The following is a 55,001-nucleotide window of genomic DNA, read 5'->3' as shown; positions in this document are numbered from 1 at the left end:
CACACGGGGGTGCGGACCCTGAAACCATTCACCAATAAAATAAATAAATTGGTATCAACAAACTTGGCACACTATTGAGTTCTCAAACAACAGACGCTTCCAACCTCCACGACCCGGGCTTATCTCATGCCGGCGCTTCGCTCTGGAGCAACTTCACTACCTTAGTCCGAAGACCACCCGAAGTCAAAACGACATCCAGGGTTCCTCCGGAATTCTCCGTGCCGTTCCCCGCCCGTTTCCCTTTCGGGCTACGCTGCGGTGTCCGGCGCGAGAAACAACTCTACGCGCCTTTCCCCCGGAAGTCCAAACGACCACCCTCCTCGCAATGACGCAGCAAAACCCCTAGAAGACGGGGCCATGGACCCCTGGGACCGCAAATTACCCCTCAATTCCAGGATTTGAAGATTTGAGTGCTGCATCACAGGAGCCCTGCCCCGACGGTCATAGACTCGATACATGGCTGCATCTTCCCCGCGAAACACCCAACCACAACCGGAAGCCGACGCGCTGCAACAACGCCTTGGGTACACCGAGCCGATTTTCAACGCGTCGATGGCCGGCGCTGCCGGCGGCGCCCTAGCGGCTGCCGTATCCGCGGCCGGAGGGTTCGGCATGCTGGGCATCGGAGGAAACGACACCAAGGAATGGATCGACCAGCAGTCCGGGCTTGCCGCTTCGGCCTCCCGCCCATGGGGTGCCGGCTTGATGGCGTGGGTCCTGGAGAAGTCGCTCGATCCGCTGCACCAGGTGCTTGCGCATGGACCTTCGTTCATCTGCGTCTGTTTCGGCGAACCGGGACCGGCTGCCGCCGCGGCACACGAGGCCGGCGCGTGGGTCGGAATGCAGGTGGGCAACGCGGCGGAACTCGAGCGTGCCCTTCAATCCGACATCGATGTGGTCATCTGTCGCGGCAGTGAAGGCGGCGGACACGGCCGGAACGAGGTTTCGACACTCCCCTTATTACAGTTGGCGCTCTCCAGCACGGAGAAGCCCGTCATTGCCGCCGGCGGGATCGCCACCAAGGCAGGTGTTGCCGCCGTTCTGGGGGCAGGCGCATCGGCCGCATGGATCGGCACCCGGTTCGCCACGGCCACGGAGTCCCTGAGCCACCCGAACATCAAGCAGGCGATCGGCAGCGCGGGCATCGACGACACCGTATATACAAGGGCGTTCGATATCGCCCAACGCATTGCCTGGCCCGTCGAGTACGGCGGCCGGGCCCTGCGAAACGACTTCAGCGACGCCTGGGCCGATGACATCGAAGGGCTCAGTGCGGCGGTAGGGCAGGGCGGTGACATCAGCAGGGCCGTCGATGAAGCGCGCGTGAAGGCCGACGTAAGCACCGCCCCGGTGTATGCCGGTCAGTCCGCCGGCTTGTCGACGACCGGGCAGAGCGCCGCCCGGATCGTGGCGGACCTTGCCGGATTCCGCGAGCTGCTCAACCGGGCGGCCGGGCGTTGGGACTCCCGTTAGGGAGACGCCTTACATAGGGCTAGTAACCCAGCGGGGTGTTGTCGATCAGGCGGACCTGGCCGACCTTCGCCGCCACGAGCAGCAGCCCCTCGCCGGTGAAGGGGGTTTCCCTGCAGTTGAAGGCGAGTTCCTGCAGGGTGTTGGGGTCGACGAGTTCAAAGTAGTCGAGCTCGACGAGTGGCTCCGCCTCGAAGAGCGCGACGGCATCGTCCAGGAAGAGCGGCTCGTGCCGATCGGCGCGGACCTTGACCATGTTCATCGCCCGGAAAATGACGAGCGCGGCCTCGGCCTGTTCGGGGGTGAGGAATTGGTTGCGGCTGGAGAGCGCCAGACCCTGCGCGGAGCGGATGATCGGTACCGAGCAGATCTCGACCGGGTAATTCAGGTCCTTGACCATCCGGTTGATCAGCACCAGCTGCTGGGCGTCCTTCTGCCCGAAGTAGGCGCTGTACTTCACGGGAACGGGGCAGCTTGCCGGGGGCATGGCCAGGTGCAGCAGCTTGGCCACGACCGCAAGCATGCCGTCGAAGTGCCCGGGGCGCGAGGCGCCCTCGAACTTGGCGCCCAGCGCGCCGGAGTCCAGCTTCACCAGCGGACGGCCGTCCGGGTAGACCTCGGCGGCCTCCGGCGCGAACACGATGTCGGCCCCGGCGCGGGCCAGGATCCGGACGTCTGCGTCCAGGGTGCGCGGGTAGCGTTCGAAGTCCGCGGCGTCGTTGAACTGGAGCTCGTTGACGAAGACGCTGACCACCAGCACGTCGTTCTGCGCGCGTGCCGTTGCCACCAGCGATTCGTGCCCCGAATGCAGGGCGCCCATGGTCGGCACCAGGCCCAGGGTGGCCGTGCCGCCTACGGAAGCCGCCCGCACCAGGCGGTCGGAGATGGCGGCCGAAAGTTCCCGGGCCGTACGGACCACCAGCGGTTCTTGGTTGCGCTTAACAGCATCGTTGCTCACCGGCCCAGTTTATCGCCGCGCCGGCGGCGGAGCCCGGTTGCTACGTTTGGTTGCGGCGGGTCGGCGTGCGGCGGGTCAGTGCCCGGCGCCGTCGATGGCGGCGAGGACCGCCTCGAGCTTGTCCGGGCCGATCAGTCCGCGGGCGTGGGCGCGCAGCGCGGTGGCCCGGCTCATGGCCAGGTAGCCCTCGCGGGTGTCCCGGGCGACCTCGGCGGATTCAAGCGCCGCCTTGTGCTCGGCGACCGTTTGCACGTCCCCGCGAGCGATCGGGCCGGTCAACGCGCCCTCGCCGGAGGCCAGGGCGTTCTCCAGGGAGGCGCGCATCAGCGATGAAAGCACCCGTTCGGGGTGCTCGACGCCGATGCCGGACAGCAGCCCCGCGGCCTGTCCGGCGATGGTCACCAGGTGGTTCGAGGCGTGCGCCAGCGCCGCGTGGTAGATCACGCGGTCTTCCTCGGCGATGGCCACGGGTTCGCCGCCCATCTCCACCACGAGCGCCTGGGCGATGGGCAGCACCATGTTCGGGGCCGTGACCCCGAAGGCACAGTCGTTGAGCCGCTCCAGGTCCATGCTCATGCCGGTGAAGGTCATGGCCGGGTGGATCGCCAGGGCGATGGCCCCGGCCCGGCTGGCCGGGGCCAGCACCTTGGTGCCATAGCGCCCGGCGGTGTGCACCACCAGCTGCCCGACCTGCCAGTGTCCGGCCGCGGCCAGCCCCGACACCAGGTCGGCCAGCGCGTCGTCGGGGACGGCCAGCAGCACCAGTTCCGCGCGCCGCAGGATCTCCGGGATCTCCAGCACGGGGACACCCGGGAGCAGCATTTCGGCGCGCTCCTTCGAGGCGTCGGACACCGCGTGCACCCCGACGATCTGGTGTTCGGCGGCACGCAGGGCCGCGCCGAGCACTGCGCCGACCTTGCCCGCGCCGATGATTCCGACGCCCAGGCGCCCGGGACGTGATGCCTTCATCAGGCTTCCTCCAACCAGTGGTTCGTGTCTTTTTTCTTGCGCGCGATGGCCGCGCGGTCGGACTGGGCCAGGAAGAGGGCGCGCGCCTCGTCGAGGTCCATCTGGCGCACCACGGGGACCACCGGGCCGGCGATCGTCGCCAGCCGAAGCTCGGCCACGCCGAAGCGCCTGGCCAGGGGCCCCTGGTGCAGGCGGATGCCCTGGGTGCGTTCGTGCGGGACGATGGCCGTGGTGCGGTGGAGCGCGCCGCCGCGGGCCACCAGCGCGGTGTCGGTGACGGCGTAGCCCTGCCGGCGGTGGGCCAGCGGGGACAGCGGGCGCACCCGGCGCGGGGAAACGATGAAGCCGTGGCCCTCGCCGCTGCCGTTGATGGCCTCGGCGAAGAATTCGCGGGCGGCGGGGGTGCCGGGATCGGGAAGCACGACCGAAAGCACCGCCAGCACGTCCTCGTAGGTTCCCACGGGAAGCAGCACCGAGCGTTCCGCGGAGTCCTCGGCGCCTGCGCCGCCGATGCCCGCCACGTTCACGGAGACCTTGTACCAGCCGAAGCGGCGCCAGAAGAACGGCGCGCTGACCTTGATGGCCTGCACGCGTCCGGGCGGCACGGTCTGGTGGCGGGTGTCGAGCAACCCGTAGCTCAGCCGCAGCCCGTCGGCGCTTGTTGCCGCCTTGAAGTTGTATCCGGTGTTGATGTGGTTCCACAGGGCCCCGCCCAGGCCCAGGAACGCCGGGATCAGGTAGAAGGGGGCGAAGCCCTCGATGCTCGACATGCCGATGGCCAGGCCGGCGAGGCCCAGCACCACGACCATGGTGACGGGCCGCAGCAGCAGCGAGCCGACCAGCCGTCCCGTCGGAACGGTCGCCACGACGTACTCGCTGGCGGCCGGCACCGGGGCGGATGACGCGGCGGATGCCGGTGCCGGCGCGCCGGTGCCCGGATCGGCCTCGACTCCACGGCCGGCCGTTTCGCCCGGTTCAGGGGTGCGGAACGGCTGCGTGGACTCGGCGGCCTTCAGCCCCGCCGCGCGCGCCAGGATGGTGTTGCGCAGCTGCTGCGCCTCGGAAAGCCGGATGAAGGCCAGGCTCATCGCCGCGGAACCCGAGTCGGCGACGTCGAAGCGGAGCTCGGCGAGCCCGAAGATGCGGGCCACCAGCGGCTGGGCGATGTCGATCGACTGCACCCGGTCGATGCGGGCCTGGCGCTGCTGGCGGAAGACCATGCCGGAGTTCACGTTCACGTGCCGGTCGGTGACCTGGTACTTGGTGAACCACCAGGAACCCAGGAAGCCCAGCAGGATCAGGACCAGGATGCCCGAGCCGATCAGGACGGGCACCAGCAGGGATCCGCCGTCGATGAACTCCTCGCCGGGGTAGGCCTCCTCCTCGCCGAAGAACGACGAGAGCGTGTTTTGCCCGTAGACGAAGGCCACGGCAACCACCGCAAGCCAGCCCCGCACCAGCGGGGAGACCGGGTGGACCCGCTGCCACGGCTCCGTGCGGGGGGCCGCGGGTTCGGCTGCCGGAACGCTCACAGACCGGCCAATCGCGATTCGCCGCGCGCGGCAAGCTGTTCACGCAGCCGGGTGCCCTCGGCCATCGGAAGCCCGGGGATCTCGGCCGTCGCGTCGGCGGCCGCGGTGTGCAGCTTGACCTTGCACAGCCCCAGCATCCGGTCGATCGGGCCGACGGCCACGTCGACGAACTGCATGCGGCCGTAGGGAACCACCAGGACCTTCTGGAACATCAGGCCGTGGCGGACCAGCAGGTCGTCGTCGCGTTCCGCGTACCCGATGGCGGCCACCTGGCGCGGGATCACGGCCAGCCGGACGAGTTCGGCGGCCAGCACGACGGCCGGCAGGGCGATGCCCAGCCACAGCGGGTAGCCCGGCCACAGGCCGGCCAGATGCAGGACCAGGGGGACGCAGAGCACCGCGAGGGTGATCAGCACGGAGATGCCCCAGCCGACCATGCGGACCTTCGCGTACTGCGGCGAAACCCGCATCCACTGGATCCCGGCCGGGTCAATTGGTTCCTGCGGCATAGCCTTCCTCGTCCTTGCCCTGGGCGCGACCCTCCGGGCTGGAGGGCTCCTCCGGGGGAAGTTTGCAGAACTGTTCCACAACCCATCCAACGATAGCCATGACCAGCGCCCCGCCGATCATCACCAAGGATGATTTCACCGCGTTGCTGCCCGTGCCCGAAGCGCCCAGCAGCCCGACCAGGATGCCGACGTGCCAGCCGGCGATCGCGCTGCCCGCGTAGGTGCAGGACTGGGCCAGCACCAGGGTGCGGGCCGCGGCGATGGGGTTGATCGGCGTCTTGGCCTTGCCGCCGGTGTACCGCTTGACGCGGATGCCCATGACCAGGGTCAGCACGGTGGCGGCACCCATGGTCAGCAGCGAGGTCCAGTGCAGCACCGGGGCCGCATAGCCGTTGGAGGCGGCGATGGACTGCATGATGTAGCCGGTCGCCGTCGCCACGGCCAGGACCGTCACCACCCACAGTGGACGCAGTGAGTTCATGGTCCTAGGCCCCATCCCCGTAACGGGTCACGTCGGCGGAGTCCGCGGCCGCCGCCGCCAGGGCGGAAACCGGCGTCCCGGCAAGCATCGCGTCGGGTTCCATCCACAGCCACGGCACCAGCACGAATCCGCGTTCCGCGGCGCGCGGGTGCGGCAGGGTCAGCACCGGGTCGTCGCTGCTGGTTTCCCCGTAGGTGATCACGTCGACGTCCAGGGTGCGCGGGCCCCAGCGGACCTCGCGGGTGCGCAGGTGGGTCTGCTCGACCGCCTGGCAGGCCGCCAGGAGATCCAGCGGAGCAAGGCTCGTTTCGACGCGCATCACCAGGTTCAGGAAATCGGGTTGCCCGGCGGGGCCGCCCACCGGCTTGGTCACGGCGGTCCCGGAGACGGACACCAGCTCGATCCCGTCGGTGGCGGCGATTTCGGCGACGGCCGCCTCAAGCGTTCCGGCACGTTCACCCAGGTTGGAGCCGAGGGCAAGAATGCAGGAGGCCATCTGGCTCACTCCCGTTCCCGGTAGATGTGGATGCGCACATCGGTGAACGGCACGGTGATCGGGGCCTTGGGCTTGTGCACGACGACCTCCACGGCGGAGACCACGGCGAATTCCTTGAGGATCGCCGCGGCGGTCTTCTCCGCGAGGGTTTCGATCAGGTCCCACGGGCCGTCCTGGATCTGCGCGACAACAAGTTCGCCCAGTTCCCCGTAGTGCGCGGTGTCGGCGACGTCGTCGCTGGCCGCGGCGGGGCGGATGTCCGTGTGCAGCACGACATCGAGCGTGAACGGCTGGCCGTCGCGCTTCTCGCTTTCGAACACCCCGTGGTGCCCGATCGCGGTGATGCCGGTGAGGGTGATGGTGTCGGTGCGCATGCCGCCGCCCCCTAGAGTGCCGGGACGGTGGCCGCGGACCAGGCGTGGGCCACCTTGACTGCGTCGAGGTTGGAGGCGACGTCGTGCACGCGCACGCCCCAGGCCCCGTTGGCCGCCGCGAGCGCGGTGGTCGCCGTGGTTGCCGCGTCGCGCTCGGCCGGGGCGGCAGCCTTGCCGTCGACCGTCAGCAGCGAGCCCAGGAAACGCTTGCGGCTGGTGCCCACCAGGACGCGGTGGCCCAGATCGCTGAAGCGGTCCAGGGAACGCAGCAGTTCCCAGTTGTGTTCCGCGTCCTTGGCGAAGCCGAGTCCCGGATCCAGGATCAGCTGTTCGGCCTTGACGCCGGCGGCGGTGAACGTCTCGCGCAGGGCGATGAGTTCCTCGATGACCTCCGCGACGACGTCGGTGTAGTTTGCCTCGGTGGTCATCGTGGCGGCATCCCCGCGGCGGTGCATCAGCACGTAGGGGGCGCCGGTCTCGGCGATCAACGCGGGCATGTCCGCCTCGTGGGTCAGGCCCGAGACGTCGTTGATGATGTGCGCGCCCGCGTCAAGCGCGGCGCGTGCGGTGGAGGTGTGCATGGTGTCGACCGAGATGATCGCGCCGGCCTTGGCCAGCGCCGCGATCACCGGGATGATGCGGGCCTGTTCGGTGGCGGGAGACACCGGCTCGGCGCCGGGGCGGGTTGATTCGCCCCCGATGTCGATGATGTCCGCCCCGCCGTAGTACATGCGCAGGCCGTGGGCGATCGCGTCGTCGACCTTGGTGTACTTGCCGCCGTCGGAGAACGAATCCTCGGTGATGTTCAGGATTCCCATGACCAGGGTGCGGTCCGTGGGCAGGTCCGCCAGGGTGCGGGCGGTGATTTTGCGGATGACGGGCAACGGGCTGGTGGCCGGTCCGGTTCCGGGGATCGCTCCAAGTGACAAGGTGACTCCTACTTTCCGAGGATGAGGCTCATGGCTTCCGCGCGGGTCGCCGACTCGCGTAGCTGGCCGCGCACGGCGCTGGTGACGGTTTTGGCGCCGGGCTTGCGGACCCCGCGCATGGACATGCACATGTGTTCGCATTCGACGACGACGATCGCGCCGCGCGGCTCGAGGTGTTCCATCAGGGCGTCGACGATCTGGGTGGTCAGGCGTTCCTGCACCTGCGGGCGGCGTGCAAAGACCTCGACAAGCCTTGCGAGCTTGCTCAGCCCGGTGACCTTGCCTTCCGGCCCCGGGATGTAGCCGATGTGCGCGCTTCCGTGGAACGGGACCAGGTGGTGCTCGCAGGTCGAGTAGAAGGGAATGTCCTTCACCAACACCAGCTCATCGTGCTCGATGTCGAAGGTGGTGCCCAGGTGGTCCGCCGGGTCCTCGTGGAGGCCCGAGAAGAACTCGGAGTAGGCCTTGGCCACCCGCTTGGGGGTGTCCTTCAGCCCGTCGCGATCCGGGTCCTCGCCGATGGCGTGCAGGATTTCCCGCACGGCCTTTTCGATGCGCACCAAATCTACGGCGCCGGGATTCCCGACGTTGGCTTCTTCTAACTGATCGATCTCGTTCACCTTCCCGATAATAGCCGAGTGCGGTTCGGGGGCTATTCCCCGGTCTTCTCGCTTACGGCGGCATCCTGCTGCTGTCCGGCGACTTCCTTGGGGCTGAGCACCGGTCCCTCGGTGTGCACCGGACGGGTGTCCTTGCTCAACCAGACCTCGCGCTCGGGGCGCTTGACGAGGTCGTGGAAGATCTCCTCGATCTCCTTCTGGTTCAGCGTCTCGTGCTCCAGCAGGGCCAGGGCCAGGCGGTCGAGGACGTGGCGGTTCTCGGTCAGCGCGGCGTAGGCCTCGTCGTGTGCGGTGTCGATCAGCGAACGCACTTCCTCGTCGACCACGTTGGCCATGGCGTCGGAGTAGTCGCGGCTGGCGGGCTGGCCGTACATGGAATCCCCGGAGGAGGAACCCAGCTTCACGGCGCCGACGCGCTCGGACATGCCGTAGTCGGTGACCATCTTGCGGGCGGTTGATGTCGCCTTCTCGATGTCGTTCGAGGCACCGGTGGACGGATCGTGGAAGACGATCTCCTCCGCGACGCGGCCGCCCATGGCGTAGGCCATCTGGTCCAGCAGCTCGTTGCGGGTGACCGAGTACTTGTCGTCGTCCGGGACCACCATGGTGTAACCCAGGGCGCGGCCGCGCGGCAGGATGGTGACCTTGGTGACCGGTGCGGTCTGGCGCATGGCGGCCGCGACCAGGGCGTGGCCGCCCTCGTGGTACGCGGTGATCTTGCGTTCGTGTTCCTTCATCAGGCGGCTGCGCTTCTGCGGGCCGGCCATGACGCGGTCGATGGCCTCGTCCAGGGCGCGGTCGTCGATCAGCTGGGCGTTGGAGCGCGCGGTGAGCAGCGCGGCCTCGTTGAGCACGTTGGCCAGGTCGGCGCCGGTGTAGCCCGGCGTCTTCTTCGCCACGGCCTTGAGATCGACGTTGGTCGCCATCGGCTTGCCCTGCGCGTGGACCTTGAGGATCTGCTCGCGGCCGAGCATGTCCGGTGCCTCCACCGGGATCTGGCGGTCGAAGCGGCCCGGGCGCAGCAGCGCCGGGTCAAGCACGTCCGCGCGGTTGGTGGCCGCGATCAGGATGACGTTGCTGGTGGCGTCGAAGCCGTCCATCTCGACGAGCAGCTGGTTGAGCGTCTGTTCGCGCTCGTCGTTGCCGCCGCCGATGCCGGCGCCGCGGTGGCGTCCCACGGCGTCGATCTCGTCGACGAAGATGATGGCCGGGGAGTTCGCCTTGGCCTGTTCGAACAGGTCGCGGACGCGCGAGGCGCCGACGCCGACGAACATCTCAACGAAGTCGGAACCGGAAATGGAGTAGAACGGGACGCCCGCTTCGCCCGCAACGGCCTTGGCCAGCAGGGTCTTGCCGGTGCCCGGAGGGCCGTAGAGCAGTACGCCCTTGGGGATTTTCGCCCCGACGGCCTGGAACTTGCCGGGTTCGCGGAGGAATTCCTTGATTTCGTGGAGTTCTTCCACTGCCTCGTCGGCGCCTGCGACGTCGACGAACGTCACCTGCGGCATGTCCTTGGTGATCAGCTTGGCACGGGACTTGCCGAACTGCATGACCTTGGAGCCGCCGCCCTGGGAGCGGGCGAGGATGAACCAGAAGAGGCCCGCGATCAGGATGAAGGGGATCAGCACACCAAGCATGGACAGGAACCAGTTGTTCTGGAGCGGCTGGTCGGTGTAACCGGTGAGGTTTGCGTTGTTGACGGCGTCGACAACCTGGGTTCCGCGCGGGGAGGAGTAGTAGAACGAGACGTTCTTGCCCTTGTCGACCCCGGCGACGTTCAGGTTTTCCTTCAGCGTCAGATCCACGCGCTGTTCGCCGTCGAAAATCTTCGCCTCGGAGACCTTGTCGTCCTTGAGCAGCTGCATGCCGACGCTCGTGTCAATGCGGCCGTTGTTTCCGTTCAAGAGCGTCGGAAGGAAAATAAGCAGCACTGCGGCGCCCAGAAGCACCCATACGATCCAGCTATTAAAGATCTTTTTCGCGTTCATTGATTGGGGGTCCCGCCCCATCCCTCCTGCTTTCGGACGCATGTTCGCCCGGGCGCCCGGGCGACGCCACTACCTTCTACACGTTAATAAGTAAACGCCTTATTGGGATTCTACGGATGGGCCGCGGGATAAGTTCCCCTTTGGGCGTAAGAAGACCCCTGGCCGTCCCCGCGCGGGCGGGAACGGCCAGGGGCCACTACGTATTCAGTAAATCGAGCAGAACCGGACTTTACGCGTAAACGTGCGGTGCCAGGGTGCCGATGAAGTCCAGGTTGCGGTACTTCTCGTCGAAGTCCAGGCCGTATCCGACCACGAATTCGTTCGGGATTTCCATGCCGACGTACTTCACGTCGATCTCGACCTTTGCGGCTTCCGGCTTGCGCAGGAGGGTGCAGATTTCGACCGAGGCCGGGCCGCGGGACTCGAGGTTCGCCTGCAGCCAGGAAAGGGTCAGGCCGGAGTCGATGATGTCTTCAACGATCAGCACGTGCTTGCCGAGCAGGTCGGTGTCCAGGTCCTTGAGGATGCGGACGACGCCGGAGGACTGGGTGCCCGAGCCGTAGGAGGAAACCGCCATCCAGTCCATGGTGACGTGCGAGTGCAGTGCACGGACGAGGTCGGCCATGACCATGACCGCCCCCTTGAGGACGCCTACAACCAGGATGTCCCGGCCTTCGTAGTCGGCGTCGATCTGAGCTGCAAGCTCTTGGATCTTGGCCTGGATTTCTTCCTTGGTGTAAAGGACATGCGCGAGATCGGCGCTGACGTCTTTCGAATCCACGAGGGCTCCTGGTTCTGGGGTCGGGAATAGACCGGTCGAAGGGTTTTCTACTCAAGAACTAGAGTGCCACAGTCGACGGGCCGGTGGGGAGCGCCGTCGGCTTACTTGCCGCCACTTGGCGGCAGTAGGCGTTCCAATGTGAGGCAATTCTCACCACCTAGCCCGGCGCGGGCACCGCCCGGGTGAATTTCAGCGTAGCCCGCGGCCCCGTCCCGGTGCGGTTGGCCGCAACCCTGACGGCCTGCGCGTGCCCGTCCAGCTGCACCGGACCCGGGGACTTCGACTTGAAGACCAGCGCCTGCAACGCGGCGACCCGCTCGAAATCCGGGGCCGGCGCGCCGAGCCCCTGGACGGCCAGCCGCAGCACCCGCGAGCGCAGGGCGTCGGGCAGTTCCCGCAGCGCGGGCAGGTCCAGCGCCACGGTGCCGGGGCCGGAGGCAGTCCGCACCGCCTCGAGCTCCCTCCCCGCCAGGAAATCCAGGTACTCGGCGTCCTGCCGCGCCAGGGTTGCCGTGCGGGACAGGGATTCCGTGATGCTGGCGCCAAGCACCTCGCCCAGGACCGGCATCAGCCGGTGCCGGACCTGGTTGCGCAGGTATTTCGGGTCGGAATTCGTCGGGTCCGTCCAGAAGGCCAGGGACTCGTGGGCGCAGATTTCCTCCATGGCCGCCCGGCCCAGGCCCAGCAGGGGGCGCAGGTACGGGCCGCGCACCGCAGGCATTCCGGCCAGCGACAGCGTCCCCGAGCCGCGGCCCAGGCCGAGCAGCACCTGTTCGGCCTGGTCGTCAAGGGTGTGCCCCAGCAGGATCCGGGTGGCTCCGGTGGTTTCCAGCGCCTGCTCGTAGGCCGCATAGCGGGCAGCCCGGGCAGCCTGTTCGCTGTCCCCCGCCACGTCGACCGGCAGCACCAACACCGGCTCCAGCCCGAGTTCCCGGCATTGCTCCGCCGCCCGGGCAGCCACGGCATCGCTGCCGTCCTGCATCCGGTGGTCCACGACGACGGCCCCGACGCGCAATTCGCCCTTCCGGTTCAGGAAAGCTGCGGCGGCGGCCAGTGCAAGCGAATCGGCGCCGCCGCTGCAGGCGACCAGGACAAAGTCCCCGGGCTCGGTGGCGGCGCGGATGGCCGTGCGAGCCGTCGCCAGGGCGCGGGGAAGGTTTCCTCCCATTGCCGCCCCTAGGCGGCGTCGGCGGCGCTGATCCGTGCCGCCCATTGCTCGGGGTTGTGCAGTTCGGTTTCCGTGGGAAGGTTTTCCGCACGTTCCCAGACCTTGTTGAAGGTTTCCATACCGAGAAGGGCAACGGCCTTGGTCACGAAGCGTTGTCCGTCGGCGTACTGGCGCATCTTTGCGTCCATGCCCAGCAATTTGCGGATCCACTTTTCGACGGGGCCGCGGTTCTTGCCGCGCCCGCCGAAGCGTTGGCGGATGGTCTTGACGGTCGGGACGATGCTTGAATCCACGGCGTCCATCACCACGTTTGCGTGCCCCTCGAGCAGCGACATCACGGCCGTGACGTGGGACAGGATTTCCTTTTGTTCGCTGGTCTGCAGGGCGGAGAGCAGGCCGAGGGAGGATTCCGCCCCATCCGGTGATGCTCCCCGGACCTCGGTTTTCGGGGCGCCGCCGACCAGGGAGCCCGCGGCCGCCTTGATCCGCTCGCCCAGGGCATCGGGTTCGGCCAGCAGCGATTCGAGCAGCTGGGAAATCTTTCCGCGCAGGTGCTCGCGCAGCCAGGGGGCTGCCGCGAACTGCACGCGGTGGGTTTGTTCGTGCAGGGCCACCCAGAGCCGGAAGTCGTCGGTGTCGACCTTCAACTCGCGTTCGATGGCAACGATGTTCGGGGCCACCAGGACCAGCCTGCCGCCCGGAGGAACGTCCCGGCGCAGCATTCCCGCAAAGGGGTCGTACTGGCCAAGCACCTTCGAGGAGAGGAATGCCAGGATGGCTCCCATTTCCACGCCGGTTGCCGTGGAGGAAAGGATTTGGGTGGTTTCGCCGATCTTTGCGCCGCGGCTCTGCGCGAGCGAATTCATGGCCGGATCCAGCAGCGCCTCGAAGCTTTGCACGTTTGCACGGGCCCAGCCCGGGCGGTCCACGATCAGCACGTGGGAATCGCGCAGGTCCCGGGCCGCGTCGAGCCCGGTGATCCGGTGGACGTGGTCGACGGCCGCATCGGCCTTGAGTCGCAGGTCCGCAACGACCTCGGCGATTTCCGCGCCGCTGAGCTTTGGCCCGGCGCCGACCAGCGTTGCCGCGGTGTTGGCCGCGAGCTCCCAATTGATCAGCCGGAAGTCGGTGGTATCCATGCATCCCATCCCATCACGATTAGCCGCGGACGGGGCGGATTGCGCGTCAAGCAAAATATGCAGTGCGCGCAATGCGTTCGGTTCAGCGGCAGCCGCATCCGGTCAGGTAGGTTGCGGCGGCATCAAGGGTGTCCTTGTGCGGAGCCAGTTCGCCGTTGTGCGAGTGGACCATGAAGGAGAATGCCAGCGCCCGGCCGTCCTTGGTGACCGTGATGCCGGTGAGGCTCGAGACATCGACCAGCGAACCGGTCTTGGCCCGGACGATGCCGCGCGTGTTTGCGGCGTTCAGCCTGGCGCCCAGCGTTCCCGTGGCGCCGGCGAGGGGCAATTGGTAGCTGAGGTCGCGCAACGAGGCGTGGTTGGAGGTGGCGGCGAATTTCAGTGCGTCGGCCAGGGTCTGCGGGGAGACCCTGTTGCCGTCGGCCAGCCCCGAGGTGTCGATGAGTTCCAGGGCCTCGGAGTGGATGCCGAGCTCGGCGATCTTTTCCTTCACCGCTTGTGCGCCGTGCTGGTAGTCCCCGGGGGATCCCTGCGCGATGGCGGTGAGCCGGCCCAGCGTTTCGGCAACGTAGTTGTCGGAGACCTCGAGCATGAACCGGATCTGTTCGCCCAGCGGCGCCGAGGCAACGCTTGCCAATTCGGTGGCGCCTTCCCCGGCCTGGCCGCGGGCGATGTCCGCGGCCAGGCGCGGGGCGTCGGCACCGTTGCCCAGTGCCGTGCGCAGCGATTTCGCGAAGGAGGTTGCGGCGGCCATCGCCGGGTCCTTGACCCGGGGGGCCTTGGGACCGGCGTCGGCACGGGCCCCGTACAGCGCCAGGGGTGCAACGACTGAAATGTTGTTGGTGGTCACCAGGGAGTTGTCCCATGCCGGGTTCAAGCCCGGGCCAGTGAAGAGCGAATCGTCGAGTTCAAGTGACAGGTCCGGCCCCAGCCGGCCGGCTGCCTGCTCCTTGAGGATTTCCTTGGCGGCCTGCGCGGCAAGGGTTTCCAACCCGGCGCGGCCACTGACCGCGGTCGAGTCCTTGCCGGAGCCAAGCAGGACGTCTCCCCCGCCGACCAGCACCAGGGTCTGCGGGTCCTTCAGCAGCACCTTGGTGGTGAAACGGTGGTCCTCGCCCAGCACGTCGGTTGCCGCGATGGCGGTGAGGACCTTCAGGCTCGAGGCCGGGATGCCCGCCTGGGCGCCGGAACGTGAATAAACCTCCGCGCCCGTTGCGATGTCGATGACGCTGCCTGAAACGGTGCTGTCCGGTTCGACGGAGGAGAGGATCTTGTCCAGTCCGGCCCCCAGCACGCCGGTTTCCGGTTGCGGCGCCCCCGGGTCAAGCGGTGGCAGCGCCGTGGGGCGTGCCTGGGAAACCACGGGCGGGACCGCCGCCGGTTCGACGGCCTTGGGCGTGCCCGTGCCTGCCACGACGGGGACCAGGAACAATGCCGCCAGCCCGAGGGCAACACCTATTGCCAGCACCAGTAGCCAGGTGCCCCACCGCGGGCGTGCGCGCTTCATTACAAAATCCCCGAAATCGTCGTAGTCCGTGTGCGCCATATACCCTTAAGCGCAGCACCCATAAGACTAGACGGCAATCGGATGCGCCCGCGTCCGCACGTGCCCCTGGTCACGAGAGTCGAGGAGACTTTTTATGAGCCACGACGTCACCATCGAGATCCCTGCCGGATCCCGCGTGAAGTACGAGATCGACCACGAGACCCACCGCCTGCGTCTGGATCGCGTGCTGTTCACCTCCATGCAGTACCCGACCCACTACGGTTTCTTCGATGACACCCTGGGCGAAGACGGCGATCCGCTGGACGCCCTGGTCTTCATCCCGGGCGTCGACCTGTACCCGGGCGTTGTCGTTGAATCCCGCCCGATCGCCGTGTTCAACATGACCGACGACGGCGGCGGAGATGCCAAGCTCGTGTGCGTTCCTGCCGACAAGCGCTTCGACCACATCCAGGAGTTCGAGGACCTCGACGAGTGGCTCGTCAAGGAAATCGAGCACTTCTTCACCCGTTACAAGGACCTGGAGCCGGGCAAGTGGGTCAAGGCAGAGGGTTGGCTGGGCCGCGCCGAAGCCGAAGCCGAGCTCGAGCGTTCGATCGAGCGTTTCAAGGCCCAGGCCTAAGGATTTTCCGGCAGCCTGCTGCCATTGATCGGGGGTTGTTTTCCGTCCGCACACGCGGGCGGAAACCAACCCCCGATTTGTCTTTAAGCCGAGGCTCGCCGACGGCATTCGCGGTGAGCCGGCGCTAGGCGACGGCCTTCCATGCGTCGGCCAGCAGCGGCATGGCCACCTCGAGTTCCGAGCGATCCAACGCGTACGGCACGCGCAGCCAGCGGTCCAACCCGTGGTCGTTGACGGCGAAGACCGAGCCGGGAGTCAGGGCCAACCCGGATTTCTTGGCCTGCGCCGCAAGCGCCATGGAGCGCGGGGCCGGCAGGTTGCACCACAGCGACATGCCGCCGGGCGGTTTCCGGATTTTCCATTCGGGCACCAGTTCGGCAAGACCCGCATGCAGCCAGTCGCGGTTTTCGCGCAGCCTGGTGCGTGTCGAATCGTCGACCCCGGCGCGTTCGGTGATGAGCAGGCTGAGCACGATTTGTTCCAGGACCGGGGCCCCGAGGTCCATGGTCGCCCGGCCCTGGTGGATGGCGCCGACCAGGGCGTGGGGCGCCCTGATCCAGCCAAGCCGCAGCCCTCCCCAGTAGGTTTTGCTGGCGCTTCCCACGGTGATGAGGTTGTTCGAGTACTTGGCCATGGGCGACACGTCGGGCCTGGCATCCAGCCACAGTTCTGCGTTGGTTTCATCGACGATGCCGTGCACCCCGGACCTGTCGAGGGCCCGGGCCCAGCGTTCCCTGCCCTCGTCGCCAAGAAGCGTGCCCGTGGGGTTGTGGAAGTCGGGCAGGCACAGCATGGCGCTGAATCCGCCGCGCTCCAGTGCCGTTTCGATGCCCGAAACATCGCTTCCCTCGGGCCCGATGGGTAGCGCCGTCAACCTGGCGCCGTGCTGGCGCAGCGATGACACCGAATTGGGGTAGCTGGGGCTTTCGGCTAGCACCCTGGCCCCGGGCCCAAGGACGGCACGGGCAATGCTTGCCACGCCCGAAAGCGCCCCAGCCGTGACGATGATTTGATCGGGACTCGTGGGCAGCCCGCGGCGGGCGTAGTCCGCGGCAATTGCCTCGCGCAGCACGGGCAGCCCCAGCGGGTAGTAGCCCATGCCTCCGATGTAGCCGGGAAGGTGGTCGAGGGCGCGTTCGTAGTATCCGGCAAGACCGGTCGGAGCGGTCGGAGCCCCGCAGGTCAGGTCGATGCCGCCAGGTGCCCCGAGTTCCGGGGAACCGGGGGTCAGCGGTTCAAAGCCTCCCCCAACGTTGCCGCCGGGAATCGTGATCTGCGTTCCGGAGCCTTGGCGCGCCTCGGCAAAACCGCGTTCGCGCAGTTCCTGGTAGGCGCGCGTGACGGTGGTCCGGCTCAGGCCAAGGGCGCCCACCAGCTCGCGCTCGCTGGGCAGCATGGTTCCGTGCAGCACCCGCCCGTTGGTGACAAGCTGGCGGATTCCCTCCGAAAGCCAGGAGTAGGCGGGTTGCTCGCCGTGGCGTTCCCCGAGCATGCTGCTGAGGCGGCGCGCCGGCAATTGGCGCTGGGTCATACTCATGGGTCCAGTTTCCATCAATTGGCACTTTTTTCCAATGCCACTTTGGGTGAAGCTTGATACATGAAGAAACGCTCCACCCCAGAACTGGCCCGACTCGCACCTCTTGAACAACTCCGAGCCGGGCGTTTGCCGTACCGCATCATCCAACTTTTCGTCGGGCTCACGCTCTTCGGTCTCGCCATGGCAGGTTTCGTCCGCGCCGGGTTGGGGCTGGCCCCGTGGGACGTACTGCATTACGGCGTCAAGCTGCACACCGGACTGAGCCTGGGAACCGTGGTGATCATCTTCGGCTTCATCGTGCTGCTGCTCTGGATTCCGCTGAAGCAAATGCCGGGGTTGGGAACCATCGCGAATGTCCTGTGGCTCGGCATTGCCGCGGACATCGGCCTCGCCGTCATTCCGCAGGCCGAGGGCCTGCCCGCACAGATCGCCCTTTTCGTTGGCGCGCTGCTGGTCAACGGGCTGGGCGGCGGCCTCTACATCGGCAGCCAATTGGGCCCAGGCCCGCGTGACGGATTGATGACGGGCCTACATGCCCGAACGGGAATAAGCCTTCGCCTGGCGCGCACCGGTGTCGAGGTCCTGGTGCTGGCCATCGGCTGGCTCCTCGGGGGAATCGTTGGATTCGGCACCATTCTCTATGCCGTATCCATTGGCCCCGTGACGCAGTTCTTCCTGCGCTACTGCATCGTCGGGCTTCCACAGAAGGCCACTGTCGATCCGGTGCAGGCGGAAGCTCCGCGGATCTAGCCGCCGACTTCGGGCCGCACCCACCCCAGGGTCGGGCGCGGCTCGAAGGGCCGCTCCCAAAGCCCTGCATAATTGGGGGTGTGTACGTAGTGACCCTAAAACAACGTGATCGCCGTGAAACCGGGGACCTTGGCGACGAATTGCTCCGGGCCCTGTCCGACATTCCGGCACCCACGCCCTTCCAGCGTTCGGGACCATCGCTCATCCTGGGCTCCCCCGAGACCGCCGAACACGCGGTGAGCGCGGTGCTTCACGCCCTGCGCCAACGCCACTGGGTGGTGGGCCTGGGAGTGGGAAGCCTCTATGAACCCGTTCCCCGCGATGCCCAATACCTCCAGGGGTCCGCGCTCGGCCATGCCCAAACGGCTGTTGACCGGGCGGAGCACACGGGCGACCGCGTTCCACTGAGCGTCGTGGGCCCGGACATGCAGCTGGCCGGAGAGGCCGAGGCGGTGTTGCGCCTGCTGGGCCAAATCGTTGCCACGCGCAGCAGTGCCGAGTGGGCGGTGCTGGACCTGCTGACCCCCGGTGTGCGCGGCCAGCAAAAGCACGTTGCGGCCGAACTCGGCATCAGCGCGCAGGCCGTTTCCAAGGCGGTTGTGCGATCTGCTTGGGTCGAGGAGTGGGCGGCGCGGCCCGCCGCGGCACGGCTCCTGAAATGGATCGATGCCCCCGGAGCGGTTCCGGGGATCTAGCCCGGCGCAATTCCGCTTTCTCCGTTGTTGACCTGTGATTTTCGGACGTAGGATCGTCTTATCGAAATCAAGATAGACCAGAGGGCCAAGTGATTCCCGCGGCTCCCGGTCATTGCATCAGGAGCGCACAATGGTCCCCGACATCAATTGGCTCGCAGTGGTTGTTGCCACCATTTCCACCATGGTGGTTGGCTCGATTTGGTACACCCCGAAGGTCTTCGGGAACTACTGGATGCGCGTGGCCAAGGTGACCCCCGGCGCCACGAAGAGTGCGGTTGTCCCGATCCTGATCACCCTGGTGGTGAGCTTCATCAGCGCCTGGGTCCTGGCCGGGGCGACGTACCTGTCGTTCCAGTTCTACGGCGGATCATTCCTCGCCAACGCGATGCTGACCGCGCTGATCCTCTGGGGCGGCTTCACCGCCGCGCGGTTCATCACCCACGACGCCTTTGAGGGGCGCCCCGTCGGGTTGACCGTCCTGAACTGCGTCCACGAACTTGTGACGTTCCTGGTCATGGCCCTGATCATCGGGCTCTTCGGCATCTAGCCCGCCGCACCGCGACGGCGGTGCGCTACTTGGCCGGGCTCTGGCTCGGCAACGGCGTCTGGACGAATTCAAGCCACCCGATCGTGTATTTTCCGCCGCGCTCGAAGACGTCGAACGGCTTGCCCTCGGGATGGCTCGGGGTGGTCAGCACCAGCTGCGACCATCCGCCGAGGGTCGAATCCTGGACGGGCTCCACGGTGTATCCGGCGTCCACGCCGAGGTCCCCCAGCTCGGCGGCCAGGCGCCCGAACTGCGCCCCCACGGTGTCGGTGCCTCCGATGGTGGTGACCCGGCAAACCTCGATCTGATCGCCGGCAAGCGTCGATTCAATCAGGTGGTCCATGGCTGCGGTGGCGCTCGCTTCCCCCGTGTTGCAGACGCTGTCCGGGGATGCGCAACCGGTCAGCAATGCCCCGGCGCTCAGCAGGGACAGGGCGAGGACTCCGGCGCGTTTCATGGGTTTAAGCATAGCCAGAGAAACACGCCCCGCCCGTTTCGACTGGTCAGCACTCACTATTCGCGCTCTTGCCACAAGCCCGACCAATAGGCTTTCGAATGGATTAAATACCGGCCCGGCACCCGCGGGCAAACAGGAAGGCCAGCCGCCGGCATGTGCTCGGTGGCTGGCCTTCCTTCCGTCCTAGGACTCGGCGTTCTCCAGCAGGCCCCAGAGGACCGTTGCCAGCCCGTCCTGGTCCACGCCGTCGGTGACTTCGTCGGCCGATTCCTTGACCTCGTCGGGAGCCTGGCCCATGGCCACCCCTCGGCTGGCCCATGTGAGCATCTCGATGTCGTTGCGTCCATCGCCCACGGCGACGGTCTGTTCGATGTCGTAGCGGAGCCTCTCGCGAAGGACCTCGAGCCCGCTGGCCTTGGTGACGCCCTCGGCGGCGATGTCCAGCCATGCCGTCCAGCCCACCGAATAGGTGACGCCGGCAAGCCCCATCACGCTGACCGCCTCGCCGAATTCCTCGGCGGTGGCGTCGGTCGAGAAGACAACCAGGCGCACCGCGGTCGCCTCGAGCATTTCGTCCAGGGTCACGGGGTTTGCCACGACGCCGAAGCTGGCATCCTGGAAGCGTTCGGTGGAGAGGAACCTGCCCTGATCGTCCTCCAGCGCATACTTGGCCGTGGGCAGGGATTCGCGCAGGGCGTGCAATGCGGGGGCGGGGTCGAAGGTCTTGCGCTCGACGACCTCGTAGCCCTCCTCCAGGCCTGCATCGAGGCGCACGGTCACGCCGCCGTTGCAGCACACCGCGTAGCCGTTCTCGATGCCGAGCATGCGGATCACCGGCAGGGTCGCCCCGAGGGAACGCCCCGTCGAAATGACCACCTCGTGTCCGGCCGCAACGATGGCGCGGGCGGAATCCTTCACGGCCCGGCTCATCGCCCCGTCGTGGTTCACCAGGGTGCCGTCCACGTCAAGGCAGATCATGTACTTTTGGGTTGCTTCTGACCGGTCTTCGATGCCGGTTCTTGTCATCACTGTCATTTATCCAGTGAAGCATCAAAAGCGAATTTTCGTCATGAGCTGGCGCACATCCTGGATGAAATCCTCATGAATCCGCGGTTAAAAGCACAAGGCGCCGCACTCCCGGACGGTGCCTTCGGGCTCGCCCCGCGGGGAGCGTGAACCGAAGGCGTGGACCTGGGTGCGGCGCCTCGCGGGCACCAAACCTCTGGCGGCTGGCCTTAGACGAGCGGCATGACTTCCATGCCGCCCAGGTACGGACGCAGTGCAACCGGCACGTTGACCGTGCCGTCGGCGTTCTGGTGGTGTTCCAGGATCGCGACGATCCAGCGCGTGGTCGCCAGGGTGCCGTTCAGCGTTGCCACCGAACGGGTCTTGCCAGGCTTGCCGTCGGCGCCGATTTCGCGTTCGCGGATGTTCAGGCGGCGTGCCTGGAAGGTGGTGCAGTTGGAGGTGGAGGTCAGTTCGCGGTACGCGTCCTGGGTCGGGACCCAGGCTTCGCAGTCGAACTTGCGCGCTGCGCTCATGCCCAGGTCGCCGGCCGCGGTGTCGATGACACGGTAGGGCAGTTCGACCTTGGCCAGCATTTCCTCTTCCCAGGCCAGCAGCTTGGCGTGCTCGGCGGCCGCGTCCTCGGGGGAGCAGTAGACGAACATTTCCAGCTTGTTGAACTGGTGCACGCGGATGATGCCGCGGGTGTCCTTGCCCGCGGAACCGGCCTCGCGGCGGTAGCAGGAGGACCAGCCGGCGTAGCGGGTGGGGCCGTCGCTCAGGTCTAGGATCTCGTTGGCGTGGTACCCGGCGAGGGCCACCTCGGAGGTGCCGACCAGGTACATGTCGTCGCGCTCGAGCTTGTAGATCTCGTCGTCGTGCTCGACGTCGAAGCCGGTGCCCTGCATGGTCTCCGGGCGAACCAGGGTGGGGGTGATCATCGGGATGAACCCGTTCTGCACCGCCTGGTCCAGGGCCATGTTCATGAGCGCGATTTCAAGGCGTGCGCCGATTCCCTTGAGGAAGTAGAAGCGCGAGCCCGAGACCTTGGCGCCGCGTTCCATGTCGATGGCGCCGAGCAGCTCGCCCAGCTCGAGGTGGTCGCGGGGTTCGAAGCCGTCGGCTGAGAAGTCCCGCGGGGTGCCCACGTGCTTGACGACCGTGAAGTCGTCCTCGCCGCCGGCCGGAACGCCGTCCTGGATGAGGTTCGGGATTGAACGCTGCAGGGCGGTGTAGGCGGCTGTCGCTTCGTCGGAGGCGGCTTGGGCCGCCTTGACGTTCTGGGACAATTCCTTGACCTCGGCGAGCAGGGCCTGCTTTTCCTCGCCCTTGGCCGCACCGACCTTCTTGCTGAAGGCATTCTGCTGGGCTCGGAGCGCCTCAAAGGATGCGATCGACTCCCGGCGCCGGATGTCGGCGTCCAAAATCGCATCAATCAGGGACTCATCCGCCCCACGGGCACGCTGCGAGGCACGGAAGGTATCTGGATTTTCACTGAGTAGTTTTACGTCGATCACGACCTAAGCCTAGCAATCCCGGTTAGGCTGAGTGCACTATGCAACGCAATCGACTAATTGCCCTCGCTGCGGCTGGCGCCGCGGGCGTCGCCTCGACGCTGAGCTGGCTCTCCGTGCGTAGGCTCGTTGACCGCAACAAGCCCCAGGTCCTGACGCCGAAGGTAGGCATCACGACGTCCGCCCGCAAGATTGCGCTGGTCATCAATCCGACCAAGTCCGGCACGGCCCAAGCGGTCTCCGCCGTTGAACATGTGTGTGCCGAAGCCGGGCTCGCCGCGCCGCTGGTCTTTGAATCCGAACCCGACGACCCCGGACAAGGGGCCGCACGCCGGGCGCTGGACGCCGGATGCGACGTGGTCATCGCGGCGGGCGGCGACGGGACGGTGCGTGCCGTGGCAGAGGTCCTCCGGGACACCGAGGCGAGCCTGGGACTCATTCCACTGGGCACGGGCAACCTGCTGGCCAGGAACGTGGAGGTTCCGCTCGACGACATTGCCACGGCGGCCTTCGGTGCCGTCCGCGGCCCCCTGCGCACCATCGACACCGGCAGCATCAGGCTTGAACACATCGACGGCTCCGAAAGCGAACACGCGTTCCTTGTCATCGCCGGCGTCGGCACCGACGCTGACATCATGGACGACACCAACGAGGATCTCAAGGCCAAGGTGGGCTGGCTCGCGTATTCGGAGGCGGGATTCCGGCATCTTCCGGGCAAACGCAAGAAGATCTCGGTCGCCCTCGATGGCGGAAGTGAGCAAACACGTAGCGTGCGTTCGGTCCTCTTTGCCAACTGCGGCAAATTGCAGGGCCTGGACCTGGTCCCCGAGGCGAGGATCGACGACGGGGTCTTGGACATGGTGGTACTCAGCCCACGCAGCGCCGCCGGGTGGGGCTGGATCTTCCTGAAAACCGCATTCAAGGCCCGCGGCGCGATTCCCGTAATGGGCTTCTACCCGACGGCGTCCCTGTCGCTGCGCTGCCACGAACCGATGAACACGCAGATCGACGGGGATGCGACGGGATTGGTGAACGGGCTCCACGTAGACGTGAAGCCCGCTTCACTCAAGATCCGCCTGGCCTAGCCAAGCAGCCGTGCGCGGAGTCCGCCAACCCAGCTTTGGGCCCGGTCGAAGGCCTCGTCCGAGTTGTGCGCGTCCACCGATGAGGAAAGCCCCGCGGCGGCCGGGTACGAGCCGAGGAAGCGCAGGTCCGGGCACACCCGGTGCAGGCCGGTGAGCGCATCGGCGACCCGCGCCTGGGCCACGTGCCCGTCCACGTCCACCGAGAAGAAGTAGCGGCCCATGCCCTCGCCGGTAGGGCGCGATTCGATGCGGCTGAGGTTCACGCCGCGGACCACGAACTGCTCGAGGATCTCCATCAGCGCGCCGGGCCGGTCCTCCGCCAGCGGCAGGATCACGGTGCTCTTGTCGATGCCCGTCGGCGCCGGGATCGGACCCGGCCGGGTGACAAGGATGAAGCGGGTGACCGCGCCCTTGTAGTCCTCGATTTCCTCGCGAAGCACCTTCAGCCCGCGCTCCTGCGCCACCAGAGGCGAACAGATGGCGGCATCGTGGTTCGATTCGCCGTCCAGCAGGGCGATCGCGCCGGCAGCGGTCGAGGATGCCGGAATGAATTCCGCTTGCGGAATGTTCGATTCGACCCAGCCGCGGCACTGGGCCCAGGCGTGACCGTGGGTTGAAATGGTCCGGATCTGCTCCAGCGAATCAATGTTTTCGCGCACCGCCAGCACGAAGGTGATCGGGACCAGCGCCTCGGCCACGATCTGCAGCGCGTCGCCCCTCGCGATGGCGTCGAGGGTTGTCGAGACGCCGCCCTCCACCGAGTTTTCGATGGGAACCATGGCGGCATCGGCGGCGCCCGAACGGACCTTGTCCAGCGCCGCGTTGACGTTCGCCGCAGGGATGCGTTCGGAGGTGCGTGCGTCGGGGACCTGCAGCAGCGCCGCTTCGGTGAAGGTCCCTGCCGGGCCCAAGTAGGTGTAGATCATCGAACCGTTGGCTCCTGACCGTTCTCGCTCTGCAACGGCAGGCCGGCCTCAAGCCAGTCCCCCATGCCGCCGGCAACGAACAGGGCCGAGTAGCCCTGGGACACCAGCCATGCCGTGGCCCGGGCCGAGCGGCCGCCGGTCCGGCAAATCACATAGGTGTCCGTGTCCGGGTCGAGCTCCTCGAAGCGCGCGGGCAATTCCCCCAGCGGAATATGCACGGCACCTGCCGCGTGGCCCTCGATCCATTCGTAGTCCTCGCGGACGTCAAGGACAAGCGCTCCGGCTGGCACCTGTTTGACGGAAACGGTTTCAAAATCACTCATGCTTCTCCTTGCGCAGGGTGCATACTTCTTCTCCAATCCAGCCTATCGTTCCCCCGTCCCCTGTTCCCGTTTGCGTCGCACCCGGCAGCCGGCCGCACCCGGTCCGGAATGGTCGTCCTGGCGGCGCGCGCCTCCCCGCGACTCGTACTAGTGTCAATACGTGGGCGCCACAAGGCCCGCAGTGCATCGGCACGCATTCGACCAGCAGCGCCCGACCGGAGGAAACCACCATGAGCGAGATTTCAGGATTCACGGCATTGGAGCTCCGTGACGCGCTGGCGGCCGGGGCACTCTCCGCACGCGAGGTGGCTGAGCATTTCCTGGGGCGCATCGAGGCACTCAACCCGTCGCTGGGTTCGTTCATCACGGTGACGGCGGAACAAGCGATGGACGCGGCCCGGCTCGCGGACGAGGAGTTCGCCGCGAAACGGGCACCGCTGCAGGCGCTGCACGGCATGCCGCTGGCCTACAAGGACCTCCTGGATGTCGCGGGGGTTCCGACCAGCTACGGCACCGCCGCGCTTCCGGCCTTGGCCGCGGAGAAGGACAACGCCCTGGTCGCCACGCTCTCGAGTGCCGGGGCCATTTCGCTGGGAAAGACGCAGGTTCCGGAATTCGGCCTGAGCTGCCACTCCGAAAACGACATCGCCCCGCCCGCGCGCAACCCGCTGAACCCGGCGCTTTCCGCGGGCGGGTCCAGCGGCGGCGAGGCCGCGGCCGTCGCCTCCGGCATGCTGCCGTTCGGCCCCGGCAACGACGGCGGAGGGTCGGTGCGCATTCCCGCGTCCGCCTGCGGGCTGGTCGGGCTCAAGCCGGGCCTCGGCACCATCCCGAGCGACGTGCTGGATGGAACGCTTGATCCCTTTGGCGCTCCCCGGCTCACCGTTTCCGGGCCGTTGGCGCACAACGCCCTTGATGCCGCACTGCTCATGGACGCCATGATCGACCCGTCCCAGGCAACCTTCCTGGACACGCTGCGCTCCGGCGGCATCGACTCCCTGCGCGGGCTGCGCGTCGGGGTCAGCACCGCCAGCCCGTTCGCCTCGGCCTACCCGATTTCGCTGTCCCCCGAGGCGCACGCCGCCCTGAACAAGGCCATCGAGATCCTGAACCGGCGCGCGCACCACGTCGAGGAGGCTGAGATCTACTACGACGCCATGTATCCCGAGACCTTCTCCACCGTGTGGACCTCCGGATTGGCATCGGCGCCGTTGCCGCCGGGCAGCGAGGAAAAACTGGGAACGCTGGCGCGCTCCTTCCGCGAGCGGGCCACCGCACGCGAGGTCGCGGTCTCCCTGGCCGCCGCCGCCAAGCTCACCGAAATCGCCGCGGACTTCCGCACGCAGTGGGGCCGCTACGACGTGGTGCTCACCCCGGCCATGGCGCACACTCCCCCGGAAATCGGCTACTACACCTCGCAGGACGCCGACACCGACTACATGCGCCAGTGCCAGTACACGCCGTTCACCTCCATGGTGAACGTCTCGGGTTTGCCTGCCGTCACGGTTCCCACGCTGACGACTGCCGACGGCCTGTCCATGGGCGTGCAGATTATCGGCCGGGCGGGGTCGGAAATCCAGCTTTTGGCCCTCGCGGCGCAACTTTCCGAAATGTGAGATTGGTCAACAAAGTGGGCATGACGCGCCTCACAGGCGAAAAATTGAATCATGTCTACAACTACGCTGCCTAAGGGCCAGTCCTCGACTGGATTCTTCGGCCACCCCCGCACGCTGGCGAATCTCTTCAGCATCGAGATGTGGGAACGCTTCTCCTTCTACGGCATGCAAGCGATCCTCGCGTACTACATGTACTTCTCGGTTGCAGAAGGCGGACTCGGTCTTCCCAAGGAACTGGCGCTCTCCCTCGTCGGCGCCTACGGCGGCGCCGTCTACCTGAGCACCATCCTCGGCGCCTGGGTCGCAGACCGAATCCTCGGGTCCGAAAAGGTCCTGCTGTACGCGGCATTCATGATCATGGCCGGCCACATCGGCCTCGCCGTGATCCCCGGCGCAGCGGGACTGGCCGTCGGCCTGGTCCTCGTGGCCATCGGCTCCGGCGGCCTGAAGGCCAACGCCACCGCGCTTGTCGGTTCGCTGTACTCCAAGGAAGACACCCGCCGCGATGCAGGCTTCTCCATCTTCTACATGGGCGTCAACATCGGCGGTTTCCTCGGCCCGATCCTGACCGGCTTCCTGCAGAAGTCCTGGGGCTTCCACGTCGGCTTCGCTGCGGCAGCCGTCGGCATGGCCATCGGCGTCGTCATCTACATGATGGGCCGCAAGAACCTGCCGGCCTCGGTCCACCAGGTCATCAACCCGTTGCCGGCCAACGAACGCATGAAGTACGTCTGGATCGTCGCCGCGTTCATCGCGGTCGTCGTGGCGCTCTTCGCGTTGAAGATCGTGACCGTCGAGACCCTCGCCATGACCATCGCCTACGCGGTCATCATTGCCTCGGTCGTCTACTTCACGATCATGCTGCGCTCCAAGCGCATCACGACCACCGAGCGCAAGCACGTGCTGGCCTTCATCCCGCTGTACGTCGCCTCGGCCGCGTTCTGGGCGCTGTTCCAGCAGCAGTTCACGTTCATCGCCGTGTACTCGGAGGAACGCCTGGATCGCACCCTGTTCGGCTGGGAAGTTCCGGCCTCGTGGGTGCAGTCGATCAACCCGGTCTTCATCATCATCCTGGCCGCCGCGTTCGCCGCAATGTGGACCAAGATGGGCACCCGCCAGCCGGGCACCGTCATCAAGTTCGCGCTCTCGCTGTTCATCGTGGGTCTGGCCTTCCTGGCCTTCATCCCGCTTGAGTCCTTCGAGAAGACCCCGCTGATGGCGCTGGTCGGCATCCTGCTGCTCTGCACCCTGGCCGAGCTGCTGCTGAGCCCGATCGGCCAGTCGGTCACCACCAAGCTGGCCCCGGCCGTCTTCGGCACGCAGATGATCGCGCTGTTCTTCCTGTCCATTTCGCTGGGCACCACCCTCGCCGGCATCCTGGCCGGCTTCTACACCGAGGGCAACGAGATCACGTACTTCCTGGCCCTTGGCGGAACCGCGATCGTGCTGGCCTCGGCCCTGGCCATCGGCGCACGTCCGCTCAAGAAGCTGATGGGCGAGGTCCGCTAAACAGCGCACCAAGCTCCAACAAAAAATGGTGGTTTTGCCAAAAGGCAAGACCACCATTTTTGTTTTCCCGGGGAGGGCCGGAGCACCCCCGGACGTTGCCTAGAGGCCGAGGGATGCGTTGCCAACCGCCGCCAAGGATCCGGCGATGACCAAGACCCCGCCGGCCAGGACCAGGTAGCCCGTGATCAGGCCTGCAATGGCAAAGCCGCGGCGGGGCTTTTCGCGGCGCAGCGACAGGTGCCCGCACACGACGGCGGCCAGCTGGGGCAGCAACAGCACGCCGCCGGTGACCAGGCCGAGGATGCCCGCCACCATCGAGATGATGCCCAGGACGTTTGAAACGCCCGCCATGGAAGCAGGGTCCATCGGCTGCTGGTACATCGGCTGCTGCTGCGCATAGGGGCCGGCCTGCGGATTTGCCTGGGGCGCGTGGGGCGCCTGGTTCAGGTAGGGATTCTGCGGGGTTCCCGGCGGGGCGTACAGAGGCTGGTCCTGGTACGGATTCCGGCCCGGGAATGGCTGGTTGCCCGGTGCGGGTGCCGGCGCCGGTGTTGCCTGGGGTCCCTGCGACCACCGGGGATCGTGGGGATCGGCAAAGGATGGCTCGTTGCCGTCGTTGTTCTTCGCGTCCTTGGGGTCCTGCATGGCCTACTCCCAACACCAGCCACGGGCGGCCTTCGCACGCGGTTTCATCCTCCACCTTATCCATTCGCCGGCCACAGCACGTTCACACCGGCCGCTCAGGATGCGGTGAAAGAGTTGGCTGCATGGCCAACGAAACCATGAAGAAAACCTCGAACGACCACAGTCAACACCGGGCGGTTCCGCCGTACCTGTTGGCGTCCATGGCCGCATGCGACGGCGCCTGGGAAGCCCCGGCATCCATGCGGGAATTCATTGCCCGCGCGCCGTTCGGCGAGGAGTCCGACCCCGTCGGGCCGGAGACCCGCACCCGGATTGCCGCCCGCGCCAGGCAAACGCTCCTGCTGGACCAGGCCTTGCGCCACGACCGGCAGCTTGCGGAAACTCCTTCCCGGACGATCCTGATCGAGCCTTCCGGGCGCCTGCAGCGCACCATCAGCGATGCACAGGGGATCGAGGTGACCCCCGGCGTACTGGCCCGGGCCGAGGGCGACGCCCCGGTCGACGACGGCGACGTCAACCGGGCCTATGACGGGCTCGGCGCCGTCCATGACTTCCTCGCCGACCAGTTCAAGCGTTCCAGCCTGGACGGGGCGGGCATGGCGTTGCGCGGCACCGTGCACTACGGCCACGAGTACGACAACGCGTTTTGGGACGGCACGCAAATGGTCATGGGCGACGGTGACGGCGAGATCTTCAATTCCTTCACCTCGTCGCTCAGCGTCATCGCCCACGAACTGGGCCACGGGTTGCTGCAGTACACGACGAATTTCAAGTACCACGGCCAGTCGGGGGCGTTGAACGAATCCATTGCCGACGTCCTGGGTGCGCTCGTGGAACAATTCGTCGCCGGCGAGGAGGCCGCCGACGCCAGCTGGCTCATCGGCAAGGGCCTGTTCCACCCTCGGGTGAACGCCAAGGCGCTGCGATCCATGGCCGCGCCCGGCACCGCCTACGACGACCCGATCATGGGCCGCGACCCGCAACCGGCCCACATGGACGGCTACATCCACACCAAGGAAGACTCCGGCGGCGTGCACCTGAACTCGGGCATTCCCAACCACGCGTTCTACCTGTTTGCCACGGCACTGGGCGGCCACGCGTGGGAGCGTGCCGGGTCCGTGTGGTTCAACGTCATCGTCACCCGGTCGCTTCCGGAGGATTCAACCTTCGCGACCTTTGCGGCGCAAACACTCCTGCAGGCCCGCCGGGACTACGGCGTCGGGTCCGCGGAGGACAAGGCACTGGCCACGGCCTGGGACGGCGTGGGAGTGGTTCCCCAGTTCAAGGACGAACAAGAAGCCGCGTGAAACCATGAACGAGCTATTCATTGTGCAGGTGCGGCGCAGCGGCGGGGTGGCCGGCATTTCCCGCGTCGGCGTCCTGGAGCTTCACGTCCACGATTCGCCGCCGGAGGACGAACCCTGGGTTCGTCTGGCGCTCGGGGCGCTGGAACAGCTCCGCCGCCTCGACGCCGACGTCGATCCCGGACAGGTCCGCGACGCCTTCGATTGGTTCCTGTCCATCGACGGCGAAGGCCACCGGGTTCCGGACACCCTGTTGACCGGACCCGCCCGGCAACTGGCCGAACACGTCATCAAGACGGCACGTTGACCGGGTCTCGCCGGGTGCCACATGAGAATATTGGTTCATGTCTCATCCCCGAGCCGGCACCCCGGCGATGCCCCATGACCTGATCGATCTTTCCGCGGTTCGCGACGCCTACTTCTCCATCCACCCGGATGCGGCCGACCCCGCCCAGAAGGTGGCCTTCGGGACCTCCGGACACCGCGGTTCTTCGCTGAACGGGTCCTTCAACGATGACCACATTGCCGCGATCACCCAGGCCATCGTCGAGTACCGGGCCGGGCAAGGGATCACCGGGCCGGTCTTCGTGGGCAAGGACACCCACGCGCTCTCGGACCCCGCCCAGGACACCGTGCTGGAGGTCCTGGCCGGAAACGGCGTGGCGATCCTGGCCGACGCCCGCAACGGCTGGACCCCCACGCCGGCGCTCAGCCACGCGGTCCTCACCCACAATGCCGACCCGGCGGCCGCACGCGCGGACGGCATCCTCATCACCCCTTCGCACAACCCGCCGGCCGACGGCGGCCTGAAGTACAACCCGCCGCACGGCGGCCCCGCGGACACCGACGCCACCTCCTGGATCGCCGACCGCGCCAATGAGCTGCTCGCCGCCGGGCTGCGCGGCGTGAAGCGCACCTCCCTGGGTGCCGCCCGGCTGACCGGCAAGATCGGCGCCTTCGACTTCATGGCCTCCTACGTCAACGACCTGCCCTCGGTGCTGGACCTGGACGCGATCCGCAACGCGGGCGTGCGCATCGGCGCCGACCCGATGGGCGGGGCCTCGGTCGACTACTGGGGGGCGATCGCCGAAACCCACAGGCTCGACCTCACCGTGGTGAACCCGGAGGTCGACCCGCGCTTTGCGTTCATGTCGCTGGACACCGACGGCAAGATCCGCATGGACTGCTCCTCGGCCTCCGCCATGGCCTCGCTGATCGCCCAACGCGATTCCTTCGACATCGCCACGGGCAACGACGCCGATGCCGACCGCCACGGCATCGTCACCCCGGATGCCGGGCTGATGAACCCGAACCACTTCCTGGCCGTGGCCATCGACTACCTGTACGCCAACCGCACCGGCTGGTCCAGGGACGCCTCGATCGGCAAGACCCTGGTGTCCTCCTCCATGATCGACCGCGTCGCCGCGGGCCTCGGACGCAAGCTGGTGGAGGTCCCCGTCGGCTTCAAGTGGTTCGTGCCGGGCCTGCTGGACGGCTCCGGCGCCTTCGGCGGCGAGGAATCCGCGGGCGCGTCGTTCCTGCGCCACGACGGCAAGGTGTGGACCACGGACAAGGACGGCATCATCATGTCCCTGCTGGCCAGCGAAATCACGGCGACCACCGGCTCCACCCCGTCCCGGCACTACGCGCGCCTGGCCGAAACCCACGGTGCGCCCAGCTACGCGCGCATCGACGCCCCGGCCACCCGCGAGCAGAAGGCCAGGCTCGGCAGCCTGTCGGCCACCGACGTTTCGGCCGACGTGCTTGCGGGCGAACCCATCACGGCTCGCCTGACCGAGGCCCCCGGCAACGGGGCGAGGATCGGCGGGCTGAAGGTCACCACCGAAAACGCCTGGTTCGCGGCGCGCCCGTCGGGCACCGAGGACGTGTACAAGATCTACGCCGAGTCCTTCCTCGGCGACGAGCACCTGGCCCGGGTGCAGGCCGAGGCCAAGACGATCGTTGATGCCGTCCTCGGCTAGGAACGTCTAGACACAGCGGCGGGGGGGGGGGGGGGCGCGGGGGGGCCCCCCCCCCCCCCGGGGGGGGGGGGGGGGGGGGCCCCGGGGCCGCCCCCCCCCCCCCCCCGGGGGTGTTATTTATCTATGGGGCCGGGTTGGCGGGCGGGCGGGGGTTGTCTCGGTCGCTTCTTTTTTTTTTCCCCGGGGGGGGGCCCCCCCCCCCCCCGGGGGGGGGGGGGGGCCCGCCCCCCCCCCCCCCCCCCCCCCCCCCCGCCGCTGTCTTTGCGGTACTGGCCGCCCGCGTCCCGGCGCCTAGAGCAGCCTGTCGATGATCTTGCTCTTCGCCCAGGTGTACGGCGGGTAGATGGCCTTGAGCGTGTCGACCACCGCGGTCTTGACCATGACCGGGCGCATCTGCGAGAGGCGCTCGAATCCGTGGCGGCCGTGGTACGAGCCCATGCCGGAGGCCCCGACCCCGCCGAAGGGCAGCGACGGCACGGCAAGGTGCAGGTTCGGGGCGTTGTGCACGATCGCCCCGGCACGCACCTGGTCGCCGAAGGACGACTGCAGGCGCGGGTTTTCGCTGAACAGGTAGGCCGCCAGCGGGTTGGGGCGCGAGTTGATGAACCGCACCGCCGCGTCGAAGCTGTCGACCTTCATGATCGGCAGGATCGGCCCGAAGATTTCCTCCTGCATGAGCGGCGAATCCGGATCGACGTTGATCATCACCGTGGGTTCGATCTTGAGCGTCGCCTCGTCGTATCCGCCGCCGATCACCACCTCGCCCTGCGCCAGGTAGGAGACGAGCCTGTCGAAGTGCGCCCGGTTGACGATGCGCCCGTAGTCACGGCTGTGAATCGGCGTCTTGCCGTAGAACCCGGTGATGGCCTTGGCCAGCTGCTTTTCCAGGGTCTCGGCCGCGTTGCCGACGGCCAGCACGTAGTCCGGCGCCACGCAGGTCTGGCCCGCGTTCATGAACTTCCCGTAGGCCAGGCGCCGGGCGACCGCCGCGTGGGATCCGTCCATCACCACGGCCGGGGACTTGCCGCCCAGTTCCAGGGTGACGGGCGTCAGGTGTTCGGCCGCGGCACGGGCCACGATCTTGCCGACCTTTTCCCCGCCGGTGTAGAAGATGTGGTCGAACCGCTGTTCCAGGAGGACCTTGCTGGTGCCGGCGCCGCCCTGGATCACCGCGTAGGCACGCTGGTCCAGGAACTGCGGGATCAGCTTGCCCAGGGCGATCGAGGTGGCGGGGGCCAGCTCGGAGGGCTTGAGCACCGCCACGTTGCCCGCGGCGATGGCCGCAACGAGCGGGGCGAGCATCAGCTGCAGCGGGTAGTTCCACGGGCCGATGACCAGCACCACGCCGAGCGGCTGCGGCTCGATCTTGGCCGCCGCGGGGTGCAGCGCCAGCGGGATCTTCACCGCCTTGGATTCCATCCACTCCGAAAGGTGCAGCTGGGCGTGGTCGATCTCGGCGCGCACCATGTCGATTTCGGTCAGCTTCGCCTCGACCGCGCTCTTGCCCAGGTCGTCGGCCAGCGCATCGATGAAGTCCTGCTGGTGCGCATCCAGCATGCGTTCCAGGGCCTTGAGCTGCGATGCCCTGAAGCGCCGCGGGTGCGCCAGGCGCGTGGCCACCACGTCGTGCATGGCGTCGACGATTTCGACGATCCTTGCGGGGTCCTCGGCGACGACCCGGGGTAGCTCAAGCTCGTTCGACGCCGCGCTCTCCAGGGGAGCCACGGGTTCGGAAGTGTAAGGAAAAATGCCCATACCCAGAGCCTACGGCGCAGCCACCTGCTGCAACAGGGTGCCGCGCCCGGCGTGCCCCGCCCGAATCGCCGGCGGAGGAAACGTAGTTGCACTGCGGGCCTGCCCGTGGGGTAGGCTCGCGCTTAGTGACACGGGGTGTTGGCGCGCACGCGACCAACTGAGATAAGACCCGTCGCACCTGATCTAGTTCGTACTAGCGGAGGGATGTTGCTAATGGAATCCATTGCGCCTTCATTTGTTGTAAGCCCCGGCGAGTTGGCCGACTGCGTGTCGGCCCTGCGCGCCTCCACCCCCCTGATCCAGTGCATCACCAACACTGTGGTCACCAATTTCACGGCCAACGTGCTGCTGGCCGCCGGCGCCTCGCCGGCCATGGCGGACCTGCCCGGGGAGGCCGGCGACTTTGCCGCGATCGCCTCCGGAACCCTCGTCAACCTGGGCACCCCCTACGCCGAACAGCGTGCCGGCGCCCTTGAGGCCGTCGCCGCCGCCAACGCCGCGGGCACCCCGTGGGTGCTGGACCCGGTCGCCGTCGGCGCCCTGCGGGTCCGCACCGAGCTGGCCTTCGAGCTGCGCGGGCTGAACCCGACCGTCATCCGCGGCAACGCCTCCGAAATCATGGTGCTGGCGGAGTCCGGCAACGGCGGCCGCGGGGTCGAGTCCACGGATTCGGTGGAATCCGCCGCGTCCCACGCCCGCTCGCTGGCCCTGCGCACCGGAGCCGTGGTTGCGGTTTCCGGACCGCGGGACCTGGTGACCGACGGCGCCCGGACCGTGCTGGTGCACGGCGGCAGCAGCCTGCTGACGCGCGTGACCGGCGGCGGATGCGCCCTCGGGGCCATCTGCGCGGCATTCCTTGCCGTCCACGACGACGCGCTGGTCGCGACGGTCGCGGCACACGCGTTCTACTCTGCCGCCGCCGAGCGCGCGGAACTGCTCAGCAACGGGCCCGGCTCCTTCGCGGTGAATTTCCTCGATGCGTTGTCGCTGGTCGGCCCGCAGGAACTCATGGAAAAGGCGGTGCTTTCCTGATGCGGGACCTCAGCGTCTACCTGGTCGCCGATTCGGCCTCGACCGCCGGCCGGCCCCTGGATGAAATCATTGCGGCCGCGGTCGAAGGCGGCGTCAAGACGGTCCAGCTGCGCTGCAAGGACATGCCCGCGGCCCAGTTCCTGGAGGTGGTCCGCAAGTCCTCCGTGCACACCGAGGGGCGGGCCGACCTGCTGGTCAACGACCGCGTCGACGTGTACCTGGCCGCGCGCGCCGCGGGCGCCAGCGTGCAGGGCGTGCACATCGGCCAGTCCGACATCCCCGCCGAGCTGGTCCGTGCGCTCATCGGCCCCGACGCGGTGCTGGGCCTGAGCGCCTCCAAGGACGCGCAGATCGCCGCCGCCAACGAGCTCAACGCCCGCTTCCCCGGAACCATCGACTACCTGGGCGTCGGGGCGGTCCACGCCACCCCCACCAAGAAGGACCACCCCGAACCGCTCGGCCACGCGGGACTGGCCCGCGCTGTCGCCCAGAGCGCGCTGCCGTGCGTGGCCATCGGCGGCCTCGGGTTGGTCGATGTCGACGGTGTCGTCGCCGGCGGGGCCACCGGCATGGCCGTGGTCCGCGCCATCTGCTCGGCGGAGGACCCGCAGGCCGCCAGCGCCGAGCTGCTCGGAGCCTGGGAAGGGGCAACCCGATGAGCGAAAGCATCGAGCCAGCCATCAAGAACGTCCTGTCCATTGCGGGTTCCGACCCGTCCGGCGGCGCCGGCATCCAGGCCGACCTGAAAGCGATTGCCGCCTGCGGCGGCTACGGGATGGCCGTCATCAGCGCGCTCACGGCCCAGAACACCCACGGGGTGCGGGCCGTCCACGTGCCGCCGGCGCAGTTCCTGAACGAGCAGCTGCTCGCGGTGTCCGACGACATCGCCATCGATGCCATCAAGATCGGCATGCTGGCGAACGCCGGGATCATCGACACGCTCACCGACTGGCTGGCCGCAACGCGCCTCTCGGCCCCGGTTCCGGTGGTCCTTGACCCGGTGATGATCGCGACCAGCGGCGACCGGCTGCTCGACGCCGACGCCGAGGACGCCCTGCGCCGGCTCTTCGAACATGCCGACGTGCTGACCCCGAACATCCCCGAGCTCGCCGTGATTGCCCGCGCGGAGGTCGCAACCACCTGGGAAGAGGTCATTGCCCAGGCCCGGCGGGTCGCGGCGACCTACTCGGTGCTCGTGCTTGCCAAGGGCGGCCACCTGGCCGGTTCCGACTGCCCCGATGCGCTCATCGACGCCAACGGGGTGCTGCACGAGGTCGTTTCCCCGCGTCTGGACACCCAGAACACCCACGGCACCGGATGTTCCTTTTCCTCGGCCCTGGCCACGCACTACGCACGGACCGGCGACTGGACAGCATCGCTCATCGCGGCCAAGCGCTGGCTGACCACCGCGATCGCCGGCGCGGACCGGTTGCGGGTCGGCAGCGGGCACGGCCCGGTCAACCACCTGGGCCAGCTCTGGGCCGGGGAACCGCTGGCCACCGCCGACGACTCCATGTGGCTGTGGTGGGAAGCCATCGAGTCCATCCGCGGCGGAATCGACGACCTCGCCTTCATCCGCGGGCTGAAGGACGGCACGCTGGGGCGCGTCGACTTCGAGGACTACCTGGGGCAGGACGCCCTGTACCTGCGCACCTACGCGCGGGTCATGTCCCGGGCCTCCGAACTGGCGCCGACCGCCGAGGACCAGCGGTTCTGGGCGGCGAATGCCAGCGGCTGCCTGGAGGAGGAGCTCAAGCTCCACCGCGGGCGGCTGGAGGAGCGCGTGCCGGACCCCAGCGGCACCACCACCGCCTACCTGAACCACCTGGTGTCGTGCTCCAACGACTACGCGGTGCTGGTGGCGGCCCTGCTGCCGTGCTTCTGGATCTACCAGGACGTCGGCGCGCGGCTGGCCGCGGCAAACCACGCCGCCCACCCGTACAACGACTGGCTGTCCACCTACTCCTCCCCCGAGTTCGACAAGTCGACGGCCCAAGCCATCGAGGTCTGCCGGACGCTCTTCGACGCGGCGGATGCGCGGACGCGCACCAACATGTGGAAGGCGTTCGAGGCGTCAAGCGCCCACGAGCTGTACTTCTTCGCGCAGACGGCCGCCGACCGCCAAGGTGCCGATCGCTGATCCCGGTGGGTAAAATGCCAAACGGGTTTCCACGCATTTCGTTCCACGTGAAACCCGTTTGGCATCACCCATCTTGAACTCTCGCGCCCGGAAGGCACCCATGAGCAACCGATTCGGCATTGGCTGGAAACTGCACGGCAACGGCAAGACCATCACCCCGGGCACCGCGGTGGCGCCCGACGAGCGTCTGGCCTGGCCGCAGACCATCGGTGTGGGAGTCCAGCACGTCATGGCGATGTTCGGCGCCACGGTGCTCGTGCCGACCATCACCGGCTTCCCGGTCACCACCACGCTGCTGTTCACGGGCCTGGGCACCCTGCTGTTCCTGCTCATCACCGCGGGCCGCGTCCCGTCCTACCTGGGTTCCTCCTTCGCGTTCATCGCGCCCGTCACCGGGGCCATGGCCACGCACGGCATGGGCGGTGCGCTCGGCGGGATCGTGATGGCCGGCGCCTGCCTGTTCATCGTGGGCCTGATCGTGCAGAAGGCCGGCACCGGCTGGATCCACGCGCTGATGCCGCCGGTGGTCATGGGCACCATCGTCGCGCTGATCGGGCTTAACCTGGCCACCACCACCACGGAGAAGATCACCACGGTCCCTCTGACCACCTTCGCCACGGTGCTGGCCATCGTGGTTTCCACGGTGTTCTTCCGCGGCATGCTCGGGCGCCTGTCCATCCTGCTGGGCATCATCGTCGGCTACCTGGTGGCCTGGGCGCAGGGCCAGGTCGACTTCTCGAAGATCGGCGACGCACCCTGGGTCGGGCTGCCGGACTTCTCCGCGCCGACCTTCCACTTGGACACCCTGACCTTGTTCCTGCCCGTGGTGTTCGTGCTGATCGCCGAGAACGTCGGCCACGTGAAGACCGTGTCGCTGATGACCGGCAAGGAGCTTGACGACGTGAACGGCCGCGCCCTGATGGCCGACGGGGCCGCGACCGTGATCGCCGGCTTCGGCGGCGGCTCGGGCACCACCACCTACGCGGAGAACATCGGCGTCATGGCCTCCTCGCGCGTCTACTCGACGGCCGCCTACTGGATCGCCGGCATGGTGGCCATCGCCCTGGCGTTCCTGCCGAAGTTCGGCGTGCTGATCAACACCATCCCCGCCGGCGTTGCGGGCGGCGCGGGCATCGTGCTCTACGGCATGATCGCCATCGTCGGCGCCCGCCTCTGGGTGCAGAACAAGGTCGACTTCTCCAACCCGATCAACCTGATGACCGCCGGCACAGGCCTGATCATCGCCATCGCGCTCTTCGGCGAGAACGTGCTGTCGATCGGCTCCATGAACTTCGGCGGCATAGCGCTGGGCACCGCGGCGACCCTCGTGGTCTTCCACCTGATGCGCGCCATCGCCCGCGCCCGCGGCACCGAACCCACCGACACCGAGGAACTCGGCGGGGCCACCCACTCGAAGCTCGGCTAGCGACGCAACGGCGTGAAGCCCTGGGAAAGGTCCTTGTGGACCATTCCCAGGGCTTCTTGCGTGTCGCCGGCCAGGCGATCAGGCGCTCAGTTGACCACGATCGGCGGCTCGGCCTGGAGCTCCTCCTCGTGCGTGAGCTTCTTGATGCTGGAAGTCAGCGGCGAGCCGTCCTCGCGCTGCATGGCAAACACCGAGTCGATGGTGGGCGCGCCGTCCAGCACCGGCCCCTGGCCCTGCAGCGGGATGTCCAGGCGCGGCGTTTCCCGCGTCAGGGCGTATTCCGCGCCGCGCACGAAGAACGTCACGGGCAACTCGCTGTCGATCGTTTCGGCCGCGAGTTGCACCGTGAAGACGTCCGGCTCCACCCGGATCCGGACTTGGTTGTCGCGCCAGCGCAGGGAAAACTCCAGGGCGTTCCAGCTGATCGGCAGCCGGGGGTCGAACCTCAGCTCCCCCGTGTCGTCGCGCAGTCCGGCGAATCCATGGACCAGGGCGGCCCAGACACCGCCGGTGGAAGCCACGTGGACCCCGTCGGCGGTGTTCCCGTGCAGGTTTTTCAGGTCCACGTTCAGGGCATGCTCGAAGTACTCGTAGGCCAGGTCCCGGTAGCCGACCTCGGCCGCCAGGATCGACTGCACCGTGGCCGACAGCGTTGAATCCCCCGTGGTCAGCGGGTCGTAGTAGTCGAAGTCAGCGCGCTTTTCCTCGGCGCTGAAGTCCGAGGAGCGCAGCCACAGCGCCATCACGGTGTCCGCCTGCTTCAGCACCTGGAACCGGTAGATCACCAGCGGGTGGTAGTGCAGCAGCAGGGGGCGGTGGCTTGCGGGTGTTCCCGCCACGTCCCATACCTCGCGGTTGAGGAAGCCCGCATCCTGCGGGTGGATCCCCACCGATTCGGAGAACGGGATGTGCATGGCGTCCGCTGCCCGCAGCCACTGGTCGATTTCATCCCGGGTCAGCGAAAGTTCGCCGGCGATGCGTGCGTAGTCCGCGGGGAACTCATCGGCCAGGTATCCCATGAGCCGCACCGCGTAGTTCAGGTTGAAGCGGGCCATGACGTTGGTGAAGGTGTTGTCGTTGACCACCGCGGTGTATTCGTCGGGGCCCGTCACTCCGTGGATGTGGAAGCTGGGCCCCTTGGAGCTGTCGCGCCAGAACCCCAGGGAGTTCCAAAGCCGTGCCGTCTCCACGACGATTTCCGCGCCGCCGTTGAGCATCAGGCCGGAGTCGCCGCTGGCCCGCACGTACCTGGCCAATGAATAAACGACGTCAGCGTTGATGTGATACTGGGCCGTTCCCGCGGGATAGTAGGCGCTGGCTTCCTCGCCGTTGATGGTGCGCCAGGGGAAGAGGATGCCGTGCTCGTTGAGCGTTGCGGCGCGCCGGCGCGCCGCCGGGATCATGCTCACGCGGGCCCTCAGTGCGTTGCGGGCCCATTGCGGGTTGGTATAGGTCAGGAACGGAAGCACATAGATTTCCGTGTCCCAGAAGTAGTGTCCGCTGTAGCCGTCCCCGGACACGCCCTTGGCGGAGATGCCCATGCCGTCGGCGCGAGCCGAGGCTTGCGCCAGCTGGAACAGGTTCCAGCGGATCGCTCGCTGCAGAAGCGGATCGGCGTCCACGAGCACATCGGCATGGGACCAGAACTCGCCCAGGAATTCGCGTTGCTTCCAGAAGAGGTCGTCGGCTCCGCGTGGCACCAGGTGCTTCAGTGCCCGGACGCCCCTGGTGGTCATTTCCTCCGTGGTGTGGCGGCGCGAGCTATGGTACGTGGCGAACTTGTCCATGTGCAGGGCCTGGTCCCGGTCCAGGTAGACCGAGACGTTGCATTCCGCCCTGGCATCGGTGACCACGTGGGACTTCTCGATTTCCGGTTCGCCGCCCGCGACCCTGATGACGTGTTGCATCGCCGTTGCCACGGACATGTTTGAACCCTTGACGTAGTAGCTGAGGGCCTCGATCTCCCCGTCGTCGTAGGTGCCGCCCGGCTGGAGGCTTTCTTCTCCGCTTTCTTCCTTTTTCCGCGGATCGAAGGCGGCTTCTCCCGCGTCGGCCTCGGCCGGAGTGATCACCGGGGCTCCCGTAGCCTGCCCGATCAATGAGGACTGCACGAAGACGTGTGCCGGCGCATCGAGCAATCTGACGCTGATGCGGAACAACGCCAGGTGGCGCTCGGAAAAGGAAACCATGCTGCGGGTCCGAACTGAGACGCGATGGCCCTCCGCCGTTCGCCACAGGGTGTCGGAAATATGCGTTCCGTCCTTGAAGTCGAGCCGGAAGTCGTCCTTCAGGATCTCCGTCCTGCCGACCTCCAGCGCTTCGTCGTTGATGTACACGCGAACGGTTCGGGCATCGGGTGCGGCAACCATCGTCTGTCCGGTTTCCGCCAGGCCAAAGGCGGACTCTGCATGGCGAATTTTCCAGGTTTCGTGCAGTCCGTTGATGAACATCCCCTTGACGCAATCGCCGATTCCCAGCGAATTTCCGCGCATGCCCAGGAAGCCGTTGCCCAGTGCGAAAACGGTTTGTTCCACGGACGGGTCTGCCGGTCGCGGATGTTCTCGACTGTAGGACCATGAGTCCAGGTTCCAGGCGTCCCTGGCCTTTTTGCCGACGAGGTCGCTGAGGTCGCCGACCACCACATCCGCGCCGGCCTCCCGCAGCGCTTCTGCCGGCTGGTCGCGGGCAACGCCCACCACCAATCCGAAACCGCCCGCAGCGCCGGCTTGGACACCGGAAATGGCATCCTCAATGATCACGCATTCGTTGACGGACCATCCGAGGTCAAGGGCTGCCGCCTTGAAGGTATCCGGGGCAGGCTTTCCCGACAGGCCCCGCATGGATGCCTGAAGCCCTCCGATCACGACGCTGAATTCATTGCGCAGGCCCGCGGCTTCCAGGACGTCTTCGGCGTTCCGTGATGAAGACACGACCGCGACGTCCAGGCCTGCCTCCTGGATCTGCCGCAGGTAGTCCAACGAGCCCGGGTACGGGGCGATACCTTGTTCATGCAAAATGGCCCGGAAAACATCGTTCTTGCGATTGCCCAGCGAACAAACCGATGTCTGCCCCGGGGCGTCGGTTTCATGCCCCCAGGGCAAATCGATGCCTCGATCCTGCAGGACCGCGGCAACCCCCTCGTAGCGCGGACGTCCGTCCACGAGCCCGAAGTAGTCTTCTTCGGTGTAGGCCCGGGTCTCACCCAGCGCGGTAAAGAAATCATCAAACAACTGCTGCCAGGCTTCTCGATGGACCTCGGCAGTGGGCGTCAAGACCCCATCCAAATCAAAGAGCACAGCCTTGAAATCCCGGTGCCGATAAGGCACGGCGGGGGCGAAGGGTTCACGCATATTGAGATCATCCATTCCGTGTCGATCGAAGCACCTCGAACGCTAGGATCACGCGATCAGCAAGTCAAGGAATACCCGGGGGTCCTCGATTCGGAGGTAGGCCAAGCCTAACCACACGCACTGTTCGGGAAGCACAAAATTACTGCGTTGGACCTAAAAATTCGGTGAAAGTTTGTCCCGGCCACGCGCAAAATGCGGAGCAAACCCGGTACCGAGCAGCTTCCCACCACCCAATACACGCGTTGATGGCCAACCTCACAGAAAAGTCGACGGTTCTCTCGATACGATGGATGGGTGGCTGAGTGGATGAAGACGTGGGCGGAAGAAGAATGGCAGTTCGATGTTGAGGCATGGATCGACATGGCTTGCGAGACATATGCGATAAAACGCATATCCCCTATTCAGATAGGCATTCCATCCATTCGATCCATACATGTCCGCGTTCATACCGATGCCGGACAACTTTTCTTCAAGGCACTGGCACCCGGACAGCTCTTTGAGGCTCGGTTGACCGCTGCGGCTGCCAGCCTGGCTCCGGAGCAGCTGGTGATGCCCATGGCCATAGACCCCGAACGCGGCTGGATGCTCAGCCCCGACTACGGTGCAACCCTCGACGAGCTGGCTCCAACGCCGGAGCTCTGGGCACGAGCATTGGGTTCCCTGGGGCGGCTGCAAAGCAGCCTGGTGCCTTACGAGGAACCGCTTTTCGATGCGGGACTACAGGTCATGGATCCTCAATGGCTGCCGGAGGAATTCAACAATGCCCTGATGCTGCATGCCTCGCTGCCGGCAGAGCACCCGTTGGGGATACCGGCCCGCGATGCCGACCACGCATTTGAAGTCTTCGGAGAAATCGAAGAGGCCTGCCGGCAGCTTGGCGCCGGGCCCATCCCGCTCAGCCTGGAGCACGGTTCGTTCGATCTGCGCCGGGCCTTCGTGCCCACCGATGAAGTCGCGGCGCCGCGCCTGTTGAATTTGTCCGATGCCCATTGGGCGCACCCTTTTGCGTCGCTGGGCCGGGCCGTCGATCGGATGCGCATCGATTTCCAGGCCGACTCCGACGACCCTCGCATCATGCAGGCCATCGGGGCATATCTGACCGAGTGGTCCGACTACGGAACGGCCGATGAACTCTACGAGCTTGTCGCCCCGGCCTTGAGAATCGCACCCCTGCACATCCACGAGACTTGGCTGAGGCTGCTGGCCGAAGCGGGAACGGCCGAAATGCGGCGCTGGGCCCCGCGGGCCTTGGAACCGCTGGCCGTGTTGGCCATGCCAGCCCCGTAGCAACGCCAGCAGCGCACCCGAGGTCTAGACGCCTGGGTCGTTTTGGGGCCAGTGCCCACGCTCCCGCATGACCTCGGCCAGGATGTCCGCACGGTCACTCATGATGCCGTCGACACCCAGATCCAGCAGCCTGTGCATTCCCGGGGCATCGTTGACGACCCAGACATGAACCTGGATGCCTGCTTCGTGCGCATGCCGCACGAAGGATTTTGTCACCACGGGGAATTTCCCGTGGAATTCCGGGACCTGCAGAGCGGCAAAGGTGCCAAGCCCGCGATGCGGCAGCCGAACCAGCTTGCCCAACATTGTTGCCGCCGCAACCCCCAACACCCCCGGGCTCGTCGCCACCGGACGGCTCAGGAGACGCTGGGCGGAAATGCGGCGCCGCCCCAAGAAAGAAGCGACCAGAACCCGATCGTGCGCCCCGTTCCGCTCGATGACCGCAGCCAGCTGTTGGGCACTTGGCTCGTCTTTCACGTCAACATTGAAATGCGCCAGCGGGAACTCCATGAGCAGTTCCTCAAACGTGGGCACGGGCTCCCCCGCCACGCGAAGTTCACGGATCTCGGCGGCGCTGAGGTCGGCGATATTGCCGGTTGCACCCGTCAACCGTTCCAGGGCTTCGTCGTGGAAGACCACAAGCACGCCATCGCGGCTGGTGTGCACGTCGGTTTCGAGATAGCGGAAACCCAAATCGTAGGCGGCATGGAATGCCTTGAGCGTGTTTTCCTCGCCGTCGGGCGCAAACCCCCGGTGGGAGAACGCCAGCGGCTGCCCCTGAAGCTCCCCGCCCGGGGTGTTCAACAAATAGGGTGCCGAGCCAACGCGGGAAGTGTTCATGAACGGGCCTTTGGTTTTGTGCTGGGCTGACGGTCCCGGCCGGAGCTAGGACACAGGGGGTTCGGAGGAGTCCAGGATGTTTTCAATGATCTGGGCAACGCCATCGTCCTCGACACCCGGCGCCTTGAACGTCGCCGCGTCGAGCGCGGTCCGGTGCCCGGAGGCCATTGCATAGCCGTAACCGGCCCAGGCGAGCATTTCCTGGTCGTTGGGCATGTCCCCGAAGGCCGCCACCTCACTGGAATCAATCCCCAGATCCCTGGCGTAGTTCGCAAGAGCCACGGATTTGTTGATCTTGGCATGGGCCATCTCCAGGAGGGAAACATTCTGCGCCGAATGGGTCACCGTGACAAGGGAGGCAAGATCGTCCGCCACGGCCGCCAGGAAGTCATCGGAGCTTCGCGTCCGCGACTTGGCCAGGAACTTCACCACACCCTGCTCGTTGAGCAGGGTGGACCGCAGGTCGAGGCGCTCAAATCGTGAAATGAGTTCCAGCTCGTGGGGCTCGGCGAAGCCCTCTTCAAGGTGAAGACCACTGGTGGTCTCGGCGGCAAAGGTTGCCGTGGGTTCGGCCTTGGTGATGATTTCGCGGGTGCGCTGGAGGATGTCGACATCGATGGTTTGCGCCCAGATCAGCTTCTCTTGTTCAAGGTCGTAAAGGACCGCCCCGTTTGAACAGATCACGGTACCCAGGTGCCCAAATGCCTCGCGCACCGGCGCCAGCCAGCGGAAGGGGCGGCCCGTGACGAATACGATGCTGATACCGCGCTCACGGGCCCGGTGGAACGCCTCGATCGTGCGTACGGAAATGCTTCCGTCTTCGCGAATGATGGTTCCGTCCAAGTCGCTTGCGATCAAACGCACAGTCATGGGAAGTACAGCCCTTCCCGCTAGCGGATTTCTTCGCGGAACGGCGGATTCGCCCCGGCCCGCGAAACGGTGATTGCGGCGGCCCTTGCCGCGTAGTCGAGAATCTCTTCGAGGGTGCCGGTGTCCAGCTTGTGTAGCCTCTCCCGCTGCCCGCTGCCGAGCAATCCGCGGTCGGCGAGGGCCGAGATCATCGCGGAAATGAAGGAATCCCCGGCGCCCACGGTGTCAGCGACATCAACCAACGGGGCAGCGGCACGCGCCGTACCCGAAGCGACAAGACCCCAGGGGCCACGTGACCCATAGGTTGCCACGATCATTGCCGGCCCCAGTTCCAGCCATGCCGCAGCGGTTTCCTCGACGCTGCGCTGCGGGTAGAGCCATTCCAAATCGGAATCGGAGGCCCGGACCACGTCGGCGAGGGCGACGAATCGTTCGACCTTGGCCACGGCCTCGGAATGGTCAGTGATGAGCGAGGGCCTGATATTCGGGTCGTAGGAGATCGTGGCGTGCGGCCGCACCCGTTCGATGAGCCGAAGCACCTTCTGCGCGCCAGGTTCGGCCATCGTCGCCAGGGATCCGGTATGGACCACCTGGGCATCGGCCAGTGCCGGCGTGTCCGGGGCGATCGGGGGCAGATCCCACAGCAGGTCGAAACTGTAGGTGGCGGCCCCGACCGGGTCGAGGATGCCGCGGGCGGTGGACGTCGAGTGCCCGTCTTCGCCGCAGATATGCTGCACGTTGTTGGCGCTCAGCTGCTGCTGAATCATCCTGCCGTATTCGTCTGAACCCCAACGGCCAATGAACGTGACGGGGTGACCCAAACGCGCCAAGCCAACGGCAACGTTCAGCGGGCTGCCCCCAACGAAGGAACGTGGTGCGCTTATCCCGCCCGAAAGCACGTCGACCAAGGCTTCGCCAATGACGGTTAGCACATCCGTCTCCTCACCGATTTGTTATGAGCCTTCAATATACCGTTCAAGCGCCCGTGAACAGGGGTTCCGGCGAGGCTACTCGCCACCGGACCTGCCGGCCGCGAGCATGCCGAGTCCCTCGACACACATTTCCCAGGCCCTGTCGCCGGGGGTGATGAGCCCGTAATGGTCTCCCTCGAATTCAAGGTAGTCCACGGGCCCTCCTGCGGCCATGGCCCGCCGGGCAAAGGACCTGCCCAGTTCCACGGGAACGTCCTCGTCCGTCGTGCCATGCAACATCAGCAGGGGGATGCCCAGCGGAATGCGATCCGCCGGGTCCGCCCACTTCCAACGCTCGGGATCCTCCGCGGGGGCGCAGCGCATCAGGAGCCTCGCTGCGTGGTCGCTCAGGGCCAAGGATTCTGCCAGGGCAAGATCCAGCACCCCGGCCTGGGAGATCACGGCATCGAGGCACCGCAGGGTTTCCGGGAGCGCGCCCGGGGCAGCCGGCGGCAACAGGTGCCGGCCGGCCGCCCACAAGGCCAGGTGGCCGCCTGCGGAGTGTCCGATACCAACCCGCGGCCCGGGCTCGAGGCCCGATGATTCAAGCGCGGATTCCAACCCGTCCAACCCCGCGGCAACGTCGAGGAAGGTTTCGGGCCATCCCCCGTCGCCGCCATTGGTGCGCCGGTACTCCAGGTTCCACACCACATAGCCCCGATCTCGCAGATCGCGGGCCAAGGGGCGGCCGTACTCCGCTCCGTAGGCCTGGCGCCAGAAACCGCCGTGGATGATGATCGCGATTGCGGCGTGTGCCCGCGAATCGGGAACCCATAGTTCGGCATACTGGCTGGGGTGTTCCCCGTAGTCGAAGCGTTGCGGTTCGTACACGGGTTCCACTAGCGTCCCGGGAACTCCGGGGCACGCTTGGCAACGAATGCCGCGCGCCCCTCCACCGAATCGGCGGTCTCGAAAGCCTTCATGAAGGAGCGGACCTCGGCCTCCAGCCCATCGGCAACATTCAGGCCGGCAATCTCGTTGATTGCATCCTTTGCGTTGGACACGGCGGTAGGTGCCTTGGCCGCAATTTCCTCGATGGTGTTCTTCGCCCCGGCCAGAAGCGATTCGACGTCTTCGAAGACCTGGTTGACCAGGCCGATGCGCAACGCCTCTGCGGACTTGATGCGGCGGCCGGTATAGATCAGCTCTCGGGCCATGCCGATGCCCACCCGCTGTTGCAGCCGTACCGAGCCGCCGAAGCCCGGTACCAGGCCAAGGTTCACTTCGGGCTGGCCGAAGCTTGCATTGGTCGATGCATAGAGGAAGTCACAGGCCATGGCCAGTTCGCAGCCTCCGCCGAGCGCAAATCCGTTGACTGCGGCGATGACGGGCACCGGCAGCGCTTCAAGGCGCAGCGTCACCTCATGCATGCGTCGCCCGTACGCGGCGGCTGCAGTGGAATCCATGGAGTTCATTTCCAGGATGTTCGCGCCGGCCACGAAGGATTTCTCCCCGGATCCGGTGATGATCACGCCCCTCACGGGCCACTGGGCATCGCGCCCGATCCCGCCCAGCACGCCCGTAAGCGCGTGCAGGTCTTCAACGACAGCTGCAGCCAATGCGTTGAGCGACTCGGGCTGGTTGATGCTCACCAACAACGCATTCCCGTGCTTTTCAACGAGCAGGGTCTGATAGGTTCCGAAGTCCACGCGCACTCCCTTGTGATTGGTATCTCATCCCAGCGTCTCACGAGTGGTGCGAACGCAAGGATTCCGCCCCGGCGTGTTAATCGTTGTTAACCCACACCGGGGCTGGAACCGACGAAAGTCCGCTATCGCTTGCCGCCGCGACCAGCAGGCTTTCCGCCGCGCTTCGCGCCGGGCTTCCGACCGGTGCGGGCCGCAGATTTCTTCTTGGCTTCGGCCTTTTTGGCCGCCTTGGCCTGTTCTGATTGCGAAGTCTGGCGGCGCTTGCGCGCAATCTCCGCCTCTTCCTGCTGTTTTTGCGCAACCGAGGCCTGGCGGGAGGAGTTCTCGCCGCGGCCACGGACGACCCCAATGAATTCCGCGATCACCGGATCGTCAGGCTCGTCCCCCACCGGAGCAACCCATGCGATACCGATACTGGTTGTCGCAACATCGGAAAGTTCCTTGTGGAACACGTCTTTACGGTGGTGCAGACGGGCGACGCTGAGCGGCAGCACGAGCAGGCCGGCACCGGAGGAACAGACCTCCATTGCCATTGCCGTTCCACCGATTTCTTCGGGGTAATCGGCAAGGTCGAGGAAGGTCTGGTCGGCAAGATCGGCCAGCGCAACCGGCTCGTCGTAGAGCTCGAGGTCGTGGTCCTTGGCCGCGCACACCACGGGCTGCTCGTCGTAGAGCGGAATCACGTGGATCTTGGGGGTCTTGGGGGATTCCCCCGTCTTGAACCTGACGAAAACGGCGTCCGATTCTTGGCTCTCGAGCCTCCCCAAGATGTCTTCCCCGTCATAACGGAGAGCCGTTAGAGGGTTTTGGGGATATCGTTCGTTCCAGCGCGTCAGCCATTTGCCGGGGGTGACCCCCGGTACATAGGCGATTTTTAGTCCTACCACTACCCCAGCGTACCGGTACGCTTGGGGATATGAGTGAGAAAACCCCACAGAGCATGAAGCCGGCAACTGCCGCAAAGAAATTGGGCATCTACCTGCCCGCAGCTCCGGCCGAGTTCCAGGAGGGCTCAGTCACCCGGGCTCAGTACAACGAACTGTTGTCCAATCCCCCGGCCTGGCTGGAAGAATTGCGAGCCAACGGCCCGCACCCTCGCCCGGTTGTAGCCCACAAGCTCAACGTATCGATCGCCGGATTGGCCCGTGCCGAAATCACCGAAGCACTGACCACGGCTGAGATCGAGGCCTTGCTGGCGGATCGTCCCGAGTGGCTGCAGCAGGAACGCGCGTCGCTGGCCGCGGTCCGCGCCGAAGAAAAGCGCGTGCGCGACGCTGCGGCCGCCAAGGGCGACCGCAGCTAATCACACATCATTTGAGGGCGGTGTCTACTTCACGGTCTTGACGATGTAGACATCGCACGGGGCTGCGTGTGCCACCGAGGTGGCCACGGAGCCAAGCACGCGTCCCAGACCCTTCATGCCCACGTTGCCGACCACGATCAGCGTGGCGTCGAGGCGTTCTGCCTCCGCAACCAGGACTTCCTGCGGCTTTCCGTGAGCTGCAGTGGCGCTGACCTTGGCGGTCGGCTCCGTGACGCGCAGGCTTGCAGCGCACTGTTCGGCAAGCTTTTCGGCCTGCTCTGCGTCATCCAGGATCCAGGTGTCGGTACCGATCTTGACGACCTCGGTGTTATCGGAGGCATGCGCGGTCACCACGACCAGCTCGGCATCCATGTTGACAGCGATGCGGGCTGCACGCTCCGCCGCACGCTGTGCGGTGTCGCTGCCGTCTACGCCAACAATAATTGTTTCTGCCATGTTCTAACGCTCCTTGTGTTTCTTGCCGCTTGTGGCGGCAGGGGTTTGTTATGGGTAAATCTGGTTACGAGACGTTCTGCTTGAGGAAATCCACAGCCCGGCTCCATGCCAAGCGCGCCTGTTCGGGACGGTAGTTACCCGTGGGGTTCTCGTCGTTATGGAATGCATGTGGCGCGTCATAATAGTAGAATGTGACGTCGGCACCCGATTCTTCCCGGATTTGCTGCTCTTGGGCCCGCGCCTTTTCAACCGGATAGAAGCCGTCCGCCTCGGCATAGTGGCCCTGGATTCTGGCACGAACGCCGGCGTAGCTTTGAGGCACTGCCTGGCCAACGCCGTAGAACGGCACGGCCGCGGCAATCTTTTCCCCTTGCTGCGCCGCCAGGGCCAGAACAAAACCCCCGCCCATGCAGAACCCGATGGTTCCAACCTTCTCGCTGGTAACGGCTTCAAGCGATAGCAGGTAGTCGACGGCGCCGGCCAGCAGTTCGGCGCCGGCTTCCGCGGGAAGATCGCTCATCATCTGTGCGGCCTCTGCGCCATCGTGGGTTATCCAGCCACCCATAAGATCCGGCGCAAGCGCAACGAACCCTTCGGCAGCCAAGCGATCTGCCACGTCGCGGATATGGTCGGTCAGGCCCCACCATTCCTGAATGACAATGACGCCTGGGCCTTTGCCTTCTTCCGGCATCGCAAGGTATCCATGGGCGGTCTGCCCCTTGGACGGAAATGAAACATTCTGATGTGGTGTCTTAGACGCCATGGTCGACTGCCCCTGTCATTCTCATACGCTCTAACGTTTGAATGCTTGAACACGTCCCAGTCTATGCATCCGGGGGTTCACCCCGACCGGCAAACCGCCGAAATGCCCACCTGGGGATGGCACGTATTGCTCGGCACGGGGGTGATTCGCGGCCGTTGGGGGGCGCGGGTTGGCGAACATCCGGTTGGGGGCACAACGAAAAGATCCCCGGTTCGAAAACCGAGGATCTTTTCTCATATGTGCGCGAAGGGGGACTTGAACCCCCACGCCCTTGCGAGCACTGGCACCTGAAGCCAGCGCGTCTACCAATTCCGCCATTCGCGCATATCTCAACCTGCTTCAGTCGTTGACTTCAGCAGCGAGATCAATCATATACACCAATTGTCAGAAAGTACTAATCGAGAACACCTTTGTGATCAGGGGCACATTTCGGCAACCTTCCCGCGGTGTTGTTCGTTGCATACCAAGTGGCAATTTTGGCCACATTTACATCCCACACAAAGGCAAGACCAGTAGTATCGAAGGTGGTGTAGAGCATCCACGCTCTGCACCGCACTGCCAGAAATGGCGAAACCACGCGAATGGAACCAAGGAAGGGAGCGAAGCGATGGGTCTGATCGACAATGTTGAACGCGGACTAGAGAAGCTTGTCACTAGCGTCTTCCGCGGCACTAGCGGCTCGGAAGTGAAACCGGTTGAGATTGCATCCCGGTTGCGGAACTCCATGGATGCCAAGTCCCTGACAATCTCGCAGGGTCGCACGCTGGCACCCAACCACTTCGCGGTTCGCCTGTCCGACACCGATTTTGCGAAGGCCCGGGAATGGGGCGCGCCCCTTGCCCAGGAGTTGTGCTCCATAGCCATGGAACACGCCAAGAGCCAGGGCTACACCCTTCAAGGGGCCATCGAGGTCAATTTCCGAAAGGACCTTGAGCTCAGGGGCGGCGTCTTTGAAATCGACGCAACCATTTCGGAACCGAGCCGGCAAGAAGTCCGCCAGGCTCCGACGGCACCCCCCGCACCACCGGCACCCCCTCGCGGGCCTGCCCAGATGCAGCCCGTTCTCGACATCGCCGGACAGCGGTACGCGCTGAACCACGCAAGCATCGTCTTGGGTCGATCCGCCGAAACCGACATCCCCATTGACGATCCAGGCGTTTCCCGCAGGCACCTGAAAATCGAGCAGCGCGGGAACACCACGTGGGCCGTCGACATGGGTTCCACCAATGGAAGTTTCGTCAACGGCCAGCGAGTCGTCGGCGAGACGGAACTGTTTGACGGTTCCAACATCTCCATGGGACAGACCCGCATCACCTTTAGACTCCTACCTCAAGCACAAGGAGGCCGCGCGTGAACGATCTAGTATTCACCGTCCTGCGGCTCGGGTTCCTCATTCTGCTGTGGCTCTTGATCCTCAGCATCATGGGGGCGCTGCGCCGGGATCTTGCCATTGGCGGCAAGGCCCGCACGGGCGCACCGACAGCGCGTGAAATTCGGAAGAATCCAGCACTTTCCCCCGCAACCGAGGCGCCGGCCAAGCAGCAGGCAAACACGCTGGTGATCCTGGAAGGGCCGCTAACCGGGATGCAGCACCAGCTCACGGCCAGCCCCATCCTGCTGGGACGCGCCCAGGAAGCAACCATCGTCCTCGAAGACGACTACGCCTCCGGACGCCATGCACGTCTCTTCCCGCAGGGGACGCGGTGGTTCATCGAGGATTTGGGATCCACCAACGGAACATTCCTTGGCGATGTGCAGCTCACACGCGCACAGCCCGTCGAACTTGGCCAGAAGATCCGGATCGGTAAAACGGTTATGGAGCTGAGGCCGTAACCATGGCGTTGATGCTGAAATTTGCGGCGCGGTCGGATGTTGGCAAGGTCCGCTCCAAGAATGACGACTCCGCCTATGTCGGCCGATACCTAGCCGTCGTTGCCGACGGCATGGGTGGGCACGTTGGCGGCGACGTCGCCAGCGCCTCGACCGTCCTGGATCTTGTGCATCTCGATGTCCCCGATACCCCGGATGCCGAAACGGTGCTGCCCGACGAGATCCAGGCGGCAAACCTGGTCCTCAATGAGCTGGTCAATGCCAACCCGAAGCTTTCGGGCATGGGAACCACCGTCACCGCCATGTTGCTGACCGGCAATGTCCTGCAGTTCGCCCACATCGGCGATTCCCGCGCCTACCGGCTCAAGAACGGCGTTTTTGAGCAGGTCAGCCACGACCACACGTTTGTCCAACGGCTTGTCGACGAGGGCCGGTTGCGCCCGGAGGAAGCCGAAATGCACCCGCACAAGAACGTTTTGCTGCGCGTTCTTGGCGATTCCGACGCCAGCCCGGAACTGGACATCAACCAGTACCCGGTTGAAGCCGGTGAACGGTGGATGCTGTGTTCCGACGGACTCAACGCCGTCGTGCCGGACTCCATCACCGAGCGAATCATGCGCGGAACCGCCTCCCTGGAGGAAACCGCAAACGACCTCGTGGAGACCACGCTGGCGCATGGCTCCCCGGACAACGTCACGATCGTGGTCTTTGAAGTGGTCGACGCCGATCCCGAAGCCGACCTGCCCCCCGAAGACCACTCCAAACCTGCCGCAGAATCCGCCGCCGAACCAGCGCCGGATACCGGCCAGCTGACCATTGCCGCAGAAGGCGGCCTGGAAGCCGGTGCCGCCCTGATCCGCCACGAAATGTCCAAGCGCCCCCACCTGCTGGTTGGAGCCGCTCAGTTGGCCACCGAAACGGGCAAGATCCCGGTCGTGACCCAGCGTTCGGGCGAAAAGCGTGCCGCGGCAATCCTCACCCACAAGGGCCCCGGGACCCAGACGGATGCACCCGAAGATTTCGAACAGAGCGAGCATCGTCCGCGCCGCTGGCTGGTTCCCACCTTCCTGGCTCTCATGGCCCTGATCCTGGCGGCCGTGTGCATCTGGGGCTACCTATGGACCCAAACCCAATACTTCGTGGGGAACCACGACGGCAATGTTGCGATTTTCAAGGGCGTTTCCCAGGACCTGGGCCCTCTCAAGCTTTCCCACGTGGATACCGTGACTGATATCCCGCTGGATGTGTTGCCTGAATACACCCGCCAGCGAATCCAATCATCGCTCCCGGCCCGGGATCTGGCGCACGCCCAGATGATTGTCAATGAGCTGACAGTGACCGTTAGACAGAACTGCCCCGTGGTAGTGCCGGAGCACCCGGGAGCACCCGCGGCGTCGACTCCACTGCCCTCTTACTGTCAGGAGATCAGACCGTGAGCGAGCTAGAGACGGCGCCGATCCCACGGCGCAACTTGGAACTGTTGCTCCTCCTTCTTGCCCTAGCCGTCGCCATGGCAGCCTACTACCTGGTCGGCATCAATAGCGATGAAGGGTTGAGCAAAGATTTCATCACCCAGGGGCTCTTCCTGGCCGGCCTCGCGCTGGTCTTCCACGTGGTCCTGCGCATCTGGGCAAAATATGCCGATCCGATAATACTTCCGGTGACGGTGGCACTGAACGGCATCGGCCTTGCCATGATCCATAGGATCGACCTTGCCCGCAACGACAACCAGGCTTTCCGCCAAATCCTTTGGACCGGCGTGGCAATGGTGGTTGCGATGGTCGTTTTGTGGTCGATCCGCGACCACCGGGTCCTGCGGAAGTTCACCTACACCGCACTGGCTGCTTCCATTGTGCTGCTCTTGCTTCCATTGATCCCGGGGCTCGGCATTGAGCTCAACGGTGCCCGTATTTGGGTCAAGTTTGGCAACAGCCTCACCTTCCAACCAGGTGAGCTTGCAAAGATCACCCTGGCCATATTCTTTGCCGGGTATCTTTCCTCGAACCGCGAACTAATTCTCTTGGCCGGCAAAAAGATCGGACCGTTGCAGCTGCCACGCGCCCGGGATCTGGGCCCGATGCTCGTTGCGTGGCTCGTGAGCATCGGCGTGCTGGTTGTCCAGCGCGACCTGGGTTCATCGATCCTCTTCTTCGGGCTGTTCATGGTCATGATCTACGTTGCAACGGCGAGGGTGAGCTGGATTGTCATCGGCACGCTCATGCTCGCGGGCGGCGGCGTTTTCGCATATCTGACGATGAGCCACGTGACCCGACGCGTCAATGGCTGGCTAAACGCCTTCGACCCCGACATCTACTACGCGACGGGCGGAAGCCGGCAGATCGTCGAAGGCCTCTTTGGCATGGGGGACGGAGGGCTGCTGGGAACGGGTCTGGGCAACGGCAGCCCGTATTTGGTCCCGTTGGCCAACAGCGACATGATCGTGGCGGCCCTGGGCGAAGAGCTCGGGCTCATCGGCCTGTCGGCAATTGTGCTGATGTACTTGATCCTCATCAGCCGCGGCATGCGCGCAGCACTGGGCTCGCGGGACGCCTTCGGCAAACTGCTGGCCACCGGGCTGTCCTTCACCCTGGGGCTGCAGTGCTTCGTGGTCATTGGCGGCGTCACCCGGCTCATCCCGTTGACCGGCCTGACGACGCCGTTCATGGCCGCCGGCGGTTCATCCTTGCTGGCAAACTGGATCATCGTGGCGCTCTTGCTCCTGATTTCCCACAATTCACGCCGCCCCATGCAGGCCGGCCTTTCCGCGACCGCCGAGGTCGCCACGGAAGCACCCCGTCGACAAAAACTCGCTAAGGAGGCGAAGCGATGAATCAGGCAATCCGAAATACGTGGATCGCAGTGGTGCTGCTCTTCGTCCTGTGCCTGGGCGCCCTGAGCTATGTGCAGTTCTTCGCCGCAGAGGACTTGAACAACAACGCGCTCAACAAGCGACAGCTTTTCCGTGAGTTCGACTTGCCGCGCGGCGCGATATTGGTCGATGGCAAGCCGATCGCCGAATCAAAGCCTTCCGAGGGCCAGTTCAAGTACCAGCGCGTCTACACCGACCCCGAGCTTTATGCGTTCCTGACAGGGTTCTACTCGCTGACCAACAGCTCGACGCAGCTGGAATCCGTGATGAACGACGAGCTGACCGGGCAAAGCCAGGACCAGTTCTTCGACCGCATGATCAACCTGTTCTCCGGCCGGGCCAACGAGGGCGCCTCGGTCGAGCTGACCATCGACGGCAAACTCCAGAAGTTCGTTTACGACCTGATCCCGGATGGAACCCGCGGCACCATCATCGTCTCGGAGCCAAAAACCGGAAACATCCTGGCCATGGCCTCCAAGCCCAGCTACGACACCAACCTCCTGGCCGTCCAAAGCTCGAAAGAGGCTGCGGCGAACATGAAGAAGCTGCTCAAGGTCCCGGGACTTAGCCCGTACGTGAATCCAGCATTGGGCAACCTGACCGCTCCCGGATCGACTTTCAAGGTCCTGGACTTGGTTGCCGGCATCGAATCGGGGAAATACGACGCCGATACCGTCATGAAGAACCCGGCGCGGGTGACCCTGCCGGGCACCACAACCACCCTGGGGAACTTCTTCGGGGGAAACTGTGCCGCAAAGACGGAGGCTCCGCTGTCCTTCATCGTGGCGCAAAGCTGCAACACCCCGTTCGTCGAGATGAGCAAAGAACTTGGTGCCGAGCCGTTTGAAAAGGTCACCAAGAACTTCGGCTTCGGCCAGCAGCTGAACATCCCGTTGCGGGTAGTCCCCAGCGTCTTCCCGCCAAACCTCGACCCGGCCGCATTGGGCCAGTCGGTGATCGGCCAGCGCGATGTCAAGGCAACCGCCATGCAGATGAACATGGTTGCCATGGGCATCGCCAACGAC

At 65.9% G+C, this 55,001-nt stretch carries 53 protein-coding genes, 1 tRNA gene and 1 riboswitch (1 of these 55 only partly in view); of the genes, 22 read left to right on the top strand and 32 right to left on the bottom strand.

All coding sequences use genetic code 11. The features are described 5' to 3' along the window. Positions 1 to 456 precede the first annotated feature (456 nt). Complete coding sequence (locus ACFY5D_RS12095) at positions 457 to 1,473, top strand: NAD(P)H-dependent flavin oxidoreductase (RefSeq protein WP_387529734.1); 1,017 nt, start codon at positions 457 to 459, stop codon at positions 1,471 to 1,473. A 19-nt stretch (positions 1,474 to 1,492) separates the two neighbouring features. Here ACFY5D_RS12095 and panC read toward each other — a convergent pair whose 3' ends face one another. From panC to dacB, 14 genes are all read right to left on the bottom strand, one after another. After that, positions 1,493 to 2,428, bottom strand: a complete 936-nt coding sequence (gene panC / locus ACFY5D_RS12090) for a pantoate--beta-alanine ligase (RefSeq protein ID WP_387529731.1) — start codon at positions 2,426 to 2,428, stop codon at positions 1,493 to 1,495. Between the two features lie 75 nt (positions 2,429 to 2,503). Continuing rightward, entirely contained in the window at positions 2,504 to 3,397 is an 894-nt protein-coding gene (locus ACFY5D_RS12085) for a Rossmann-like and DUF2520 domain-containing protein (protein ID WP_387529728.1), read from the bottom strand. Next, a complete protein-coding gene (locus tag ACFY5D_RS12080; RefSeq protein WP_387529725.1) occupies positions 3,397 to 4,929 on the bottom strand; it encodes a PH domain-containing protein in 1,533 nt (510 codons plus the stop codon). Before ACFY5D_RS12080 ends, ACFY5D_RS12085 begins: the two co-directional genes overlap by 1 nt. Beyond that, positions 4,926 to 5,438, bottom strand: a complete 513-nt coding sequence (locus ACFY5D_RS12075) for a PH domain-containing protein (RefSeq protein ID WP_387529722.1) — start codon at positions 5,436 to 5,438, stop codon at positions 4,926 to 4,928. The genes ACFY5D_RS12080 and ACFY5D_RS12075 overlap by 4 nt, the downstream gene beginning before the upstream one ends. Then, on the bottom strand, positions 5,419 to 5,919 hold the full coding sequence (locus ACFY5D_RS12070) for a DUF3180 domain-containing protein (RefSeq protein ID WP_387529719.1): 501 nt from the start codon (positions 5,917 to 5,919) through the stop codon (positions 5,419 to 5,421). The genes ACFY5D_RS12075 and ACFY5D_RS12070 overlap by 20 nt, the downstream gene beginning before the upstream one ends. Positions 5,920 to 5,923: 4 nt before the next feature. Continuing rightward, positions 5,924 to 6,415 (bottom strand): 2-amino-4-hydroxy-6-hydroxymethyldihydropteridine diphosphokinase, encoded by a 492-nt coding sequence (folK, locus tag ACFY5D_RS12065; RefSeq protein ID WP_387529801.1) that lies wholly within the window; start codon positions 6,413 to 6,415, stop codon positions 5,924 to 5,926. Between the two features lie 5 nt (positions 6,416 to 6,420). Continuing rightward, on the bottom strand, positions 6,421 to 6,789 hold the full coding sequence (folB, locus tag ACFY5D_RS12060) for a dihydroneopterin aldolase (protein ID WP_387529716.1): 369 nt from the start codon (positions 6,787 to 6,789) through the stop codon (positions 6,421 to 6,423). A gap of 11 nt (positions 6,790 to 6,800) precedes the next feature. After that, positions 6,801 to 7,718: a dihydropteroate synthase gene (gene folP / locus ACFY5D_RS12055; protein ID WP_387529714.1), complete on the bottom strand. Its 918-nt coding sequence runs from the start codon at positions 7,716 to 7,718 to the stop codon at positions 6,801 to 6,803. A gap of 8 nt (positions 7,719 to 7,726) precedes the next feature. Further along, a complete protein-coding gene (gene folE / locus ACFY5D_RS12050; RefSeq protein WP_210001243.1) occupies positions 7,727 to 8,338 on the bottom strand; it encodes a GTP cyclohydrolase I FolE in 612 nt (203 codons plus the stop codon). Positions 8,339 to 8,370: 32 nt separating this feature from the next. Continuing rightward, on the bottom strand, positions 8,371 to 10,326 hold the full coding sequence (ftsH, locus tag ACFY5D_RS12045) for an ATP-dependent zinc metalloprotease FtsH (RefSeq protein WP_387529710.1): 1,956 nt from the start codon (positions 10,324 to 10,326) through the stop codon (positions 8,371 to 8,373). A 229-nt stretch (positions 10,327 to 10,555) separates the two neighbouring features. Further along, positions 10,556 to 11,107, bottom strand: a complete 552-nt coding sequence (gene hpt, locus ACFY5D_RS12040) for a hypoxanthine phosphoribosyltransferase (protein ID WP_387529707.1) — start codon at positions 11,105 to 11,107, stop codon at positions 10,556 to 10,558. Between the two features lie 157 nt (positions 11,108 to 11,264). After that, complete coding sequence (gene tilS / locus ACFY5D_RS12035) at positions 11,265 to 12,275, bottom strand: tRNA lysidine(34) synthetase TilS (protein ID WP_387529704.1); 1,011 nt, start codon at positions 12,273 to 12,275, stop codon at positions 11,265 to 11,267. An 8-nt stretch (positions 12,276 to 12,283) separates the two neighbouring features. After that, positions 12,284 to 13,414, bottom strand: a complete 1,131-nt coding sequence (locus ACFY5D_RS12030; protein ID WP_387529701.1) for a zinc-dependent metalloprotease — start codon at positions 13,412 to 13,414, stop codon at positions 12,284 to 12,286. Between the two features lie 82 nt (positions 13,415 to 13,496). Then, entirely contained in the window at positions 13,497 to 14,921 is a 1,425-nt protein-coding gene (gene dacB, locus ACFY5D_RS12025) for a D-alanyl-D-alanine carboxypeptidase/D-alanyl-D-alanine-endopeptidase (RefSeq protein WP_387529699.1), read from the bottom strand. A gap of 133 nt (positions 14,922 to 15,054) precedes the next feature. Here dacB and ACFY5D_RS12020 point away from each other — a divergent pair, with 133 nt between their 5' ends. Further along, complete coding sequence (locus ACFY5D_RS12020) at positions 15,055 to 15,540, top strand: inorganic diphosphatase (protein WP_387529696.1); 486 nt, start codon at positions 15,055 to 15,057, stop codon at positions 15,538 to 15,540. A 124-nt stretch (positions 15,541 to 15,664) separates the two neighbouring features. Here the strand turns inward: ACFY5D_RS12020 and ACFY5D_RS12015 are convergent, their stop codons facing one another. Then, a complete protein-coding gene (locus tag ACFY5D_RS12015) occupies positions 15,665 to 17,077 on the bottom strand; it encodes a PLP-dependent aminotransferase family protein (protein ID WP_387529693.1) in 1,413 nt (470 codons plus the stop codon). Positions 17,078 to 17,137: 60 nt separating this feature from the next. Between ACFY5D_RS12015 and ACFY5D_RS12010 the strand changes: the two genes are divergently transcribed. The 3 genes from ACFY5D_RS12010 to ACFY5D_RS12000 all read left to right on the top strand — a co-directional run bounded on the left by ACFY5D_RS12010 (position 17,138) and on the right by ACFY5D_RS12000 (position 19,069). Next, positions 17,138 to 17,827: a YitT family protein gene (locus ACFY5D_RS12010; RefSeq protein ID WP_387529690.1), complete on the top strand. Its 690-nt coding sequence runs from the start codon at positions 17,138 to 17,140 to the stop codon at positions 17,825 to 17,827. An 80-nt stretch (positions 17,828 to 17,907) separates the two neighbouring features. Beyond that, positions 17,908 to 18,522 (top strand): hypothetical protein, encoded by a 615-nt coding sequence (locus ACFY5D_RS12005; protein WP_387529687.1) that lies wholly within the window; start codon positions 17,908 to 17,910, stop codon positions 18,520 to 18,522. A 130-nt stretch (positions 18,523 to 18,652) separates the two neighbouring features. Further along, entirely contained in the window at positions 18,653 to 19,069 is a 417-nt protein-coding gene (locus ACFY5D_RS12000) for a DUF1761 domain-containing protein (RefSeq protein ID WP_387529684.1), read from the top strand. Positions 19,070 to 19,094: 25 nt separating this feature from the next. Here ACFY5D_RS12000 and ACFY5D_RS11995 read toward each other — a convergent pair whose 3' ends face one another. The 3 genes from ACFY5D_RS11995 to serS form a co-directional block, all read right to left on the bottom strand. After that, positions 19,095 to 19,526, bottom strand: a complete 432-nt coding sequence (locus tag ACFY5D_RS11995) for a hypothetical protein (protein ID WP_387529681.1) — start codon at positions 19,524 to 19,526, stop codon at positions 19,095 to 19,097. A 183-nt stretch (positions 19,527 to 19,709) separates the two neighbouring features. Then, positions 19,710 to 20,561 carry an HAD family hydrolase gene (locus ACFY5D_RS11990; RefSeq protein ID WP_387529678.1) on the bottom strand — a complete coding sequence of 284 codons (852 nt, stop codon included), beginning with the start codon at positions 20,559 to 20,561 and terminating at the stop codon, positions 19,710 to 19,712. A gap of 200 nt (positions 20,562 to 20,761) precedes the next feature. Further along, on the bottom strand, positions 20,762 to 22,048 hold the full coding sequence (gene serS / locus ACFY5D_RS11985) for a serine--tRNA ligase (protein WP_387529675.1): 1,287 nt from the start codon (positions 22,046 to 22,048) through the stop codon (positions 20,762 to 20,764). Positions 22,049 to 22,086: 38 nt separating this feature from the next. Here serS and ACFY5D_RS11980 point away from each other — a divergent pair, with 38 nt between their 5' ends. Then, complete coding sequence (locus tag ACFY5D_RS11980; protein WP_387529672.1) at positions 22,087 to 23,130, top strand: diacylglycerol/lipid kinase family protein; 1,044 nt, start codon at positions 22,087 to 22,089, stop codon at positions 23,128 to 23,130. Here the strand turns inward: ACFY5D_RS11980 and pheA are convergent. Together pheA and ACFY5D_RS11970 are read right to left on the bottom strand one after the other, a co-directional pair. After that, a complete protein-coding gene (gene pheA, locus ACFY5D_RS11975) occupies positions 23,127 to 24,056 on the bottom strand; it encodes a prephenate dehydratase (RefSeq protein ID WP_387529669.1) in 930 nt (309 codons plus the stop codon). The two genes, ACFY5D_RS11980 and pheA, sit on opposite strands and share 4 nt — an antisense overlap. Continuing rightward, a complete protein-coding gene (locus tag ACFY5D_RS11970; RefSeq protein WP_387529666.1) occupies positions 24,053 to 24,379 on the bottom strand; it encodes a rhodanese-like domain-containing protein in 327 nt (108 codons plus the stop codon). The genes pheA and ACFY5D_RS11970 overlap by 4 nt, the downstream gene beginning before the upstream one ends. 230 nt (positions 24,380 to 24,609) lie before the next feature. Between ACFY5D_RS11970 and ACFY5D_RS11965 the strand changes: the two genes are divergently transcribed. Together ACFY5D_RS11965 and ACFY5D_RS11960 are read left to right on the top strand one after the other, a co-directional pair. Continuing rightward, positions 24,610 to 25,995: an amidase gene (locus tag ACFY5D_RS11965; protein ID WP_387529663.1), complete on the top strand. Its 1,386-nt coding sequence runs from the start codon at positions 24,610 to 24,612 to the stop codon at positions 25,993 to 25,995. 51 nt (positions 25,996 to 26,046) lie between these two features. Continuing rightward, positions 26,047 to 27,504, top strand: a complete 1,458-nt coding sequence (locus tag ACFY5D_RS11960; RefSeq protein ID WP_387529660.1) for a peptide MFS transporter — start codon at positions 26,047 to 26,049, stop codon at positions 27,502 to 27,504. A 99-nt stretch (positions 27,505 to 27,603) separates the two neighbouring features. Here ACFY5D_RS11960 and ACFY5D_RS11955 read toward each other — a convergent pair whose 3' ends face one another. Next, on the bottom strand, positions 27,604 to 28,149 hold the full coding sequence (locus ACFY5D_RS11955) for a DUF4190 domain-containing protein (RefSeq protein ID WP_387529657.1): 546 nt from the start codon (positions 28,147 to 28,149) through the stop codon (positions 27,604 to 27,606). A 122-nt stretch (positions 28,150 to 28,271) separates the two neighbouring features. Between ACFY5D_RS11955 and ACFY5D_RS11950 the strand changes: the two genes are divergently transcribed. Genes ACFY5D_RS11950 through pgm form a run of 3 tightly spaced genes read left to right on the top strand, consistent with a single transcriptional unit; the run spans position 28,272 to position 31,435 of the window. Further along, positions 28,272 to 29,456 (top strand): M4 family metallopeptidase, encoded by a 1,185-nt coding sequence (locus ACFY5D_RS11950; RefSeq protein WP_387529654.1) that lies wholly within the window; start codon positions 28,272 to 28,274, stop codon positions 29,454 to 29,456. A gap of 4 nt (positions 29,457 to 29,460) precedes the next feature. Continuing rightward, positions 29,461 to 29,760 carry a hypothetical protein gene (locus ACFY5D_RS11945; RefSeq protein WP_387529651.1) on the top strand — a complete coding sequence of 100 codons (300 nt, stop codon included), beginning with the start codon at positions 29,461 to 29,463 and terminating at the stop codon, positions 29,758 to 29,760. A 37-nt stretch (positions 29,761 to 29,797) separates the two neighbouring features. Further along, positions 29,798 to 31,435: a phosphoglucomutase (alpha-D-glucose-1,6-bisphosphate-dependent) gene (gene pgm / locus ACFY5D_RS11940; protein ID WP_387529648.1), complete on the top strand. Its 1,638-nt coding sequence runs from the start codon at positions 29,798 to 29,800 to the stop codon at positions 31,433 to 31,435. A gap of 291 nt (positions 31,436 to 31,726) precedes the next feature. Here the strand turns inward: pgm and ACFY5D_RS11935 are convergent, their stop codons facing one another. Continuing rightward, positions 31,727 to 33,190: an aldehyde dehydrogenase family protein gene (locus tag ACFY5D_RS11935; protein WP_387529645.1), complete on the bottom strand. Its 1,464-nt coding sequence runs from the start codon at positions 33,188 to 33,190 to the stop codon at positions 31,727 to 31,729. A gap of 121 nt (positions 33,191 to 33,311) precedes the next feature. Beyond that, positions 33,312 to 33,412: riboswitch (TPP riboswitch) on the top strand. On the opposite strand from ACFY5D_RS11935, the gene thiM reads away from it, so the two are divergent. From thiM to ACFY5D_RS11915, 4 genes are all read left to right on the top strand, one after another. Beyond that, on the top strand, positions 33,404 to 34,222 hold the full coding sequence (gene thiM, locus ACFY5D_RS11930; RefSeq protein WP_387529642.1) for a hydroxyethylthiazole kinase: 819 nt from the start codon (positions 33,404 to 33,406) through the stop codon (positions 34,220 to 34,222). (Overlaps the previous riboswitch by 9 nt.) After that, positions 34,222 to 34,881, top strand: a complete 660-nt coding sequence (thiE, locus tag ACFY5D_RS11925; RefSeq protein ID WP_387529640.1) for a thiamine phosphate synthase — start codon at positions 34,222 to 34,224, stop codon at positions 34,879 to 34,881. The genes thiM and thiE overlap by 1 nt, the downstream gene beginning before the upstream one ends. Then, entirely contained in the window at positions 34,878 to 36,362 is a 1,485-nt protein-coding gene (thiD, locus tag ACFY5D_RS11920; protein WP_387529637.1) for a bifunctional hydroxymethylpyrimidine kinase/phosphomethylpyrimidine kinase, read from the top strand. The genes thiE and thiD overlap by 4 nt, the downstream gene beginning before the upstream one ends. A 100-nt stretch (positions 36,363 to 36,462) precedes the next feature. Further along, on the top strand, positions 36,463 to 37,788 hold the full coding sequence (locus tag ACFY5D_RS11915; protein WP_387529634.1) for a uracil-xanthine permease family protein: 1,326 nt from the start codon (positions 36,463 to 36,465) through the stop codon (positions 37,786 to 37,788). 86 nt (positions 37,789 to 37,874) lie between these two features. Here ACFY5D_RS11915 and ACFY5D_RS11910 read toward each other — a convergent pair whose 3' ends face one another. Then, complete coding sequence (locus tag ACFY5D_RS11910; protein WP_387529631.1) at positions 37,875 to 41,060, bottom strand: HAD-IA family hydrolase; 3,186 nt, start codon at positions 41,058 to 41,060, stop codon at positions 37,875 to 37,877. Between the two features lie 585 nt (positions 41,061 to 41,645). Here ACFY5D_RS11910 and ACFY5D_RS11905 point away from each other — a divergent pair. Further along, complete coding sequence (locus ACFY5D_RS11905; RefSeq protein ID WP_387529628.1) at positions 41,646 to 42,425, top strand: hypothetical protein; 780 nt, start codon at positions 41,646 to 41,648, stop codon at positions 42,423 to 42,425. Between the two features lie 24 nt (positions 42,426 to 42,449). On the opposite strand, the gene ACFY5D_RS11900 is transcribed toward ACFY5D_RS11905, so the two are convergent. The 6 genes from ACFY5D_RS11900 to ACFY5D_RS11875 all read right to left on the bottom strand — a co-directional run bounded on the left by ACFY5D_RS11900 (position 42,450) and on the right by ACFY5D_RS11875 (position 47,642). Then, positions 42,450 to 43,265, bottom strand: coding sequence for a glycerophosphodiester phosphodiesterase (locus tag ACFY5D_RS11900; protein ID WP_387529625.1), 816 nt, complete (start codon positions 43,263 to 43,265; stop codon positions 42,450 to 42,452). Positions 43,266 to 43,310: 45 nt separating this feature from the next. Beyond that, entirely contained in the window at positions 43,311 to 44,135 is an 825-nt protein-coding gene (locus ACFY5D_RS11895) for an HAD family hydrolase (protein WP_387529622.1), read from the bottom strand. Positions 44,136 to 44,155: 20 nt separating this feature from the next. After that, positions 44,156 to 45,034, bottom strand: a complete 879-nt coding sequence (locus ACFY5D_RS11890) for a carbohydrate kinase (protein WP_387529798.1) — start codon at positions 45,032 to 45,034, stop codon at positions 44,156 to 44,158. Between the two features lie 108 nt (positions 45,035 to 45,142). Further along, positions 45,143 to 45,937, bottom strand: coding sequence for an alpha/beta hydrolase family protein (locus ACFY5D_RS11885; protein ID WP_387529619.1), 795 nt, complete (start codon positions 45,935 to 45,937; stop codon positions 45,143 to 45,145). An 8-nt stretch (positions 45,938 to 45,945) separates the two neighbouring features. Then, positions 45,946 to 46,755, bottom strand: coding sequence for an enoyl-CoA hydratase-related protein (locus ACFY5D_RS11880; protein ID WP_387529616.1), 810 nt, complete (start codon positions 46,753 to 46,755; stop codon positions 45,946 to 45,948). 122 nt (positions 46,756 to 46,877) lie between these two features. Next, entirely contained in the window at positions 46,878 to 47,642 is a 765-nt protein-coding gene (locus ACFY5D_RS11875) for a LysR family transcriptional regulator substrate-binding protein (protein WP_387529613.1), read from the bottom strand. A gap of 29 nt (positions 47,643 to 47,671) precedes the next feature. Here ACFY5D_RS11875 and ACFY5D_RS11870 point away from each other — a divergent pair, with 29 nt between their 5' ends. Next, the gene (locus ACFY5D_RS11870; RefSeq protein WP_387529610.1) at positions 47,672 to 48,058 is read left to right on the top strand and encodes a DUF5997 family protein; all 387 of its coding nucleotides are present in this window, start codon (positions 47,672 to 47,674) and stop codon (positions 48,056 to 48,058) included. A gap of 24 nt (positions 48,059 to 48,082) precedes the next feature. On the opposite strand, the gene ACFY5D_RS11865 is transcribed toward ACFY5D_RS11870, so the two are convergent. The 3 genes from ACFY5D_RS11865 to ACFY5D_RS11855 all read right to left on the bottom strand — a co-directional run bounded on the left by ACFY5D_RS11865 (position 48,083) and on the right by ACFY5D_RS11855 (position 49,601). Next, entirely contained in the window at positions 48,083 to 48,514 is a 432-nt protein-coding gene (locus ACFY5D_RS11865; RefSeq protein ID WP_387529607.1) for a universal stress protein, read from the bottom strand. Between the two features lie 64 nt (positions 48,515 to 48,578). Then, positions 48,579 to 49,277: a dienelactone hydrolase family protein gene (locus tag ACFY5D_RS11860; RefSeq protein WP_387529604.1), complete on the bottom strand. Its 699-nt coding sequence runs from the start codon at positions 49,275 to 49,277 to the stop codon at positions 48,579 to 48,581. Between the two features lie 240 nt (positions 49,278 to 49,517). After that, positions 49,518 to 49,601, bottom strand: a tRNA-Leu gene (locus tag ACFY5D_RS11855). Positions 49,602 to 49,884: 283 nt separating this feature from the next. Between ACFY5D_RS11855 and ACFY5D_RS11850 the strand changes: the two genes are divergently transcribed. The 5 genes in view from ACFY5D_RS11850 to ACFY5D_RS11830 are tightly spaced (at most 2 nt apart) and all read left to right on the top strand, a layout consistent with a single transcriptional unit that may run on beyond the window. Continuing rightward, positions 49,885 to 50,631: an FhaA domain-containing protein gene (locus tag ACFY5D_RS11850; RefSeq protein WP_387529601.1), complete on the top strand. Its 747-nt coding sequence runs from the start codon at positions 49,885 to 49,887 to the stop codon at positions 50,629 to 50,631. Continuing rightward, the gene (locus ACFY5D_RS11845; protein WP_387529599.1) at positions 50,628 to 51,110 is read left to right on the top strand and encodes an FHA domain-containing protein; all 483 of its coding nucleotides are present in this window, start codon (positions 50,628 to 50,630) and stop codon (positions 51,108 to 51,110) included. The genes ACFY5D_RS11850 and ACFY5D_RS11845 overlap by 4 nt, the downstream gene beginning before the upstream one ends. A gap of 2 nt (positions 51,111 to 51,112) precedes the next feature. Continuing rightward, positions 51,113 to 52,543, top strand: a complete 1,431-nt coding sequence (locus ACFY5D_RS11840; RefSeq protein ID WP_387529596.1) for a PP2C family protein-serine/threonine phosphatase — start codon at positions 51,113 to 51,115, stop codon at positions 52,541 to 52,543. Further along, entirely contained in the window at positions 52,540 to 53,937 is a 1,398-nt protein-coding gene (locus ACFY5D_RS11835) for an FtsW/RodA/SpoVE family cell cycle protein (protein WP_387529593.1), read from the top strand. The genes ACFY5D_RS11840 and ACFY5D_RS11835 overlap by 4 nt, the downstream gene beginning before the upstream one ends. Next, on the top strand, positions 53,934 to 55,001 hold the 5' portion of the coding sequence (locus tag ACFY5D_RS11830) for a penicillin-binding transpeptidase domain-containing protein (RefSeq protein WP_387529590.1). It continues 378 nt past the right edge of the window; 1,068 of the gene's 1,446 nt are visible here — the first part of the coding sequence; its start codon is at positions 53,934 to 53,936; its stop codon lies beyond the right edge, outside the window. Before ACFY5D_RS11835 ends, ACFY5D_RS11830 begins: the two co-directional genes overlap by 4 nt.

Origin of the sequence: Paeniglutamicibacter sp. NPDC012692 (assembly GCF_042901625.1) — a bacterium.
Classification (GTDB): Bacteria; Actinomycetota; Actinomycetes; order Actinomycetales; family Micrococcaceae; genus Paeniglutamicibacter.
This window is presented reverse-complemented; position numbering and strand designations above follow the sequence as displayed.

Bases quoted from the DNA above. Each gene is read 5' to 3' on its own strand.
- ACFY5D_RS12095 (WP_387529734.1), top strand. From the start codon at position 457: ATGGCTGCATCTTCCCCGCGAAACACCCAACCACAACCGGAAGCCGAC.
- ACFY5D_RS12085 (WP_387529728.1), bottom strand. From the start codon at position 3,397: ATGAAGGCATCACGTCCCGGGCGCCTGGGCGTCGGAATCATCGGCGCG.
- ACFY5D_RS12075 (WP_387529722.1), bottom strand. From the start codon at position 5,438: ATGCCGCAGGAACCAATTGACCCGGCCGGGATCCAGTGGATGCGGGTT.
- ACFY5D_RS12070 (WP_387529719.1), bottom strand. From the start codon at position 5,919: ATGAACTCACTGCGTCCACTGTGGGTGGTGACGGTCCTGGCCGTGGCG.
- folK (WP_387529801.1), bottom strand. From the start codon at position 6,415: ATGGCCTCCTGCATTCTTGCCCTCGGCTCCAACCTGGGTGAACGTGCC.
- folB (WP_387529716.1), bottom strand. From the start codon at position 6,789: ATGCGCACCGACACCATCACCCTCACCGGCATCACCGCGATCGGGCAC.
- ftsH (WP_387529710.1), bottom strand. From the start codon at position 10,326: ATGAACGCGAAAAAGATCTTTAATAGCTGGATCGTATGGGTGCTTCTG.
- tilS (WP_387529704.1), bottom strand. From the start codon at position 12,275: ATGGGAGGAAACCTTCCCCGCGCCCTGGCGACGGCTCGCACGGCCATC.
- ACFY5D_RS12030 (WP_387529701.1), bottom strand. From the start codon at position 13,414: ATGGATACCACCGACTTCCGGCTGATCAATTGGGAGCTCGCGGCCAAC.
- dacB (WP_387529699.1), bottom strand. From the start codon at position 14,921: ATGAAGCGCGCACGCCCGCGGTGGGGCACCTGGCTACTGGTGCTGGCA.
- ACFY5D_RS12020 (WP_387529696.1), top strand. From the start codon at position 15,055: ATGAGCCACGACGTCACCATCGAGATCCCTGCCGGATCCCGCGTGAAG.
- ACFY5D_RS12015 (WP_387529693.1), bottom strand. From the start codon at position 17,077: ATGAGTATGACCCAGCGCCAATTGCCGGCGCGCCGCCTCAGCAGCATG.
- ACFY5D_RS12010 (WP_387529690.1), top strand. From the start codon at position 17,138: ATGAAGAAACGCTCCACCCCAGAACTGGCCCGACTCGCACCTCTTGAA.
- ACFY5D_RS12000 (WP_387529684.1), top strand. From the start codon at position 18,653: ATGGTCCCCGACATCAATTGGCTCGCAGTGGTTGTTGCCACCATTTCC.
- ACFY5D_RS11995 (WP_387529681.1), bottom strand. From the start codon at position 19,526: ATGAAACGCGCCGGAGTCCTCGCCCTGTCCCTGCTGAGCGCCGGGGCA.
- ACFY5D_RS11990 (WP_387529678.1), bottom strand. From the start codon at position 20,561: ATGACAGTGATGACAAGAACCGGCATCGAAGACCGGTCAGAAGCAACC.
- ACFY5D_RS11980 (WP_387529672.1), top strand. From the start codon at position 22,087: ATGCAACGCAATCGACTAATTGCCCTCGCTGCGGCTGGCGCCGCGGGC.
- pheA (WP_387529669.1), bottom strand. From the start codon at position 24,056: ATGATCTACACCTACTTGGGCCCGGCAGGGACCTTCACCGAAGCGGCG.
- ACFY5D_RS11970 (WP_387529666.1), bottom strand. From the start codon at position 24,379: ATGAGTGATTTTGAAACCGTTTCCGTCAAACAGGTGCCAGCCGGAGCG.
- ACFY5D_RS11965 (WP_387529663.1), top strand. From the start codon at position 24,610: ATGAGCGAGATTTCAGGATTCACGGCATTGGAGCTCCGTGACGCGCTG.
- ACFY5D_RS11960 (WP_387529660.1), top strand. From the start codon at position 26,047: ATGTCTACAACTACGCTGCCTAAGGGCCAGTCCTCGACTGGATTCTTC.
- ACFY5D_RS11955 (WP_387529657.1), bottom strand. From the start codon at position 28,149: ATGCAGGACCCCAAGGACGCGAAGAACAACGACGGCAACGAGCCATCC.
- ACFY5D_RS11950 (WP_387529654.1), top strand. From the start codon at position 28,272: ATGGCCAACGAAACCATGAAGAAAACCTCGAACGACCACAGTCAACAC.
- ACFY5D_RS11945 (WP_387529651.1), top strand. From the start codon at position 29,461: ATGAACGAGCTATTCATTGTGCAGGTGCGGCGCAGCGGCGGGGTGGCC.
- pgm (WP_387529648.1), top strand. From the start codon at position 29,798: ATGTCTCATCCCCGAGCCGGCACCCCGGCGATGCCCCATGACCTGATC.
- ACFY5D_RS11935 (WP_387529645.1), bottom strand. From the start codon at position 33,190: ATGGGCATTTTTCCTTACACTTCCGAACCCGTGGCTCCCCTGGAGAGC.
- thiM (WP_387529642.1), top strand. From the start codon at position 33,404: ATGGAATCCATTGCGCCTTCATTTGTTGTAAGCCCCGGCGAGTTGGCC.
- thiE (WP_387529640.1), top strand. From the start codon at position 34,222: ATGCGGGACCTCAGCGTCTACCTGGTCGCCGATTCGGCCTCGACCGCC.
- thiD (WP_387529637.1), top strand. From the start codon at position 34,878: ATGAGCGAAAGCATCGAGCCAGCCATCAAGAACGTCCTGTCCATTGCG.
- ACFY5D_RS11915 (WP_387529634.1), top strand. From the start codon at position 36,463: ATGAGCAACCGATTCGGCATTGGCTGGAAACTGCACGGCAACGGCAAG.
- ACFY5D_RS11900 (WP_387529625.1), bottom strand. From the start codon at position 43,265: ATGAACACTTCCCGCGTTGGCTCGGCACCCTATTTGTTGAACACCCCG.
- ACFY5D_RS11895 (WP_387529622.1), bottom strand. From the start codon at position 44,135: ATGACTGTGCGTTTGATCGCAAGCGACTTGGACGGAACCATCATTCGC.
- ACFY5D_RS11870 (WP_387529610.1), top strand. From the start codon at position 47,672: ATGAGTGAGAAAACCCCACAGAGCATGAAGCCGGCAACTGCCGCAAAG.
- ACFY5D_RS11865 (WP_387529607.1), bottom strand. From the start codon at position 48,514: ATGGCAGAAACAATTATTGTTGGCGTAGACGGCAGCGACACCGCACAG.
- ACFY5D_RS11860 (WP_387529604.1), bottom strand. From the start codon at position 49,277: ATGGCGTCTAAGACACCACATCAGAATGTTTCATTTCCGTCCAAGGGG.
- ACFY5D_RS11850 (WP_387529601.1), top strand. From the start codon at position 49,885: ATGGGTCTGATCGACAATGTTGAACGCGGACTAGAGAAGCTTGTCACT.
- ACFY5D_RS11840 (WP_387529596.1), top strand. From the start codon at position 51,113: ATGGCGTTGATGCTGAAATTTGCGGCGCGGTCGGATGTTGGCAAGGTC.